Source organism: Nonomuraea sp. NPDC048826 (genome assembly GCF_043198225.1).
Lineage (GTDB): Bacteria > Actinomycetota > Actinomycetes > Streptosporangiales > Streptosporangiaceae > Nonomuraea.
Map to the genome: position 1 here is coordinate 53,623 of NZ_JBICUQ010000007.1, position 55,846 is coordinate 109,468.

The following is a 55,846-nucleotide window of genomic DNA, read 5'->3' on the forward strand; positions in this document are numbered from 1 at the left end:
CGGGTCGTCGTCGGGGATCGTGCGCCCGGACGGATCGACGAGCCGGCTGGACAGGACCCAGGCGCCGGCATGGCCGGGGACGGCCGGTGACAGCTGGACGTGCACGGTCTGGTTCTCGTCCCGGCTCACGCCGATGCCGTCCACGTTCACCTCGCCGAGCTCGAAGGCCCCCGTGGCGGGGGTCATCAGGTGGGGCCTGACCAGCATCGGCATGGCGAGCTGGACCACGGCGAAGGCGGCCAGGGTGAGGGCCATGGCGGGCAGCACCCTGCGGACGAACATGCCTACGGTCACGCCCAGGACGAAGGCGAAGGCGGCGTACCCCATCGGCGCGATGCCGCGGGCGCCGAACACCAGAGGAGCCATCAGGGCCAGCTCCGGCATGGCCGACTTGTCCAGCGGATCGGACCACCAGGTCACCGCGAGACCGCCCAGACCGGCGGCGGCCACGGCGGCCAGGCCGACGAGCCCGAGCTTGACCGCCAGCCAGCGGCGGCGGGTGATGCTCTGGTTCCACACCAGCAGGTGCGTGCCCGCCTCCAGCTCGCGGGTGATCAGCGGCGCTCCCCAGAAGAGCCCGATCAGGACGGGCAGGAGCATCACGACGAGGGTCAGCGCCTCGAACGGCATCTGGTACTCGTCGAAGAAGCGATCGTAGAAGCGGCCGCAGGACTTGTCCTGCACGCACTCGGCGATGCCGGCGGAGTAGCGGGCGGCCAGATCGGGGCCGGTCAGGGCCAGCACGACGGCGAGGACGACGAGGAAGGCGGCCATCATCAGCGCCGAGCCGCGGAACTGCCGCCAGGTGAGCCAGATCATCGCTGCACCTCCAGCGCGGCCCGCCGGTCGTCGGCGACGCGCTTGTCCATGTAGGCCAGGACGAGGTCCTCCAGGCTGAGCCGGGTGACCGCCCAGGCGGGATCGTGGATCGGTTCGTCGGTACGGATCACGTACGTGCTCTGCCGGTCGGTGTGGCGTGCGGAGACCACCTGCTGGCCGGCGGGCAGCCGGTCAGGGTCGCGGCGCGGGCCGGTGAGCCGGTAGTGGGTGGCCAGCAGCCGTTCGGCCTCGCCCGCCACCTGCACCCGCGAGTCGACCAGCACGATCAGGTAGTCGCAGACCCGTTCCAGGTCGGAGACGAGATGGGAGGAGAGCACCACGCTGAACTCGTGCTCGGCGGTGGCCTCCATCAGTCCCTGCATGAACTCGCGGCGGGCGAGCGGGTCGAGCGAGGCGACCGGCTCGTCCAGGATCAGCAGCTGCGGCCGTTTGGCCAGGCCCACGGTGAGGGCGAGCTGGGCGCGCTGGCCGCCCGACAGCTTGCCCGCCCGCTGGCCGGGGCTGAGGCCGAGGCGCGCGATCCGCTCCCGCGCCAGGGCGTCGTCCCAGCGGGGGTTGAGCCGGGCGCCTAAGCGCAGGTGCTCGGCGACGGTCAGCCCGGCGTAGGCGGGGGTGTCCTGGGCGACGAACCCCACCTTGGCCAGCTGCGCCGGCCCGGCCGCGGGACGGCCGCCCAGCACGGTGATGCCGCCGGCGGACGGTTCGAGCTGGCCGCTGGCCAGCTTCAGCAGCGTGGTCTTGCCCGCCCCGTTCGGGCCCACCAGGCCGACCACGTGCCCGGACGGGACGTCGATGGTGCACTCGCGCAGCGCCCAGCGTTTCCCGTACTTCTTGCCCAGTCCGTGGGCTTGCAGGACAGAGGTCACGCTATGTCCTCCTGTGAGGCGGTCCGAAAGGTGGTCATGAACAGGGCCTCGATGCTCTCGTCGTCGAGGCCGGCCTTGCGGGCCTTGACCAGCCAGCGCCGCAGGTCCTGGCGGAGCGGGCCGTGCGCGGCCAGCGAGGCGCCGGCCAGCGTCCTGGTCACGAACGTGCCGACCCCGGGCCTGGCGGCGACCAGGCCCTCGTGCTCGAGCTCCCGGTAGGCCTTGAGCACCGTGTTGGGGTTGATGGCCAGCCCGGCCACCACGTCCTTGACCGTCGGGAGCTGGTCGCCCTCGTCCAGCAGGCCCAGCCGGAGCGCATGCCTGACCTGCTGGACCAGCTGCAGGTAGGGCGAGACACCGGACCGGCTGTCGAGGTAGAACTCGATCAACGGATTCTCCATTCATCTAGTCTCCTAGTACTTTAGGAGTCTAGATGTTAAGCGGGCATAAGTCACCAGGACCCGACTGCTAGCGTGGAGATCACCGAGGCCCGTCAGGTGAGGAGGAGGCCCCCGTGGCCCGTGGTTGGATCGCCCGTCCCGAGACCGCCGCCGACGTCGCCGAGATCCGCGAGATCAATGTGGCGGCCTTCCCCACCTCGGAGGAGGCCGACCTGGTCGAGGCGCTGCGCGCCGACCCGGAGGCGTGGATCCCCGGCCTCTCCTGGGTCGCCGAGGCGCCCGGCGGCGGCCTGGCCGGGTTCGCGCTGCTCACCCGCTGCCACGTCGACGACGCCGCGGCCCTCGCCCTGGCGCCATGCGCCGTCAGGCCCGAATTCCAGCGACGCGGCGCCGGCGCGGCCGCCATCCGCGCCGCCCTCGACGCCGCCCGGCAGCAGGGGGAGAACCTCGTGCTCGTGCTCGGCCACGCCGACTACTACCCCCGCTTCGGCTTCACCCCGGCCGCACGCCACGGGATCCGGCCGCCGTTCGAGGTCGACGACGCTTACATGATGGCGCTCGCCCTCGACCCCAGCCGTCCGGTGCCGTCCGGCACCATCCGCTACCCGGCCGCCTTCGGCGTCTGATCCCGAGCTGGAACAGTTCCCCCCTGAGCTTGCCCTGGACCTGCACACTCAGCAGACCGGTTGGAGACCTGGGCACATCGCCGGCTACACCGCCGCCGTGACTCGCGTGGGCCGGTACCGCTGGGCGACCGCCCCGGACCGGAACTCACGACGGTCCACGAGCTCGAGCTCGATGCGCTCGCGCAGACCGGCGAGCAACGTCGGCCCGCGTCCGGCAAGGACCGGCTGCACCAGAAACTCGTACTCGTCGATCAGTCCCAGATCCGCCAACGCCAGGGGGAGCGCCACGCCACCCACCCACAGGCCCTCGCCTGACTCCTGCTTGAGCCGCCGAACCGCTTGCCCGAGGTCGCCCCGCACCAGCTCGGCATTCCAGTCGACCGCGCTCAGCGTGCTCGACACGACGTACTTCTTCGCCCGGTCGATGGCCTCGGCGAACGGGATCTGCCACTCGTCCATCCAGTCAGGCCAGGTGCCCGTGGCCGGCTTCCGCCACGCCGACTCCATCATCTCGTAGGTCACCCGGCCGAACAGCAGGGCGTCGGCTCGCTCCATCTCAGCGGCCCAGTAACGCATCGACTCCTCGTCCGGGAGGAGCCCTGCCTCGTGATGGCAGCAGCCGTCGAGCGTGACGTTGATCGAGTATCGAAGGGGTCTCATCCCGTTGCTCTCCCTTGATGCGCGCAGCGCGTTTTCACGGACGTCTACTCAGACGACTGTCGACGCCATTCCTCATCGGCCCCGATCCCACCCGCTCAACACCGCCGTGATGCGAACCAGACCACAGACCGAGCGTGCGCTTCTGGCATCAACCGATCGGTTGATGCCGGAATCCACCATCCCGCTCTCCGGCCGGACGATCCGCCACCCCCTGCCCCCACGCGATTCTCAAGGCATGCCCACACACCGGGAGCCCGCCCTCCGCACCATCGGACTCCGCAAGACCTTCGGCGACCACACGGCCGTCGACGACATCCATCTCACCGTCCCCGCCGGTTCCTTCTACGGCCTGGTCGGTCCCAACGGCGCCGGCAAGACCACCACCCTGGCCATGGCCGTCGGCCTGCTCCGCCCCGACGCCGGCCGCGCCGAGATCTTCGGCGTCGACGTCTGGAGTGACGCCGTCCGGGCCAAAGGGCTGATCGGCGTGCTGCCCGACGGCAACGCCATGCCGGAGCGGCTCACCGGCCGCGAGGTCCTCACCTACCTCGGCCTGCTGCGCGGCATGCCGCCCGCCGTGGTCGCCGAGCGCACCGACGAACTCCTCCAGGTCCTCGAACTCGACTCGGCGGAGCGGACCCTGGTCATCGAGTACTCCACCGGCATGCGCAAGAAGATCGGTCTGGCCGTCGCCCTCCTGCACGCGCCTCGCCTGCTCGTCCTGGACGAGCCCTTCGAGGCCGTCGACCCCGTCTCCGCGGCCACGATCAAGGCCATCCTGCGCAGGTTCGCGGCCAACGGCGGCTCCGTGATCATCTCCAGCCATGTCATGGCCCTCGTCGAGCAGCTCTGCGACCACGTGGGCGTCATCTCCGACGGCCGTGTCGTGGCCGCCGGCCCGCTGGCCGACGTCCGCGGCGCCGGAACCCTGGAGGACGCCTTCGTCGATCTCGTCGGCGCCCGCACCGGTGGAACGGAGGGGCTGGCATGGCTCACGTCCTGACGTCCGGCCCGGTCGCCGCCCAGCACATGGTCCGCATGCGGCTGGCGATCATGCGCAACTCCCTGCGCGGCGACAACGCCGCCAACCTCTACACCGGCGTCTCGGGCGGGCTGATCCTGGCCTTCGGGACGATCGCCGTGGCCGTCCTGTGGCCCGGCTACCTGCCCATCACCCTGGCCGTCTGGCTCTCCGGCTGGATCTTCGGCCCCATCTTCATCGGGGGCGGCAACGAGGCCTTGCGCCCTGAGTACTTCTCCATGCTCCCGGCCACGCCGGGCCGGATCGCGGCGGCGCTGCTCGCCGGAGCCTTCGCGGGCCCCGCCCCCGCGGTCAATCTCGTCGCCCTGCTTTCCCTGCCCGTGTACGGCTGGCGCTTCGGCCCGGCCGGAGTGCTCATCGGCCTGGTGGCAGCCGTCATCACGCTCATCACCATGGTGATGCTCTCCCGCGTCATCGTGGCGCTCATCGGCCTGTTCGTCAGATCCCGCGCCACCGCGGCGGCCGTCGGGATCGTGACCGGCACCGCCATCGCGCTGTGCAGCAACGGCTGGGCGCCCGTCGTGGCTCTGGGCGGCTCCGACACCACCGCCTGGTCGCACGTCTTCGTCCGTGTCCTGCCCTCCGGGTGGGGTGTGGCCGCCGTCGAGGCCCCCTGGCCTCTCGCCCTCGCCATCCTCGCGGCCGGCGCGGGCGTGATCGCCCTCCTCCTGGTGGCCTGGGCCGGCCTGCTGTCGCGGCGCGTCGTCTCGGCGGCACGCGGCGGTGTGCCCCCTCGCCGCGGCACGCCCCGCCCCCTCCCCGCCACCGGCGGCGCCCGCCTGGCCGCCGCCAAGGAACTGCGCGCCTGGTGGCGCGACCTCGTCCGCATCCAGCTTCTCGCCACCGCCTTCTCCTACGCCATCGTCACCCCCCTCCTGCTCCTCGCCCTCGACATCTGGATCATGGTCCCCTTCACGGGACTCATCGCGATCGTGATGGCCGCCGCGTCCTCGGCCAACCTCTACGGCGCCGACGGGACCGCGCTCTGGCTCACCCTCATGGCCCCCGGCGCGGAACGCGCCGACGTACGCGGCCGCCAGCGGGCCTGGCTTCTCGTCGTCGGCCCGGCCGCCGTCGTCCTCTCCCTGGCCGGCACCCTGGTCAGCGGCCAGACGTGGGCCTGGCCGTGGGTGCTCGGCCTGCTCCCCGCCCTGCTCGGCGGCGGCGCCGGGCTCATCGTCCTGATCGCCGTCACCTCGCTCGTCCCCGGCACCGACCCCCACAAGCGCGGCGGCAACCCGCTCAACACCGGCGCCGACGAAACCGCCGAGACCAGCCTCGCCTGGCTCATGCTCGTCGCGGTCCCCACGACCGCCCTTCCCGCGGCCGGCGCCGTCCTCCTCGACCCCTGGGCCGGCGTCGCCACCGGCGTGCTGACCGGCGCCCTCGCCGCCTGGGGATTCGGCAGGATCGCCTACCGCAGACTCGAGAACCACGGGATCGATCTGCTCAACCTCATGAAGCACGGCCCGGCGCCCCAGGCCGACAAGCCCACCACCGCGGACCTGCCCATCCAGCACCGCATCGGCGTCACGATCGCCTACACCATCGCCTGGCTCCCGCTGTTCCCCCAGGGACTCGTGCCCATGGTCATGAAGATCCTCGGCGTCGAGGACCGCGGATGGTTCCTCGCCCTTCATCTCCCGCCGATCTGGCAATGGCCCACCGTCATCTTCATGATCGCCCTGGGGCTGCTCATGTACGGCTACGCCATCCTGATCCCCATGCGCCTAAACTCGCCCTCAAGTGCCGCGACCAGGTAAATCCGTCCGCATCGGGAGGAAGGGCATACCAGGATGAACGACCCCTTCCCGCCTTCGGCCTGGGAGCGGCGCTTCGACCGCGTGGTCGAGGTCGTTCCCTACATCACCCTCGCCGCTTCCCTGGTCATCAGCCTGGCCTCACCCGACCAGCCGGAAGGCGGGATGCCCCGTACTCTCGCGCTCACCGCCCTGGCGCTCGCCTGGAACCTCGGCGCCCACACCCTCCTGCCCGCGGCCCTGCGCGGACGCCGGGTCGTCGTCACCGTGTACTTCGTCGGCGTCCTGGCCACCGCCGCGCTGCTCGCCTCCCACGACCCCATCTTCCTCATCTACTGCATCTCCGGCTTCTTCCTCGCCGCCAACTTCGCCCCCTCCAGATGGACCTTCGCCGCCGTCGCCGCCACCTCCTTCGTCCTGTACGGCTCGACGATCGACTGGTCCCAGGCCACCCCCCAGCTCGTCGCCTTCTACCTGGCGATCATCGCCGTGCAGACCGTCGCCATCGGCGGCGGCTCCATCGCGGGCATCAAGATCGAGGACCGGCAGCGCAAGTACCGCCAAGCGGTCCACGACCTCCAGACCGCCATGAAGGAGAACGCCGACCTCCACGCCCAGCTCCTCACCCAGGCCCACCAGGCCGGCATCCTCGACGAACGCCAGCGCATGGCACGCGAGATCCACGACACCCTCGCCCAAGGCCTCACCGGCATCATCACCCAGCTCCGTGCCGCCCAGCGCGTCGAGGACTCCGACACCCACGTCGAGCTCGCGCTCACCCTCGCCCAGGACAGCCTCACCGAGGCCCGTCGCTCCGTCGCCGCACTCCAGCCCCACCAGCTCGAGGACGCCCACCTCCCCGAAGCCATGAGCACCCTGGCCCGCAACTGGAGCCAGAGCACCGGCGTCGACCTCCACGTCGAAGTGACCGGCGACCGCGTCCCCCTCAGCCCCGCCATCGAGGTCGCCCTCTTCCGCGTCGCCCAGGAAGCCCTGGCGAACGTCGCCAAACACGCGGGCGCCACGCGCGCCGGCCTCACCCTCTCCTACACCGGCGCCGTCGTCCTGCTCGACATCCGGGACAACGGCACCGGCATCCACGACGCCAACGGCAAAGGATTCGGCCTCAGCAGCATGAGACAACGCCTCCGCGGCGTCGGCGGCTCCCTCGAGATCGAGAGCACCCCCGGCGAGGGCACCGCCGTCAGCGCCACCGTCCCCGCGCTCCAAGGAAGCCCCCGGTGATCCGCCTCCTCCTCGTCGACGACCATCCCATCGTCCGCGACGGCCTGCGCGCCGCCTTCGACACCGAACCCGACATCGAGGTCGCCGGCGAAGCCGCCAACGGCCGCGAAGGCATCGAGCGAGCCGCCGCACTCGAGGTCGACATCGTCCTCATGGACCTGCGCATGCCCGAAATGGACGGCGTCACCGCCATCACCGCACTGCGCCGGTCCCACCCTCACATCAAGGTCCTCGTCCTGACCACCTTCGACGGCGACTCCGACGTCCTGCCCGCCATCGAAGCCGGCGCCACGGGCTACCTCCTCAAGGACGCCCCCACGGACGAACTCCTGCGCGCCGTCCGCGCCGCCGCCGCGGGCGAGCCGGTCCTTTCCCCCTCGGTGGCCGGCCGCCTCATGGGCCAGGTACGCCGGCCGGTCAAGGCCGCGCTCACCGACCGCGAACTCCAGGTCCTCGCCCTCGTCGCGGACGGCGCCTCCAACCGCCAGGCGGCCGCCAAACTCTTCATCAGCGAGGCCAGCATCAAGACCCACCTCCTGCACATCTTCGACAAACTCGGCGTCCGAGACCGCGCCGCCGCCGTCGGCGAGGGCTATCGACGCGGTCTGCTCAGCTAATCGGCCACCCGCCGCAGCGGAGCCAGGAGCCGCGCGGACGGCGGCGGCGACCGGCGGAGTCAGTAGCCCGGAGGCCGGACCAGGCCCGTCTCGTAGGCGAACACGGCCGCCTGGGTGCGGTCGCGCAGGCCGAGCTTGACCAGGATCCGGCTCACGTGGCTCTTCACCGTCTGCTCGGCGAGCACCAGCCGCTCGGCGATCTCCGCGTTGGACAGGCCCTGCGCGATCTGGGCCAGCACCTCGGTCTCGCGCCCGGTCAGCCCGGCGACGCGGTCCACCCGCTGCCTGGCGCCGGCCATCCGGGCGAACTCGCTGATGAGCCGCCTGGTCACGCCCGGCGACAGCAGCGCGTCACCGGCGGCCACCACCCGGACCGCGTGCGCCAGTTCGGCCGCCGAGGCGTCCTTGAGCAGGAAGCCGGAGGCGCCCGCCCGCAGCGCCTCGTAGACGTACTCGTCGAGGTCGAACGTCGTCAGCACCAGCACCTTGACGGCTCCGCTGACCCGGCGGGTCGCCTCGATGCCGCTCAGCTCGGGCATGCGGATGTCCATCAGCACCACGTCGGGGGACAGCTCGGCGACCTTGGCGACGGCGTCGAGGCCGTTCACCGCCTGCCCGACGACCTCGATGCCGGGCTCGGCGTTGAGCAGCACGGTGAAGCCCTGGCGGACCATCGTCTGGTCGTCGGCGATGAGCACGCGGATCATGCGGTGTCCTCGGCGGGGAGCGTGGCGGTCACCTCGTAGCCGCCGCCGGGGGCGGGGCCCGCGGCCAGCTCGCCGCCCAGCATGGCGGCGCGTTCGCGCATGCCCAGCAGGCCGAGCCCAGCCCCGCGTGAGGGCGCGGGGGCGCCGCGCGGGGCGGTGTTGCGCACCGTGAGCGTGAGAGCCCCGGGCAGGTACGCGATCTCGACCTGGACGGAGGCGCCGGGGGCGTGCCGGATGGCGTTGCTCAGCGCCTCCTGCAGGATGCGGAAGGCCGACAGCTCGATGCCGGGCGACAGCGGCCGGCGATCGCCGGTGGTGGTGGCGGTGACTGCCAGCCCGGCAGCCCGGACCTTGGCGATCAGCTCGTCCACCTGGTCCAGCGTCGGCTGCGGGGCGTCGTCGGCCGGCCCGTCGGCCGACCGCAGCACGCCGAGGACGCGCCGCAGCTCGGCCAGGGCCTCCACCGCGTTCTCCCGGATGCCGGCCAGGGTGTCCTTCAGCTCCTGCGACGGGTTGTCCACCAGGTGCGGGGCCACCTGCGCCTGGATGGAGATCACCGACATGTGGTGGGCGACCACGTCGTGCAGCTCGCGGGCGATCCGGTTGCGGGCCTCCAGCACCGAGCGCCGCTCCCGCTCCTCGGCGGTGACCTCCTCCTGCACGACGAGTTGCGTACGGGTCACCCGCAGGCCGCGCAGCGCGGACCCGAGCACCGCCGCGCCCACGAGCACGATCAGCCACGTCCCGGCCGCACCCGACAGCTGGCCCCATGGGGCGCCGGCCAGGCAGGCCAGCGCCACCAGCACGGTGATCACCGTGATCTCGGCCAGCACCCGCGATCTGACCCGCAGCGCCACCAGCAGGAACAGCATCGCCTGCAGCCCGATCGCCGGCTCCGACCAGGAGAACGGGGTGAGGAGATCGGTGCTGACCACGTGCTCAGGCGCGGCCAGGCCGGTCTGCGAGCCGGCCGCCATCAGGGCCAGCGACCCCCACCACGCGGCGATCGGGCTGACCATGGCCAGCACCAGCGCCGCCGCCTGCCCGAGGGCGAGCAGCGTGTAGGTCGGGTCGTCGAAGCCGTTCGCGACCCGGATCATGACGAACGCGTACAGCCCCACCAGGACGTGCGGCAGCCGCGACAGCACGCGGGGGCCGCGCATGCGGGGGAGCGGGTCGGCCGCCACCGTCCACAGGTCCGACCGCAGGGTCCCGATCACGACTCCACCCTAAGGCTCACGACCGGGCCGGATGATCGCTCGTACGTGCGGAAGAGCACGCAGCACAGGGCCAGCACGGCCGCGAACACCGGCAGCCAGGCCAGCCGCGCCACGATCCAGCCCGGCCCGTCCGGGGCGGTGTGCAGACCTGGCCAGTCTCCGCCGACGTGCAGGCCGGCGACGGTGACGGCGAGCATCGCGGTCTGGTGCCAGAGGAAGACGGTCATCGCCGCCAGGTTGACCGCGGCCACCGCCGCCCACGCGGCGGGCCTGGCCAGGAGCCGCCGCAGCGGCCCGGCCAGCAGCGCCGCCGCGCCGCACTGGGCGATCCCGAAGGCGACGGCGGCCAGGGTGGGCGGGTCGAGGTTGGACACCGGAGCGCCCGGCACGCCGACCATCGCGGCCGGGTAGCCGCCCCAGCCCACCAGCCCGATCGCCGCCGCCCCGCCACCGGCCAGCAGGGCCCATCCGGCGGGCCTGCCCGGCAGGCCGTGCCTGGCCCAGGTCAGGCCCAGGCAGTACGGCACCAGCCAGCCCGCCACCACGTTCACCCAGCCCAGCCAGGAAGGCCCGCCCGCCCCGTACCGGACGAGGTCGACGCAGGCGACGGCGGCGAGCGGCCACAGCGGGTGCAGCCGGGACACCAGCGGGGTCGCGGCGGTCAGCAGCGCGAACACCAGCAGGAACCAGAGCGGCGACACCACCAGCTTGCCCAGCGTGCGCACCGTCTCCAGTTCCGCCCCGGAGAGGAACATCCAGCCGACGGCCGGCGCCCACACCGCCGCGAGCGCCCCGACCGGCCGGGACAGCCGCGCCAGCCGCGCTCTCACCCACCCGCCGTACGGGCCGGTCCCGCGGCCGTTCACCAGCCCGCCCACCAGGAAGAACACGGCCAGCGTCTGGCACACCCAGGACATCGGCGCCAGCTCCGGCATGGCCTTCAGCGGGCTGCCGGCGCGCAACGTGTCGCCGGTGGCCACCAGCGCGGTCACCAGCCAGTGGCCCAGCACGACGCCGGCGATCGCCAGGGCCCGCAGCCCGTCGATCGCGCGGTCACGGCTGGGCGGGGTGGCGGTGTCGATCCGGTGGGCGAGGGCGAGAAGGGAGGCCATGGGGCGAACCTAGGAAGCCCCGCCCCTGGCCCGCGTCCCTCTGGGGAGCGCATCCGGCCGTGGTCCTGAAGTACGGGCCGGGAGCCCTGAGCGCTAAGCGCGCTCGCTGTCGCAGGCCGGGTAGCCGGTGCGGTGGACGGAGCTGAAGTTGGCGGCGGACATCCACCCGTACGTCCTGGTCCCCTTGATCCGCCCGAAGACCCAGAGGTTGCCGTGGGAGTTCCTCTTCCAGCAGTTGAAGTAGAGCACCTGGCCCCGGCGCATCCGCTTCACGTTGCACGTCTTGATCGACGCACCCTGCTTGAGGTTGTACGTCCCCTTCATGACCCCCCAGCCCCCGTCCAGGTTCGGGCCGCTGGACGGGGGTGACACGCACGAAAGGGTGTTCACCGTGGCCTGGGCGGCCGGGGTGTTCACGGCGGACGTCGCCGCGATGGCGCCGGCCGCCGCGAGCACCGCGGTGGTCTTCCTCAGGTGACGCATACGGTCTCCCTTCTCCGTGATCTACGGGGAGGGTGCCGAGCGCCGGTTGCGAGATCCTTTCGGTGTGCTTGATCACGAGGTGTGCCGGGTGATCACCTCGTCGGTGCTCAAGGCCTTGGCGCGCTCGGTCAGGAGGGTGCGGAGCCGCTCGGCGTCGGAGTCGATCTGGCCGCCGCCGCCGTTGAGCTTGTAGGACTCGACGATGTCGTCGAGCACGTTCGTCAGGGTGCCGCCGGCCAGGAGCTCGCGGTAGAGGGCGGCGTACTGCTCCTCGTACAGCTTCTTGAAGGCGGGTGTCTCCAGGAAGCGTTCCTTCAGCTTGTGGCCGCCCATCATCCGGCCGCCGAACCCGCCCACGCCGTCGTTCGGTCCGGCGGAGGCGTCGCCGTTGTAGGCGAGGTTGAGGTCCCAGGTGATGACCCGGAACTTGCGGGTGTCCAGGTCGTACCAGAGGTAGTAGTTCCTGCCGGGGCCGCTCATGTCGTCGAAGTTGAGCATGAGGTTCTGCAGCACGGCGTAACGGGCGAACGACTCCACGTCCAGGCGTTCGGCCAGACCGGCGGCGAACTCCTCGTCGGAGGCTTCGTTCACCCATTTGACCAGGTTGATCACGGGTTGCAGGTCCGTGCCGCCGACCTTGTTCACCTGCTTGAAGTCGGTGCCGTACTGGGTCTGGTCCTCGCCCTTGTAGGTGAAGGAGCCGGTGGCCAGCGACTTGTACAGCACGCCGTCGCCCAGTTCCTCGGCGTAGCCCTCGTCCAGATACTCGACCACCAGGCGGGGGGCCGAGGCGCGGCCGTTCACGGTGAAGGCGCTGTAGGTGTAGCTCTGGGTGGGTTCGCCCGCGGCGCCGACGGTGGAGATGGCGAGCGCCTCGTTGAGCATGGTCGAGGCCTGGCCGGTGACGGGACGGACGGCGACCTGCGCGTGGCCCTGATAGCGGCGGCCGTCGACGAACTCGTCGAAGCTGACCAGCCACGGCAGGTTCTCCGGCTCCTCCGCCTTCAGCGTGGCGCCGAAGCCGCCCATCCCGCCGCCCCGCCGCTGCCCCTGACGCTCGGGCGGCTGGTCGCCGTTCCGGGGAGGCCCGTTGCCGTCCGGCGGCTGAAAACCCTCGGGCGGCTGAAAACCTTCGGGCGGCTGAAAACCGTCCGGTGGCTGAAAACCCTCCGGTGGCTGAAATCCCCCGGGGCGCTCGCCGCCGGGCGGCCCGCCAGGACCGCCGCCTCGGCCGCCCATCCGCTGCCTTACCCTCTCGCCCTTCCAGGTGAGCCCCTGCAGCGTCGAGTTGCCCTTGAGCCGGATGCCGACGCTCGGGATCGTGGTGCCGTCGATGGTCAGGTCCGCCTCGACGTACTTCTTCTCGCCGTCCTTGGCGTACTCGGTCAGCATGTCCTCGTACGCCTCGTCGCGGAAGGTGAGCGTGAGCTGGTGCGCGACCGAGGTGTCGAACAGGTCCTTCGAGCCCGTGACGTCCTGGGTGACGAGGTCTCCCGAGGCGTTGGACACCGAGACCGCGTAGGGGCGGACCGTGCCGCTGCCGAACACGCCCCAGCACACGCCGAGGAAGGTCACGCCCGCGACGAGGAGCTTCCAGTTCTGCCGGACGCTGACCGGGATCCGGTGCCGGAGCCTGGTCACAGGTCTGTCTGGTCGTAGCCGGTCAGGACCGTGACCGACTGGCCGTGGTTGCGTTCGCGCAGCGCCGCCATCAGGTCGGCCGGCTCGCCGCCCTTCTTGATCTTGACCGTGTACATCAGCTCGGTGAGCGCCCCGGCCCTGATCGACTCCATGCTGACCAGCTCGAACTCGTCGGTGTGGCGGATCAGCACGTCCTGGATGACGTGGGTGTAGTCCTCGTCGGACGGCACCTGCACCTTGACCACCTGGCGGCGCACGTTCAGCTGGAACCAGTTGAACCGGTGCATCACGAAGATGATCAGCGAGATGGTCACCGCGGCGACGATCGCCAGCAGGTAGAACCGGGTGCCGACGGCCATGCCGACGCCCATCACCAGGAAGATGAACCCGACGTCGCGGGTCTCCTTGATGGCGTTGCGGAACCGGACCACCGACAGCGCTCCGACCAGGGCGAACGCGCGGGCGATGTTCGATCCGACGACCAGCATGATCAGCGAGATGAGCATGCCGAGGATGACCAGCGTCTGCACGTACGACTGGCTGTAGGAGACGTTGCGGTGCGTCGCCCGGTACACCCAGCCGATCATGGCGCTGAGCACGAACGACAGCACCATCGCGAGGGCGATGTCAGCCACGCTGAACGTGCCGGAAAGGTCCTGGAACGAGAAGTCCATGGGGGTCATGCCTCCGAGAGAGCGGCCGGTCGGTCGCGGCCGGGATCCTGGTCGGGAACGTGGAAGATGGAACGCGGCGCCAGCCCGTGCGCCTCGATGCTCTGGCAGTACTTGGAGACGCGCACCACCTGCAGGTTCCGCTTGGCGGTCAGATCGGTCAGCCAGTACGGGACGCGCTCGTTCGCCTTGACTTCCATGATCGCCTTGTGCGGCGGGACGATGAAGCGGTTCTCCGCGTCGGCGGCGAAGCCGAAGTCGCGGTCGCGGCCCCGCACCCGCCGGTCGAACGTCACCCGCAGGCCCGCGTCGGCGTCCTGGCCCAGGTAGGCGTGGCGGGTGTAGCCGGTCATCGCGGTGGCCCGCAGGTCGAGGCGGCACGTCAGGTCCAGCACCTCCTCCAGGAAGGCGCGCTGGGACGGCTCATGGGTGATCATCTCGCGGCCGTCGCACAGCCGCAGCGCGTCCAGGTACGGCACCTGGACGCGCCGCTTCTGCGTGACCCGGTTGACCCGCTGCTTGATCTCCACGTACACGGGGGTGTCGTCCGCGGCGGAGAACCGGTCGCCGTAGTGGCGGATGCGCAGCTTGCGGCGGAACCTCAGGCCCTCGATCTTCTCCCAGTAGAACCGGAGCCCCCGGGTGTCGTAGTAGACGCTCCAGATGGCGTAGCCCTCGTCGGGGCAGTGCCGGTCGAGGACGAGCCGGTGCTCCAGCTCCTCGCGCAGCTCGTCCACCGCCCCGGCGTCGACCAGATACTTGATCTCGTACCGGTTGAAGGCGTGCAGCTTGCTCGGCGCGCGCAGCCGGTGACCGGCGTCCCCGTCCGTCAGCTCGGGCGGAGTCGGTTTGCGAAACCTGTGAAGCATGCCGATATGGGACCCGACGAACCTGGGAAAAATGTGTGAACCGCAGGTGAACGTCAGCGCGACGGCAGCAGGACGCGGAAGCGGGTGCCCCGCCGGGAGCTGGTCACCTCGATCCGGCCGCCGTGCGCCTCGACCAGCGCCGCGGCGATGGCCAGGCCGAGTCCGGTGCCGCCGTGGTCGCGGGAGCGGTTCGGGTCCGCGCGGTAGAACCGGTCGAACACGTACGGCAGGTGCTCGGCGTCGATGCCGGAGCCCTCGTCGCTCACCTCCACCAGCGCGGCCTCGCTCCCGGGCGCCGGTCCGGCTCCGGCGTGCACGCCCTCGGGCGGGCCGACCCGCTCGTGCCCGACCGTCACCCGCACCGCGGTCTCCGGCGCGGTGTGCACGATCGCGTTGCCGACCAGGTTGGCGATGACCTGATGCAGCCGGTGCTCGTCACCCCGCACCCGCACCGGCCGGTCGGACAGTGTCAGGCGGACCGGCCGGTCGCGGTCGCGGGCGTGCGCGGCGTGCACCACGTCACCGGCCAGCACGTGCAGGTCGACCGTGCTCAGCTCCAGCGCGGGCTCCTGGTCCAGGCGGGCGAGCAGCAGCAGGTCCTCCACCAGCACGCCCATCCGCTCGGCCTCGCTCTCGATGCGGCGCAGCAGCCGCTCCGCCGCCGGGTCCCTGGTCGCCTCGCCGTGCTGGTACAGCTCGGCGAAGCCGCGGATGGAGGTGAGCGGCGTGCGCAGCTCGTGCGAGGCGTCGGCGACGAAGTGGCGCAGCCGCCGCTCGGAGCGCTCGCGCTCGCGCAGCGCGCGGGCCAGGCGTTCGAGCATGACGTTGAGCGCGGTGCCGAGCCTGCCGGTCTCGGTGCGCGGGTCGCTGTCGCCGACCCTGCGGTCGATGTCGCCCGCCGCGATGGCCTCGGCCGTACGCTCCATCCGGGTGAGCGGGCGCAGCCCGAGCCGCACCACCCACAGGGCGACGGCGGCGAGCAGGGCCAGCACCAGCGCGCCCACCGCGAGCTGGATGACCAGCAGCTCCCGCACGGTCGAGCGGTTGGAGTCCAGCGACATCGACACCGCCGCCCGGTTGCCGTCGGGCAGCAGGGTGATCAGCACCCGCCACTCGCCCGTGCCGTCCGTGCCGGCGACGGTGAAGGGGGTGCGCGGCGGCCTGGCGACGAGCTCGGCGGGCACGTCGGGCCCGGCCCCGGCGCCGCTGGGCAGGTCGTCGAGCAGCATGCCCGACGGGCTGTAGACGTCCACCTCGAACCGCCGGGGCACCTGCACCCCGGGGTCGCCCGGCATCAGTTCGGCCGGCGGCGGCCGGACGGTCACCCGGTCGGCGAAGTCGGCGAGCTGGCCGTCCACCCGCGCCAGCAGCGAACGGTCCAGCAGCGCCACCCCGGCCACCGCGAAGATCGCCAACGCGGCCGCCGACAGCCCGAGCAGCGCGGCGAGCAGCCGGTGCCGCAGCGGCCACGACCGGTTCACGACGGCCCCCGCAGCCGGTAGCCGACACCGCGCAGGGTGTGGATCAGCGGCGGGCCGAGCACGTCGATCTTGCGGCGCAGGTAGCTGATGTAGGACTCGACGACCCGGCTGTCGCCGTCGAAGTCGTAGTCCCACACGCTGTCGAGGATCTGCGCCTTCGACACCACCCGCTCGGCGTTGATCATCAGGTAGCGGAGCAGGCTGAACTCCGTCGGCGACAGGTGGATCGGCCGGCCCGCGCGCCGCACCTGGTGAGCCTCCTCGTCCAGCTCCAGGTCCGCGTAGCGCAGCACGCCGTCGTCGGCGCGGTCCTCCGCCGGGCGGATGCGGCGCAGGATCGCCCGCACCCGCAGCACCACCTCTTCCAGGCTGAACGGCTTGGTCACGTAGTCGTCGCCGCCCGCGGTGAGCCCGGCGATCCGGTCGGACACCGCGTCCTTGGCGGTCAGGAACAGCACCATCGGGCTGTCGCCGCGCTCCCGCAGCCGCCGGGCGACCGCGAACCCGTCGAGGTCGGGCAGCATCACGTCGAGCACCACGATGTCGGGCCTCTCCCGGGTCACCGCCTCCAGCGCCCGCCATCCGCTGGACGCCGTGCTCACGGTGAACCCGTTGAGCATCAGCGCCTCGGACAGCAGCTCGCGGATGTTCGGCTCGTCGTCGACGACCAGCACCTTCGCGCTCATAGCCCTACTTGTTACCGCCCCTGCCTGAGAGCCCGCTGAAAGGCGCTCAGGCCGGGCGGCGGTCTTTCCCCGCCGCGGTGACCGGCGTTACCCGCCCGGGGAGAGCGCCGGGTTGGCGGTGGTGCCCTCGGTGTTGATCAGCACCACGGCGGAGCCGGCCGGCACGCCGAGCGACGGGCGGCGGGCGTCCGAGGTCAGCGCGGCCCTGGCCCCGGCGAGGGAGGCCGCGCCGCACGGGCCCGCGTCGACCCCCAGGGCCAGGAGTTCCCTGGCCGCGCGTGCGCTGTCGGCGTCCGTCACGGCGACGGCCGCGTCGAGGCCGTCACGCAGGTACGGCCAGGCCAGGCTCGACGGGGTGCCGCAGTTGAGGCCCGCCATGATGGTGTCGCCGGTGTCGATGCGCACCGGCCGGCCCTGCAGCAGGCTGGTGAGCACGCACGCGGCGGTCTCCGGCTCCACGGTCATGACGGCCGTGCCGCCCCGCGCCCGGTAGTGGGTGACCGCCGCCTGGGCCAGCGAACCCACCCCGGCAGGCACCACCACCAGCCCGGGAGCCTCGCCGAGTTGCTCGTCCAGCTCCGCGAAGAGGGTGCCGTACCCCTCCACGATCCAGCCGGGCGTCTCCTCGTAGCCCGGCCAGGCCGTGTCCTGCACTAGCACCGCGCCCGGCTCCGCGGCCGCCGTCGCGGCCCGCTCGACCGCCTCGTCGTAGCTGCCGCCCACCTCGGTCACCTCGGCGCCTTCCGCGGCGATGGCGGCCACCGCCTCCGGGTGCACGCCGCCGGGGGTGAACACCCGCGCCCGCTGCCCGAGCAGCCGCGCCATCCGGGCGACCGCTCGCCCGTGGTTCCCGTCGGTGGCGGTGACCAGCGTCAGCGGGCCCTCCCGCTGCTCCAGGACGCGGTGGATCGCCCAGGACGCCCCCAGTGCCTTGAACGCCGGCAGCCCCAGCCGGGACGACTCGTCCTTGACCAGCACCCGTCCCGCCCCCAGCTCGTGGGCCAGGGCGGGCAGCTCGGTCAGGGGAGTGGGGGAGTAGCCGGGCAGCGTGGCGTGGAACTCCCGGGCCCGGTCCGACGGGGGCGCGCAGCTCCAGCGGCGGGCGGCGGGATTGGCATACCAGAACGATGTGAGCACACCCGATGGTCCCGTGCCCGCCGGTCCAAGGTCCAGTCAGTCCGCCAACCTGCGGATCTTGACCACGTTGTCGGTGCGGGTGGCCGGGGTGCCGTCGGGGGCGTCGTGCCGCCGCTCGAACTCCTCGCACAGCTCCACCTCCCACGCGCCCGCCGCCAGGTCCAGCGAGTCCAGCACCTCGCGCGGGCCGGGCAGGTGCACGTCCGGGTGGTCCTCCTGCCAGGACGGCCATCCGGAGTGGCCGACGATCAGCAGCACGCCGCCGGGCGCGACGGCGCGGGCGGCCGCGCGCAGGATCTGTTCGCGCGGCAGGTCCTGGTAGGAGTGCAGGTAGTGGGCGGACACCAGGTCGTACGCGCCGCCGGGGAAGGACGCGCCGAAGTCGTGCCGCTGGAAGTCGATCCGGTCCGCCACGCCGGCCTCGGCGGCGAACCGGGCGGCCCGCTCCAGGGCGACGCCGGAGATGTCCGCCGCGGTGACGCGCCAGCCGCGCGCGGCGAGCCAGATCGCGTCGCCTCCCTCGCCGCACCCCAGGTCGAGCGCGGTCCCGGGATCCAGGTCCGGCGCCTCCCTGGCCAGGATCAGGTTCGCCTTGCCGCTCCAGACCCGGTCGCTGTCGCGGTAGCGGGCGTCCCACCACTCCTGTCCGGACATCTCCTGATCCTTGGCGTACCTGTTGGTCAGGCGCCGCTTCTGGACGCCTCCCGCGACCTCGCGCTCGGCCTCGGCGGAGAACGGAACGGGACGCTCCAGGACGGCGCTGCGGGCCTCCTCGTCGACCAGGTCGGCGTTGATCGACCGGGCGGCGCGCACACCGTCATCGCTGGAACCGGACACCGTCCACACGGAGGTCTCCAGCCCGTCGGGGAAGCCGGGCAGGGCGGCGCGCGGGGTGACGGCCAGCGCCTGGCAGGCGACGGTCCGGCCGTCGGCCATGGTGACGCCGGACAGCGCGTCGCCGGTCACTTCCAGGCCGGTGACCTTGCCGTTGACCAGGGTGACGTCGCGGGCGGCCAGCCGGTCGTACTCCTCGGGCGCGGGCTCGGCCGCGGTGTGCAGGAGCAGCGTGACGTGCGCGCTCCACTGCCGCCACAGCAGCGCCTGGCCCGCCGCCGCCGGGCCGGTGGCGAGCACGGCGATGCGCCGGTCGCTGAGCTCCCAGCCCTGCTCGTACGGGTCGTGCAGGACGTCCCGCCCCCACCGCTCGGCCAGGCCGGGCAGATCGGGCAGATCGGGTGGCTCGGCGGCCGGTCCGGTGGTGACCAGCAGCCGCCGCGCCCGCGCCTCGGAGCCGTCCGCCAGCCTGACGCGGAACCCGCCCTCTTCCCTCTCGACGCCGCGCACGGCGCCGTCGGCGATCTCGCCGCCGTACCGCGCGAGCCTCTCCCGGCCCGGCGCGTCGAGGCCCGGATCGACCACCAGCACCGTCCGGCGCGCCCTGGCCAGGGTGAGCGCCCCGCTCAGCCCGGCGGCGCCGCCGCCGATCACGACGACCTCGTACGTGCGAACGTTCTCCGACATGACGCACCTCCGTTGCCGGAGATGGTCGACCCGCACCGCACACGATCGCAAGTCCCTTTGCCAAATCGGCAAGATCGGGTCATGCTCAGCGCGCGGCGGGCAGGACGCCCCGGTGGCGCAGGTGGTCGCGGGCGGCGGCGATCGCCTCCGGGGTGGTGGCGAACACGCGCCCCTCCTCGGTGAGCCGTTCGATCACGCCCAGCGCGCGCAGCGGCTTGTGGTGACCGTTCTTGATGCCGGACACGTACACCGTGATGCCGCGGTGCCTGAGACGCTCGACCGCGTCGCCGAGGACGAGCGCGCCGCTGGCGTCGAGCGTGGTGACGCGGGACATGCGCAGGATCACCACCGACACGTTGGCCACCTCCGACAGCTCCAGCAGGAAACGGTGCGCGGCGGCGAAGAACAGCGGGCCGTCCAGGCGGTAGGCGACGATGTGCTCGGCGAGCAGCGCCAGCTCCTCCTCGGTGTGGTCGCCGGACAGGTCGTCCTGGATGGGCATCGCGTCCAGGCGGACGTTGCGGGCGATCGCCCGCAGCGCCAGCGCGCCGGCCACGAGCAGTCCGAGGATGACGGCCTGCACCAGGTCGAGGGCGAGCGTGGCGATCGCGGTCAGCACGAGCACGACCGCGTCGCTCCGGGTGGAGCGGACCATGGCCTTGAGCGAGCCGACCTCGACCATCCGCACCGCCGTGGCCAGCAGCACGCCGGCCAGCGCGGCCAGCGGGATCTTCGCCACCAGCCCCGCCGCAGAGTAGACGATCACGGCCAGGATGGCGGCGTGCGCCAGCGACGCCAGCCGGGACGAGGCGCCGGCGCGGACGTTCACCGCCGTGCGGGCGATGGCGCCGGTGGCCGGGACGCCGCCGAACAGCGGCGCGACCAGGTTGGCCAGGCCCTGCCCGAACAGCTCGCGGTCCGGGTCGTGCTTGTGGTTGACGCTCATGCCGTCGGCCACGGCCGCCGACAGCAGCGACTCCAGCCCCGCCAGCGCGGCGACCGCCACGGCCGGGGCGAGCAGCGAGGAGAGCGCGGCCGGGTCGAGGAAGGCGAGCGACGGCGCGGGCAGCCCGGCGGGCAGCTCGCCGATGCGCGCCACCGGCAGGTCGCCCAGCTCGACGGCGACGGTGGCGGCGGCCACGGCCAGCAGGGAGAACGGCACGGTCGGCCACCGGCGCGCCCCCGCGAGCATCATCGCGGCGACGGCCAGCGCGATGCCCACCGCCCACCACTGAGGGTGTGCGGCGAAGTCCCGCACCGCTTCCAGGGCGATGAGGACGACCTGTTCGCCTTCCGGCGTGGGCACGCCGAGAGCGGCGGGCACCTGCTGCAGCCCGATCACGCAGGCGATGCCGATGGTGAAGCCCTCGACCACGGGGGCGGGCACCAGGGCCATGTACTTGCCGGCGCGGGCCAGCGCCAGCGCGATGAGCAGGACACCGGCCAGGACGCCGACGGTCAGCACGCCGGTGGCGCCGTGCTGGGCCATGATCGGCACCAGCACCACGGTCATCGCCCCGGTCGGCCCCGACACCTGCAGGCCGGAGCCGCCGAACACGGCCGCCAGCGCGCCGGCGACCACCGCGGTGGCCAGGCCCGCCTCGGCGCCCAGGCCGGAGGAGATGCCGAAGCCGAGCGCCAGGGGCAGCGCCACGATCGCGACGGTGAGCCCGGCGAGCAGGTCGCGGCGCGGGCGGCGGGTCATCGCGACCAGGTCGTCGCGGGCGGGCAGGACGGAACGCACCCGGGCCCAGGCCGGGGAGAGCACGCGGGTCACCGGGCCTCGGTCTCCGCCCGCAACAGCTCGCTGAGCAGCTCGTGCTGCCCGGTCAGCATCTGGGTCAGCAGCTTGCGCGCGGCGCGCATCAGCTCCGCCACGTCGCCGCCGGACAGCGCGTAGACGACGGTGGAGCCGTCGCGCTGGGCGGTCACCATGCCGGAGCGGCGCAGCACGGCCAGGTGCTGCGACAGCCCGGTCGGCTCGACCTCGATGGCGGCCAGCAGGTCACGCACCGGCATGGGCCTCTCCTGCAGCAGCTCCAGCACCCGGATCCGCACCGGATGCCCGAGGAGCCGGAACAGTTCGGCCTTGGCCTCGTACAGCGGAACCGAGTTCATGCGGCGGCCCGCACCCCGGCGACGGCTGGGAAAAGCACCCTCACACCCCCATGTTCACTTGACGGAAATGCTATCTCACTAATTGCGCAGATTCGCAATTGGTGCAGAGCTCACTCCGCCAGCCGGGCCGCGCGGCCGTTCAGGTAGCGCTGCTGAGGCAGGCTGCCGGCGCGGTGGGCCGCCTCCTCGTACGCCGCCCGCGCCGCGTCCCGGTCACCCGCCATCTCCAGCAGATGGGCGCGGACGGCGTGCATGCGATGGTCGCCGGCGATCCGCTCGTCACCGGCGAGCTCGCCGAGCAGGTCCAGCCCCTCGCCCGGGCCTCGCGCCATGGCGACCGCGACGGCGTGGTTGAGCCGGACGACCGGGGTGTCGGAGATCCGCAGCAGCACCTCGTACAGGGCCACGATCTGCGGCCAGTCGGTCTCCGCCGCGCTGGGCGCCTCGTCGTGCACGGCCGCGATCGCCGCCTGGAGCTGGTACGGGCCGGTCGGGCCGCGCGGCAGCGCCTCGGAGACGAGCGCGACGCCCTCGGCGACCAGCGCGGCGTCCCACCGGCCGCGGTCCTGCTCGGCCATCGGGATCAGCGCCCCGTCGGGTGAGGTACGGGCCGGGCGGCGGGCGTCGGTGAGCAGCATGAGGGCCAGCAGCCCGGTGACCTCCGGATCGTCCGGCACCAGCCGGCGCACGACGCGGGCCAGCCGGATCGCCTCCGACGACAGCTCGTCCCGCTGCAGCCGGGGCCCGGACGTGCTCGCGTACCCCTCGTTGAAGATCAGGTAGAGCACGTGCAGCACCGCGCGCAGCCGCGCGGCCCGCTCCGCCGGCGGCGGCAGCCCGAACGGGACGCCGCTCTCCTTGATCCGCTGCTTGGCCCGGGTGATGCGCCTGGCCACGGCCGACTCCGGCACCAGGAACGCGCGGGCGATCTCGGCCGTGCCCAGGCCGCCCACCGCGCGCAGGGTCAGCGCGATCTGCGCGTCCGGCCGCAACGACGGATGGCAGCACATGAACAGCAGCACCAGCGTGTCGTCCGCGCTCTGCGGCGGCCGGTCGGCCGGCGGCGCCAGCCACTCCTCGGGCAGCCGCCGCCCTTCCACGGCGTCCTCGCGGCGCCGGCGCGCCTGCTCGGCGCGGAGCAGGTCGGTGAGCCTGCGCGCGGCCACCGTGATGAGCCAGCCGCGCGGGTTGTCCGGCACCCCCTCCCGCGGCCACTGCACGGCCGCGGCCAGCAGCGCCTCCTGGACGGCGTCCTCGGCCGTGTCGAAGTGGCCGTACCGGCGCACCAGCGCGCCGAGGACCTGCGGCGCCAGCTCGCGCAGCAGGTCCTCGCCACCGGGTTCGGTCACTCGATCTCGTCCGCGCCGCCGTGGATGGGCCGCACGTCCACGTACCACTCGGAGTCGAGCGTGGCGTGCTCGGGGTGCGGCGTGTCGGCCAGCCGGGCGGCCAGCTCCGTCGCGCGGTCGAAGCTGTCGCACTCCACGATCGTGTAGCCGGCCAGGACCTCCTGCGTCTCGGCGTACGGGCCGTCGGTGACGACCGGGACCCCGTTCTCCAGCCGCACCCGACGGGTGTGCACCGGCGCGTCGAGCCCCTGGGCGTCGACGAACTCACCGGACTCGACCAGGGCGTTGTTCCACTTCTCCATGAACGCGTGCATCGCTCCGGCCTCCTCCGGGGTCCACGCCGCCCGGCCCTCGACGGGCTTGCCCGTCAGCACGTCGTAGTCCCGCTGCGAGCCGTACAGCATGATCATGTACTTCACGGCTGTCTCCTTCTCTCGATGCCTTCACCGGAGACGTCGGAGCCGTCCGGCCGGCCCGGACACGTTCGCGCGGAAATCCTTCCCCGGACTTTCCGGGGGCGCCAGGCCGCGGCGATGACTTCGGCGGCCGGATCTCCTCTGTATAGGCAGGAGCCCAGTACACCCGGAAAGGAAAGATCATGTTGCTGGAGGACAAGACCGTCGTCGTCTACGGCGCGGGCGGCGCGATCGGCGGCGCGGTGGCCCGCGCCTTCGCCCACGAGGGCGCCCGGGTGTTCCTGACCGCGCGAAGTCCCGACGTCGTCGGCGCCGTCGCGAAGGAGATCACCGCCGCGGGCGGAACGGCCGACGCCGCCGTGGTGGACGCCGGTGACGAGCGATCCGTGACCGAGCACCTGGACGCGGTCGTCGCCCACGCCGGAGGCGTCGACGTGTCGTTCAACGCGATCGGGATCTCGCCTGTGGGACTACAGGGGATCCCGCTCGCCGAACTCCCGGCCGAGAGCTTCCTGCGCCCGATCACCGGGTACGCCCAGGCTCATTTCATCACTGCCAGAGCCGCCGGACGGCACATGATCGCCCAGGGGTCGGGGGTGATCATGATGCACACCCCCGAACCGGCCCGTTCGCCGCTGCCGCTGGTGGGCGGCATGAGCGTCGCCTGGGCGGCGATGGAGGGCCTCAACCGCGCGCTGTCCGCCGAATGGGCCCGGCACGGGGTGCGCGCGATCTGCCTGCGCACCACGGGCATGCTGGAGACACCGGTCATCGACGTCGTGTACGGGCTGCACGCCGACGCGCTGGGGATCACCAAGGAGCAGTTCGTCGCGCTGGCGAGCGACATGAGCCACCGTAAGCGCCCGACCGCGCTGGCCGAACTCACGGCGGCGGCGGTGTTCCTCGCCTCCGACCGGGCATCCGCGATGACCGGCACGGTCGCCAACCTGACCGGCGGCATCATCGTCGACTGACCGAGCCGCCCCGGCCGCCGCCCCGGCGGCCGGGGCATCCCGACGAAGGAGCGACAGCCATGGACGAACGGCGGGAAATCGGCGGACCATGCACACCATGACCGAGGCCGGCGACCAGGATTTCGGCAGGCTGAGCGAACCGTTCCGGCGGGAGCTGCTCGCCTACTGCTACCGCATGCTCGGCTCGGTCGACGAGGCCGAAGAGGTGGTGCAGGACGTCTACCTCGACGCCTGGCGTGCCTACGACGCGTTCGAGGGGCGATCGTCGCTGCGGACCTGGCTGTACCGGATCGCGACCCGGGCCTGCTTCAAGGCGCTGGAGAAGGGCAGACGCAGGCCTCTGCCCGCGGATCTCGGCGGCCCCGAGCCGGACCCGGACGCGGCGCTCGGCGCACCGGCCCGGGAGGTGCCGTGGCTCCAGCCGATGCCCGATTTCCTGTTCACCGCCGTGCCGGCCGATCCGGCGGCGGTCGTGGTGGAACGGCAGACCATGCGGCTCGCGCTGGTGGGAGCGCTGCAGCGGCTGCCGGCGCGGCAGCGTGCCGTGCTGATCCTGCGCGACGTGCTGCAATGGCGCACCGCCGAGGTGGCGCGCCTGCTGGAGATGACGACGGCGGCCGTCAACAGCGTGCTCCAGCGCGCCCGGGCCCAGGTTCCGCTCAGCCAGGACGACCTGATCGAACCCGCCGAGCCACGGCAGCGTGCCCTGCTCGACCGCTACGTCACCGCCTTCGCGACCGCGGACGTCGAACAACTCGTCGCGGTGCTGACCGAGGACGCCCGCTGGGAGATGCCGCCGATCGCGACCTGGTTCGAAGGCCGCCGCACCGTCCTGGCCTTCCTGGCCGGGCAGCTGCGGATGATCGGACCGGCCACGCTGGTCCCCGCCTCCGCCAACGGGCAGCCCGCCTTCGCGGTGTACGCCCGAGACCGCGACGGCCGACACCACCCCCACGCCCTGCACGTGCTGACGCTCACGACCGAAGGCGCCAGCCGGATCGTCGCGTTCCACGACCCAGGGCTGTTTCCGCTGTTCGGGCTCTGACACAGCCGGCGCATGCCCGGATCAGGGGACGTCACGCCTGGGACGATCGCCGCCGGGCCGCGCCAGCTCGGCCGCCTCGGGCGCGCCCACCTCGGTGAACAGCGCCAGGGCGCGCCGCCTGGCGGCGTCGGCTGCGGGCCCGTCGCCGAGCGCCTCGTGGGCGTCGGCGAGCGCCCGGTACGCCCGCCCGCTCCACAGCGGGATGCCGATCGCGTCGAAGATTCTCGCGGCCTCGGTGAGGTGGTCGACCGCCTGGCGTGGCTGCCCGTTGCCGTGGTGCAGGACACCGAGGGCGGTCCGGATGCGGCCCTCGGTCAGCGGCTCGCCGAGCGGCCGGTTCAGCGCCAGGGCCTGCCTGAAGAGGCCCGCCGCCGCGCCGTGCGCCCCGGTGTGCAGGCGGACCAGGCCGAGTCCGTACCGGGCCTCGGCCTCCTCGCGCGGGTCGACGAGATCCTCCGCGATCGCGAGCATCTCCTTGAACGCCGACTCGGCCGGCTCCACCTCTCCGGCGGCCAGGTGGAGCTGCCCCAGCCAGTACAGGACCTCGGCGTGCACCCGCCGGTCGCCGTCCCGGCCGGCCAGCAGCGCCCGCTCCAGGTGCGGCCCGGCCTGCTCCAGGCGGCCTATCTCCACCAGGAGCTGCCCGAGCGACCGCAGCAGCAGGACCTCCGCGCCGAGGTCGCCGGAGGCGCGGTGCACCTCGAGCGCCTCCTCGTGCAGCGCGACCGCGTGGTCGTACCGGCCCAGCATGCCGTCCACGTGCGCCGCCACGCCGATCGCGTACACCAGGCCCTGCCGCTCGCCGATCTCGCGGAAGAGCCGGATCGACTCCTCCAGCGCCTCGGCGGCGGCGACGTAGTCGTGCCGGTAGGTGCCCAGCAGCCCGAGCCCCATGAGCATGGTCGCGGTGCCGCGCGCGTTGCCCGCCCGGCGGGTGCACACCAGCGCCGCCCTGAGCGTCTCCTCCAGGTCGTCGTTGTGCCCGCGGGTGAGGAAGAGCGTGTAGCCGCTGGCGACCAGGTCCCAGCACAGGTCGTCGAGCCCGGCGGCGGCGGCCTGGTGCACCGCCGTCATCAGGTTGAGCCGCTCCAGGTCGTACCAGGCGAGCGGATCCGCAGGCAGCTCCGGCAGGCCCCTGGTCCAGCGGGGCGCGGGGCTGTGCAGGGTGGCGTAGTCGCCGCCGGACACCGCGATGTGCGCGCGTTCCGTGAGCGCCAGCCAGCCGCCGAGCGCCCGGGCGACGGCCGGCCGCGGGTCCTCGCCGCCCGACCCCCTGGCGAACAGCCGGACCAGGTCGTGCAGCCGGTAGCGGGCGCGGCCGGTCCCGGACGGCTGCAGGAGCTGGGCCTCCACGAGCTCGTCGAGCAGGGGGCCGACCTCCTCGGCCGTGGTGTCGAGCAGCGCGGCGCACACCCAGAGCGCGAACTCCGGCGCGTACAGATGGCCCAGCAGGTGGAACAGCCGCTGCGACGCCGCGCCGAGCCGGCCGTGGCTGAACGACAGGCCGGCCCGCACCTCAAGATCGCCGTAGGTGAGCTCGTCCAGCCGGCGGCGCTCGTCGGCCAGCCGCCTCACCAGCTCCGCCACCGGCCAGTCGGGACGGGTCGCCAGCCTGGCCCCGGCGATCCGCAGCGCGAGCGGCAGATGGCCGCAGAGCCGGGCGAGCTCGTGCGCGGCGTCCGCCTCCGCTCCGACGCGGCCGGCCCCGACGATGCGGGCGAGCAGGTCGACCGCCTGCCCGCTTTCCAGGACGCCCAGCTCGACCAGGACCATGCCGGGCAGCCCGGCCAGCCTGGACCGGCTGGTGATGAGCACCGCGCAGCCCGGGGCGCCGGGCAGGAGCGGCCGGAGCTGGGCCTCGTCCACCGCGTTGTCGAGCACCACCAGCATCCGCAGGCCGGCCACCGCCGAGCGGTACTGCTCCGCCCGTTCCGCCAGCCCGGGCGGGATCTCCTGCCCGTGCGCGCCGAGCGCGCGCAGGAACCTGGCCAGCACCTCGGCGGGTTCCGCTGGGCGGTCCTGGCCGCCGCCGCCCAGGTCGACGTGGAGCTGCCCGTCGGGGAACGCCTCCGAGACGCGGTGGGCGACGTGCGTCGCCAGGGCGGTCTTGCCGACGCCCGCCTGGCCCGCGACGGCCGCGACCACGACGGCGGTGGCGGTGCCGGCCGTCCGCAGCAAGGTCTCCAGCCGGTCGGTCAGGTCGGCCCGTCCCGTGAAGTCGATGATGTCCGGCAGCAACTGGCGCGGCCGCGCCCGCTCCGGCGGCGCCGCCGGAGGCGGCGGGTCGAGCGCGCCCGTGAGGATCGCCTGCTCCAGGTCCCGCAGCTCGGGCCCCGGTTCGAGGCCCAGCTCCGTCACGAAGGCGGCGCGTGCCCTGTGGTACTCCTCCAGCGCCTCGGCGGTGCGCCCGGCCCGGTGCAGCGCCGTCATCAGCAGGGCGCGCGGGCGCTCCCGCAGCGGGTGCTCCTCGACGAGCGCCGTCAGGTCGCCGAGGATCTCGTGGTGACGGCCGAGCCGCAGTTCGAGGCCCAGGCACTCCTCCAGCACCGCGGTCCGCTCCTCGGCCAGCCGCCGCGCGCCCGCCACGGCGACCGCGTTGTCCAGCTCGACGAGCGGCCGGCCCCGCCACAGCGCCAGGGCGGCACGCAACCGGGCCGCCGCCGCGTCGGCGCGCCCGGCCCTGTCGAGGCCGCGGGCCGCCTCGACGTGCCGGGCGAAGGACAGGAGGTCGAGCTCGCCGGGCAGGACGCGCAGCAGGTAACCGCCGCGCCGGGTCTCCAGGGGCGTGTCCGGCACGCCGCCGGCGACGAGGGTCCGGCGCAGGCGGCCGACGCTGTTCTGCACCTGCCTGCGGGCTGACGGAGGCGGGCGGCCCGGCCACAGCGCGTCGATCATGAAATCGACCTCGACCAGCCTGTTGGCTCTCAGCAACAGCACGGCGAGCAGCTCGCGCTGGCTGCGCCCGGCCACGGTCACCGGGCGGCCGTGCGCGGTCACCTCCAGCGGGCCGAGCACGCCGAACCAGGCAACGCCGTCCACGCCGTCCTCCGAACCGCGGCGGCACCGAGGAAATCGATCACGGCGAGTGTAACGTGCTCCGCCCCGCGCACCTCCGGCTGATTGACAGATTCGTGGCGATATTTGACAAGCGCGGAAAACGAGCCCGCGCCGGGCGGCGGAAAGGCCGCCGGCGGCGCGGGAGTTCCCTTTCTCCGATTCTCCTGACGGTCGATCAGTTGGGCCGGCAGTGCCGGTCCGTGCGGTTGCGCCAGGTCCAGTTCGGGTCGGTCCTGCCGCGGATGGAGATGGTGAGGCAGGCGCCCCGGTTGCGGTCGATGGCCACGAGCGCCTCGCGGAAGTCCCGCCACTGGCCGCCGCCGGTCGCCTCGTTGCACTTGGCCCTGATGGCCTGGTTGCGGATCTCGCGGCAGGAGGGCCGCAGGATGTCGCCCAGCGTCTTCCTGGCGGCGGATTCGACGGAGCGGCCCCGGCTCCGCAGATTCTTGTAGTGCGCGAGAATGATCGAGGAGACTCCGAGATTACGGCCGCTGCCGGTCCGGTAGAGCGTGATGTCGTAGGACCGCGAATCACCGTAACGCAGGGTCCACTCACCGACGCGCTTACCGCCGACCAGCACGTAGGACTCGTCCCATTTACAGGCTGACGCGACCATCACCACGACCATGAGCAGGGGGATGACGAGTAATCGCTTCACGGGCGCCTCCTCGGGATTGGGGGGTTGACCCCAGTGTCCACAGGCGCGTCATAAGCGAGTCATACAATGCCACCGGCTCCCGCGGCCAGGTCGAGGATCGTCATCCCGTGCTTGTCGCGGCCGGCGACCACCCGCATCGCCCGCGCCGCGTCCGCCAGCGGGTAGCGGCCGCTGATCGGCGGCTTGACCCGGCCGTCGACGAACATCGCCTCCAGCGCGTCCCGGTTCGCCGCGGCCTCCTCACGGTGGTGCCGCTCGAAGTCGCCGATCTCATAGCCGGTGATGGTCGAGCCCTTGAGCAGCACCAGGTTGAGCGGCACCCGGGGGATCGACCCGGCGGCGAAGCCGACGACGACGAACCTGCCGCCGTAGCCGGTGGCGCGCAGGGCGGGCTCGGAGAAGTCACCGCCGACCAGGTCGAGCACGACGTCCGCGCTGCCGCCGCACACGTCCTTGAGCGTCTGCTTCAGATCGGGCCGGGTGTACTCGACCAGCTCGTCGGCGCCCAGCCCGCGGCAGAACTCCAGCTTCCCGGCCGTGGAGGCGCAGGCGATCACCCGGGCGCCGAGCGCCTTGCCGACCGTGATCGCGGCGCTGCCCACCGCCCCGGAGGCGCCCAGGATCACCAGGTCCTCGCCGGCCCGCAGCCGCGCGGTGGAGACGAGCGCGTCGTAGGCGGTGCGGTAGGTGGTGCCCGTCAGGCAGGCCAGGTCGGGCGCCAGGCCGTCGGGGGTGGGCCGCAGCTGCCCTTCCCCTGCCAGGGCCAGTTCGGCGAACGCGCCCGGCACCATGCCGTGCACCCGGTCACCGGGGCGGAACCGGGTGCACCCCGGCCCCGCCTCCCGGACCACGCCCGCGGCGTTGAAGCCGGGCGTGTACGGGACGGGCAGGGTGATCTGGTAGCCGCCTCTGGCGATCAGGGTGTCGACGAACTCGACGGACGCCGCCCGCACCTCGACCACCACCTGGCCGGGCCCGGGTTCGGGGTCAGGGATCTCCTCCACGCGCAGACCGGTCGTCAGATCGCTGGTGTCATGGCAACGCAGAGCGAGCACGGTCGTCTCCTTACCTGCAGGTCGAGGTGGCCAAGCTAGCACCGGCGGATCCTGGGCCCGGCCGTCACGGCGGGAAGCCCGCGCCGACGTTACGTTGGTGGGCATGCGCGTGCACATGCTCGGGCCGATCGAGGTCGTCGCGGACGGGGAGCGGGTGCCCGTCGGCGGGGCACGGCTGCGCGTGCTGCTGGCCCGGCTCGCGCTCGACGCCGGCCGCACGGTGACGGCGGGGGCGCTGGCGGAGGCGCTGTGGCCCGACGGGACGCCGGCCGACCCGGCCAACGCGCTGCACTCGCTGGTGTCCCGGCTGCGGCGCACCCTGCCCGCCGGGCGGCTGGCGTCGGCGGACGGCGGGTACCGGCTCGACGTCGAACCGGACGCGGTGGACGCGCGCCGGTTCGAGCGGCTGGTGTCGGAAGGGCGGCGGGCCCTGACCGGCGACCGGCCGGAGACGGCGGTGCGGCTGCTGGAGGAGGGGCTCCGGCTGTGGCGCGGCGACCTGCCCGGCGAGGTGCCCGAGCCGGTGCGGCGGCGGCTGGAGGAACTGCGGCTGGCGGCCCGCGAGGATCACGCCCAGGCCGCGCTGGCTGGCGGGCGCGCCGAAGAGCTGGTGGCCGAGCTGGAGACGCTCGTGGCGGCGCATCCGCTGCGGGAGCGGCTGCGCGCGCTGCTGATCAGGGCCCTGGACGCGGCGGGCAGGCGGGCGGAGGCGCTGGCCGCGTACGAGGACGTGCGCAGGCTGCTGGCCGAGGAGCTCGGCGCCGACCCGGGTCCCGAGCTGCGGGACATCCACCTGGAACTGCTGCGCGACGAGCCGCGGCCACGCGCCGGCGACCTGCCGGCCGCGCTCACGCCCCTGGTGGGCCGCGCGGACGACCTGGCGGCGGCGGCCGGGGCGCTGCGGGCGAGCCGGCTGGTGACGCTGACCGGGCCGGGCGGCGTGGGCAAGACCCGCCTGGCCATCGAGGTCGCCCGGGCGGTCCCCGCGGCCTGGCTGGTGGAGCTGTCCCCGCTGGCCGACGGCACCCCGGGCGAGCAGGGGGTCGTGGTCGCCGTCGCGCGGGCGGCCGGCGTGCGCGAGACGGCGTTCGGCGGCGGGCGGCTGCTCGACCGGGTGGCCGAGGCGCTGCCGGACGGGCTGCTGGTGCTCGACGGGTGCGAGCGCGTGGTGGCCGAGGCCGCCCATGCTGTGGCGTACCTGCTGGGCCGCGCGCGCGGGCTGCGCGTGCTCACCACCGGCAGGGAGCCGCTGGGTCTGCCGGGGGAGACGGTGCTGCAGGTGCCGCCGCTGGCGCCGGAGGCGGCGGCGCGGCTGTTCGCCGAGCGCGCGGCGGCGGCCAGGCCGGGGTTCACGGTGCGCGACCCGTCGCTGGTGGACGAGGTGTGCCGCAGGCTCGACGGCCTGCCGCTGGCGATCGAGCTGGCGGCGGCCCGGCTGCGCTCCTTCCCGCTGGAGGAGCTGGTGGCCCGGCTGGACGACCGGTTCACGCTGCTGTCCGGGGTCAGCCGGGCGGCCGAGCCGCGCCATCGCACGCTGCGCGCGGTGGTCGCCTGGACGTGGGACCTGCTGGAGGAGGACGAACGGCGGCTGGCCCGCAGGCTGGCGGCCTTCCCCGGCGGCATCACGGTGGAGAGCGCCGAGGCCGTCGCCGCGGCCAGGCCCGACCTGCTGGCGGCTCTGGCCAACCGGTCGCTGCTGCGGTTCGACGGCGAGCGCTACCGGATGCTGGAGACGATCAGGGAGTACGGGCTGCGCGAGCTGGTCTCGTCCGGCGAGCTGACACGGGTGCGCGCCGCGCACGCCGCGCACTTCACGGGGCTGGCCGCGCGCGCCGAGCCGGAGCTGCGCGAGGCCGGGCAACTGCGGTGGATCCCCCGGCTCGCCGCCGAGCGCGACAACCTGCTCGCCGCGCTCCGCTTCGCGCACGAGACCGGCGACGCCGCCACGGCCCTGCGGCTCTGCGTGGCGCTGGGCGTGTTCTGGCTGGTACGAGGCGACCGGGCGGCCATGGAGACCTGGACCGGCCTGGCCCTGGACACCCCCGGCCCCGCGCCCGCCGGCACCCGGGCCGTCACCGCCGCCCTGCACCTGCTGGCGGCCACCACGTGGGCGGGCCGTGAGCTGGACCCCCGCGACGCGGCCCCCGTCCGCGACGCGCTGCCCTCGTCCCCGGGGCATCCGCTCGCCGTCCTGGCCGAGCCGGCCCTGGCCGCCGCGTGCGGGGACGTGGAGGCGGCGATGGCCGCTGTCGAGGCGCGGCTGTGCCACCCCGACGCCTGGACCAGGGCGACGCTCCGGCTGGTCAGAGCCGTACTCCTGGGCAACGCGGGCGACACCGCCGGCATGGGCCACGACCTGGAGGTGGCCATCGCCGGGTATCGCGCCGCCGGGGAGCGGGCGGGGCTGGCGTGGGCGCTGACCTCCCTGGCGGACGTGCGGACGAACGCCGGCGCGTACGGGGATGCGGTGGCGGCGCTGGAGGAGGCGGTGCGGCTGCTGCGCGAGCTGGACCCGTCCGACGAGGCCGCGTCGCGGCGGGCGTGGCTGGCCGAGGCCCGCGCCCGCGCGGGCGACACGGCGACCGCCCGCGCGGAGCTGGAGGCGCTGGCCGCCACCGCCCTGCCGGACCCGCTGCCGGTGTACGTCCGGGTCACGCTCGGCGACCTGGCCCGCCGCGAGGGCGACCTGGACGGCGCGGCGGCCCACCAGGCGGAGGCCGAGACGTATCTCGTGACACGGCCCCCCGAGCACCCGGACGGCGAGACGGATCCGCTGCCCGCCGTCACGCTGGCGTGCGCGCGGGCCCGGCTCGCCGCCGACCGAGGCGACCCGGGCGAGGCCGGCAGGCGGTTCGCCCTGGCACTCGACGCCGCCGACGGCGAGCCGTCGCTGACCGCCATCACCGCCGCGCATCTGGCGCACGTCCTGGCGCTCCGCGACCGCCCGGACGACGCCGCCGAGCTGCTGGGCGTCGCCCACACCCTGATCGGCGCGCTCGACGCCCTCGACCACGACCTCGCACGCCTGGCCCCCGGCCTGCGCGCCGCCCTGGGCGTCCCTCGCTACGACGCCGCCTACGCCAGGGGCCGCGCCACGACCCCGGACCAGGCCCTCGCGCTGATCCGAGACCGGGCGCGGCTCTAGGCGCCGCGCGCTACGCCTGCTGGGCGAAATGGCGTCGGCAGTGGGGGCAGCAGAACCCGTACGTGGTCCCGTCCCGCTCCAGCGTGACCGCGTTCTCCCGCAGGACCGTGGCACCGCACACCGGGTCGACGAAGGCGCCCGGCGGCGGCTCGCCGGGGACGCCGTGCTTGGCGTCGCCGATCATGGTGAGCACGTCCGAGGCCCGCCGGACCCGGCCCTCGACCCCGTATCCGCCCTGCGGCACCGAGAAGACGTGCACGATCGCCTCGCCGCCCGGCACCGCCGCGGTCACCGAGGAGACCAGGTGCTCGCTCATCTCCTTGGCCCACGCGGTCGCGTACACGTTGACCACGCACCGCGCCGGGCCGGACGTCGCCCAGATCGCGGGCTCGTGCACCACCACGTGCCCCAGCGAGTCGAGCAGCGCCAGCACGCCGGGGTCCGCCGTCTCGCCGTCGCCCTCCGCCGCGGCGAAGAGCCGGCCGGGCGTGAGCCGGTCCGCCAGCCGCCGCAGCTCCTCCTGACCGAACGCGCCGGGGCGCGCGTACACCTCGATGAACAGCATGTCCGTCCTTCCCGAATGGCGGTGTTCCCGATCGAGGCTGCGCGCGTCCGCTGTCACGCCGCGCACAGCCGCCTGTCAGCGGCGACGGGGCGAAAGGGGACCAAGAGCCCGTATGCTGAGTCCAGATCGTTACCGGATGGGCCCGAGGTTCGCGTGTGCAGTGAGGCGATGCGGGCACTGTCCGTCGACCGGGAAAGGGACGACAGCCACTCGACGCTGTCTGGAAAGGGTGGCGGTGCCGGAATGATCGCTGGAGATCACCCCGTGGTGCCGCTGGTGCTCCTGGTCGAGGACGACCCCCAGGACGCGTTCATCGTCCAGGAGCTGCTCGACGACAGCGGCCTGGTGGTGCGGCTGGAATGGGCGCGGTCCATCGACGAGGCGCGGCAGGTGCTGGCGCGGCAGCGGGCCCAATGCGTGCTGCTCGACCTCGGCCTGCCCGACGCGCGCGACCTGTCGGCGCTGGCGGCGATGCGGGAGGCGAGCGGCGACGCCGCGATCGTGGTGCTGACGGGGCTGTCGGAGGAGCAGGCGGGGCTCGCGGCGGTCACCGCGGGCGCCCAGGACTATCTCGTGAAAGGACGCGTCGAGGGAGAGTGGCTCGGCCGCACGCTCCGCTACGCGATGCAGCGCAAGCAGGCCGAGCAGGCGGCGGTGGCGCTGCACGCCGAGCGGATCCGCGCCGAGGAGAACGCCCGCCTGGAGCGCGGCCTGCTGCCGACCCCGCTGCTACAGGAGATGCCGATCGAGGTGGCCACCCGCTATCGCGCCAGCCGCGTGTCCGGCACGCTCGGCGGCGACTTCTTCGACGTGGTCGAGGGCGACGACAAGGTCGTGCACGCGGTGATCGGCGACGTGTGCGGCCACGGTCCCGACGAGGCCGCGCTCGGCGTCTGCCTTCGCATCGCCTGGCGCACGCTCGTGCTCAGCGGCGTGACCGGCACGGCCCTGCTGCGCCAGATGGAGCGCATCCTGCGCGCCGAGCGCGGCGGCGACGAGATCTTCGTCACCATGTCGACGCTCGCGATGGACCCCGACATGCGCACGGTGCGGGTGTGGCGGGCGGGCCACCCCGGCCTGCTCGTGCACTCCGGCCAGGACGTCACCTGGGCCGAGCCCGGCCGGGGCCCGGCGCTCGGGCTGCCGCTGGAGTCGGAGTGGGAGCAGAGCGTGCTCGACCTGCCGGAGGGCGGCGGTCTGACGTTGTTCACCGACGGGTTGTTCGAGCGCCGCCTGCCCGGTGACGGCATGCGGCTGCTGGGCGAGGAGGGCCTGCTCGACGTCGCCCGCCGGCACGCCGGGCTGAGCGGCGAGGCGTTCGTCGACGCGCTCATCGCCGGCACCGATGACGTCACCGCCCCCGACGCGTCCGCCGACGACGTCGCCGTGGTCCACCTGCGTTGGAGGGAAGAGCAGTGATCGACCGTACCGTGCCGAACACCGGTTGGCGGCGGCTGACGGTCCATCAGTGGTTCCTGCTCATGCTGGCCTCGATCACGGTCGTGGTCATGGTCTTCGGCGTGATCGGCGCCGTGATGCTGGAGCGCACCACCCACCTGGCCGACGACCTGGTCGACCGCATCTCGCCGGCCAGGATCGAGGCCGCCGAGTTGCAGGGCACGCTGCTGGACCAGGAGACGGGCGTGCGCGGGTTCCTGCTGACCGGCAACAGGCAGCTGCTCGAACCGTACGAGAGCGGCGTCGCCGACGAGCGGCGCCAGTACGAACGCGTCGAGGAGCTCATCCGCGACCAGCCGGAGCTCGTCGCCCAGCTGCGGGAGATCCGCGACACGGCGGCGCGGTGGCGGCGCGACTACGCCGAGCCGCTCATGGCCGAGCGGCAGGCCGACGAGCCGATCACCACCGCGCAGATGGAGACCGGCAAGCCGGAGTTCGACCGCATCCGCGCGCTGCTCGGCACCTTGAACGACAGCCTGGCCAAGGCCCGCCAGCAGGCGCGCGACCAGCTCGTGGAGGTGCAGCGGCTGCGCGACTGGATGCTCATCGCGATGATCGCGATGTTCCTGGTGGCGGGCGTGGCGATGGCCGTGCTGCTGCGCCGCGCCGTGGTCCGCCCGCTGGACGAGCTGCGGACGGCCTCGCGGGAGGTCGCGGGCGGCAACTTCGAGCATCCGATCCCGGCCCGCGGCCCGTCCGACATCCGCGAGGTCGCGATGGACGTCGACGGGATGCGCCGCAGGATCCTCGCGGCCCTGGAGACCTCCCGCGAGCACGAGGCCACGCTGAGCTCGCAGGCGGCCGATCTGGACGCGCAGGCGGTCGAGCTGCGCCGCTCCAACGCCGAGCTGGAGCAGTTCGCGTACGTCGCGTCGCACGACCTGCAGGAGCCGCTGCGCAAGATCGCCACGTTCTGCCAGCTGCTGGAGAAGCGCTACCGGGAGGTGCTCGACGACCGCGGCAAGCAGTACATCCACTTCGCCGTCGACGGCGCCACCCGCATGCAGGGGCTGATCAACGACCTGCTGAGCTACTCGCGGGTGGGCCGGCTGTACGACGCGCGCCGGCCCGCGAACCTGGCGATCAAGCTCGACAAGGCGCTGGAGAACCTGGCCGCCGGGATCGAGGAGTCGGGCGCGACGGTCGAGCGGCCGGACGACCTGCCGGAGATCACCGGCGACCCGATGCTGCTGACCATGCTCTGGCAGAACCTCATCGGCAACGCCGTGAAGTTCCGCCACCCGGAGCGCCCGCTGGTCATCCGGATCGAGTGCGAGCAGACGGAGGAGAGCGAGTGGCGCTTCTGCGTCACCGACAACGGCATCGGCGTGAACCCCGAGTTCGCCGACAAGATCTTCGTCATCTTCCAGCGGCTCCACAGCCGCGAGGCCTACGGCGGCACCGGCATCGGCCTGGCGATGTGCAAGAAGATCGTGGAGAACCACGGCGGCCGCATCTGGCTGGACACCTCCCACGAGGGCGAAGGCACCCGGATCTGCTTTACGCTTCGTTCTGACACGCTTTCGTCGGAGGCCCGCTACGCGGCCGCCACAGCCAGTGCAGAAGGATCCCGCGTATGAGCTCCATCGGAAAGCCCATCGAAGTGCTCCTCGTCGAGGACGACCCCGGCGACGAGCTCATCACGCGGGAGGCGTTCGAGGACAACAAGATCGGCAACAACCTCCACGTCGTGCGCGACGGCCTGGAGGCGCTCGACTTCCTCTACCAGCGGGGCGAGTTCGCCGGCAAGCCTCGGCCCGACCTGATCCTGCTCGACCTCAACCTGCCGAAGTACGACGGCCGCCAGGTCCTGGAGAAGATCAAGAGCGACTCCGAGCTGCGGGCCATCCCGGTCGTGGTGCTCACCACGTCCTCCGCCGAGGAAGACATCCTGCGCAGCTACAAGCTGTTCGCGAACGCCTACGTGACCAAGCCGGTCGACCTCAACCAGTTCATGGCCGTGATCCGGCAGATCGACGAGTTCTTCGTCACGGTCGTGCGGCTGCCCGGGCGGAGCCACTAGCCCCGGCCCGGTGTCATCATCGGGAGATGCTGGAGACCTCGGTACGCCTGCTGCGGCTGCTGTCACTGCTGCAGGCACGTCCCGGATGGTCCGGCGCCGAGCTGGCCGAGCGCCTCGGCGTGACCACCAGGACCGTGCGCAACGACGTCGAGCGGCTGCGCATCATGGGCTACGAGATCTCCTCGACCACCGGCACCGCGGGCGGCTACCGGCTGGGCGCGGGGGCCGCGCTGCCGCCGCTGCTGCTCGATGACGAGGAGGCCGTCGCGGTGGTGGTCAGCCTGCAGGCGGCCGCGGGCGGCACCGTCACCGGCATCGAGGAGACCTCGCTGCGCGCGCTGGCCAAGCTGCGCCAACTGCTGCCGTCGCGGCTGAGCTCCCGCATCGAGGCGATGCGGGAGGCGACGGTCTCGGTGCCCGGCCGCGGCCCCACCGTGGACGCGGCCACGCTGACCACCATCGCCGCCGCCATCCGCGCCAGGGAGACGCTCCGCTTCGACTACCGCGGCCACGACGGCGCCGTCAGCACCCGGGCGGCCGAGCCGCACCGGCTCGTGCACACCGGCCGCCGCTGGTACCTACTGGCCTGGGACACCGCGCGGGACGACTGGCGGACCTTCCGCGCCGACCGCGTCATCCCGCGCGTGCCCAACGGCCCCCGCTTCACCGCCCGGGAGCTGCCCGACGAGGACGCGGCGACCCGCGTGGTGCGCGGCGCGGGCGCCACCGCCTGGCGTCACCAGGCCACCGTCCGCCTGCACGCCCCCGTCGAGGTCCTGGCGGAGAAGCTCACGGCGGCCGCCGGGCTGCTCACCGCCGACGGCGACGGCGCGCTGCTGGAGACGGGCGGCGACTCGCTGCACGACCTGGCGGGCTTCCTGGGCAGCCTGGGGGTCGGGTTCGAGGTGCTGGACCCGCCCGAGCTCCGCGCCCACCTGCGCGAGCTGGCCGCCCGCTACGCGAGCGCGGCCGGGGTCACGGGCTGAGCGCGGCGCGAGCGTGGCGCAGGAACGCCTGCTCGGCCCCGTTCTCCGTGCGCGCGATCGCCTCCTCGTACGCCCCGGCCGCCTCCTCCGTACGGCCGAGCCGACTGAGCAGGTCGGCCCGTACGGCGTGGAAGAGGTAGTAGCGCTCCAGGCCGAGGGCGTCGACCAGGTCGAGCCCGGCCCGCGGGCCGGACACCTCGGCCACCGCGACGGCGCGGTTGAGCGCCACCACCGGGCTCGGCGCGACGGCCATCAGCAGGTCGTACAGCGCCACCACCTGCGGCCAGTCGGTCGGCGGCTCGCTGTGCACGGCGTTGATCGCCGCCTGGATCTGGTACGGCCCGGGACGGTCGCGCCGAAGACAGCGGCGCACCAGCTCCCGGCCCTCGGCGATCAGCTCGTCGTTCCACAGCCGCGGGTCCTGGTCGCCGAGCCGGACCAGCCGGCCGTCCGGGCCGGTGCGGGCCGGGCGGCGCGCCTCCACCAGCAGCATGAGCGCCAGCAGCCCGAGCGCCTCCGGCTCGTCCGGCATCAGCTCCACCAGCAGCCGGCCCAGCCGGATGGCCTCCGCGCACAGGTCCTCGCGCACCAGCCGCTCGCCCGAGCCGGCCGCGTATCCCTCGTTGAAGATCAGGTAGATCACGGCCAGCACCGGCTGCAGCCGGTCGGGCAGGTCGGCCTCGCGCGGCACCCGGTACGGGATGCGCGCGTCACGGATCTTGCCCTTGGCGCGCACCAGCCGCTGCGCCATCGTCTTCTCCGGCACCAGGAAGGCGCGGGCGATCTCGGCGGTGCCGAGCCCGCCGAGCAGCCTGAGGGTCAGCGCCACCTGGGCGGACCTGGACAGTGCCGGGTGGCAGCAGGTGAAGATCAGGCGTAGCCGGTCGTCGCGCACGGGTCCCTCCTCGATGGGTTCGTCACGGGCGTGCAGCAGCGCCGCCTGGGCCTGCTTGCCGGCCCGGGCCGACTCGCGGCGCAGCCGGTCGACGGCGCGGTTGCGCGCGGTGGTGATGATCCAGCCGGCGGGGGAGGGCGGCGGCCCGTCCTCGGGCCACCGCCGCACCGCGACGGCGAACGCGTCCTGGACCGCCTCCTCGGCGATGTCGATGTCGCCGAAGACGCGGGTGAGCACGGCCACGGCGCGGCCGTACTCCTCGGTGAAGACACGCGCGATGTCCATCAGAAGAAGGGGCGCACCTCGATGGGCAGCCCGGTGATCTCGGCGAGCCTGCGGCCCCATGCGAGCGCCGCGTCCAGGTCCGGCGACTGTACGACGGTGAAGCCGCCGAGGTGCTCCTTGCCCTCGGTGTACGGGCCGTCGGTCATGAGGAGCTCGCCGTCCTGGACCCGCAGCACGGTGGCGGTGGTCGGCGGGTGCAGGGCGGCCCCGAACACCCAAGAGCCGGACGCCCTGATCTCCTCGTTGAGCGCGTCCAGCTTCCGCATGATCGGCTCCAGCACCTCGGGCGGCGGCGCCTCGCCGTCGGGCTGGTACAAGCTGAGCAGGTATTGCTTCATCGCCTCATCCTCTCTCTCGTCTGTTAGACGAACGGCGCCCGCCCGGATCGACACCCCGGATTGGCCCAATCCGTTCGGTCCGGATTGGTGCTTCTGCCCGGCCGGGGGCGCCTTCTAGGTTGAGGGCCATGAACAAGCGTGGCTGGGTGTTGTTCGCGCTGATGAGCGTGATCTGGGGAATCCCGTACCTGATGATCAAAGTCGTGGTCGACGGCGGGGTGTCGGTGCCGGTGCTGGTGTTCGCGCGCACCGCGGTGGGCGCCGTGGTGCTGCTGCCGCTGGCGCTGCGCGGCGGGCGGCTGCGCGGGCTGCACCGGTACTGGAAACCGCTGGTGGGGTTCGCCGCGCTGGAGATCGTGGTGCCGTGGTGGCTGCTGTCGGACGCCGAGCTGGTGCTGACCAGCTCGATGACGGGGCTGCTGATCGCGGCGTCGCCGATCATCTCGTTGCTGGTGGCGCGGCTGATCGGCAGCGGCGAGCGGATCGGCGCCGGACGCTGGGCCGGGCTCGCGGTCGGGATCGCCGGGGTCGCCGTGCTGGCGGCTCCCGAGCTGCGCGGCGGCAGCCCCTGGGCGGTCGCCGAGGTGCTGCTGGCGGCGGTCTGTTACGCGATCGCGCCGATCATCGCCGCGCGCGGGCTCGCCGACGTGCCCGCGCTGCCCGTGACCGCCGTGTGCCTGGGGCTGGCCGCGCTCGTCTACACCCCGCCGGCGGTGCTGACCTGGCCGGACGCGATGCCGGACGGGCAGGTGCTGGCCGCGCTGGCAGGGCTGGCGCTGGTCTGCACCGCACTGGGGTTCCTGGTCTTCTTCGCGCTGATCAGGGAGGTGGGCACGTCACGGGCGCTGGTGTTCACGTACGTGAACCCGGCGGTGGCGGTGGCGGCCGGCGTGGCCCTGCTGGGCGAGCCGCTGACCTGGCCGATCGTGGTGTCGTTCGGGCTGATCCTGGTCGGGTCGGTGCTGGCCACCGCCGGCCGGTCCGGCGACGCGCCGCCCAGCGGGAAACCGGCCGCCGTGCCGTCGGCTCAGGTGTAGTAGCCCTCGACGGGGGTGCGGGCCTCCTCGGGCAGCGCCGGGCCTTCCTGCGGCACGGCGGGGAAGCCGCCGCCGGGCTTCATCGCGTCGAGCTGCTCGCCGGACAGGGCGAACACGACGCGGCCGAGTCCGGAGCGGGCGAGGGCGCCGGCGCACATGCCGCACGGCTCGCAGCTGGTGTACATGACGGTGCCGGCCGCGGTGGCGGGGTCGAGCTCGCGGGCGGCCCAGCGGGCCAGCTTGAGCTCGGGGTGCGCGGTGATGTCGCGGTCGGTGAGGCTGGTGTTGCGCTCCTCGGCCAGCACGCTGCCGTCGGGCCCCACCAGGAGCGACCCGAACGGCGGGTTGCCGGCGTCGCGGGCGGAGGCGGCCAGTTCGAGTGCCCGGCGCAGGTGGCGCTCGTCGTCGTGGTTCACCGGTGGTCCTTTCGGTCGGCGACGGCGGCCAGCGCGTGCCAGGCCGTCTCGGGATGCGCGATCTCGGCGAGGTCGCCGTTGTACGGGTCGAGCACGACCGTCTCCGCGCCCAGCTCGCGCAGCTCGGCGAGGTCGCCGAGGATCTGGTCGAGGGTGCCCTCGCCGGCCAGCCGGTCAGGGCCGGTGACGGGGGAGTCGGTCATCCGGAGCACGATGCGCGGCACCAGCTCCGGCACCTTCGCCCCGGCGAGCACCTCGCGCAGCCAGGGGATGCGGAAGCGCAGCGGGTGCCAGGCGTCGCCGAGCCGGGCGGCGCGGCGCACGGCGGCCTCGCTGTTGCCGCCGACCCAGATGGGGATGCGGCCGGGCCCGTAGTCGTGCTCGTCGGCCCAGGCGGCGCGCATCGTCTCGATGTACTCGTCGGTGAGCGCGCCGCGCCGCCGGAACGGCACGTCGAGAGCCTCGAACTCCTGCCGCGCCCAGCCGACGCCCACCCCGAGCACCAGCCGCCCGCCGCTGAGCTGCTGCAGGTTGGCGGCCATCCGCGCCATCAGCAGCGGGTGACGGTACGGCACCACCAGCACGGTCGTGCCGAGCCGGATCCGCCGGGTGATGCCCGCCAGCCAGGCCAGCGTGGTGAACGGCTCGTAGAACGGCGGGGGGTACTGCTCGGCCACGTCGGGGCTGATGACCACGTGGTCGGAGAGCATGAGCAGGTCGTAGCCGAGGCCCTCCACGGTCAGCGCCCACCGTTGGAGGACGGCGGGATCGGTGCCGGGTCCGAAGTTGGGGACGTTCACTCCAAGCCGCATCGGCTCAGCGTAGCTTGATCGCCTGAAGCCGATCGAGTTGACCGGCTGATCACGCCCGACCTACCGTCATTTGGTGCTTTTCGGTCGGGAGAGGGAACAGATCGAGATCGATCGGCTGCTGAGCCGGGTTCGCGGCGGCGGCAGCGGCGCCCTCTATCTCTGGGGCGACCCCGGCATCGGGAAGACGGCCCTGCTCGACTACGCCGCCGACCGCGCCGACCGGATCCGGGTGCTGCGGATCACCGGGGTCGAAGGCGAGGCGGAGCTGGCCTACGCCGCCCTGCACATGCTGCTGCTCCCCGCGCTCGACCGGATCGGGCTGCTCGCCGGGCCCCAGGCCGACGCGCTCAAGGCCGCGCTCGGGCTCGCCTCCGGATCCGGCGCCGACCGTTTCCTCATCGGGCTGGCCACTCTGACCCTGCTGGACGACCTCGCCGGGAGCGCGCCGCTGCTCTGTCTCGTCGACGACGCGCAGTGGCTGGACAGCCCTTCGGCGGAGACCCTGCTGTTCGTCGCGCGCAGGCTGCAGAACGAGGGCATCGGCCTGATCTTCGCCGCCAGGCCGGGGTTCGCCGCGCCGGGCGTGCCCGAACTGCCGCTGGGCGACCTCGACCGCGAGTCGGCGAGCCTGATCCTCGACCGGCACAGTCCGCGGCTGCCCTGGCACCTGCGTGACCGGGTGCTCGCCGACTCCGAGGGCAACCCGCTCGCCCTGCTGGAGCTCCCGGCGCTCATGCGCGGGCAACGGGCCGATCCGGTGCCGACCGTACGGCTGCCGGTCCCGCGCCGGATCCAGGACGCCTACCAGCGGCGGATCGGCGCGCTGTCCGAGCACGCGCGCACGCTGCTCGCGATCGCCGCCGCCGAGGACACGGGGATGCTCGACGTCATCCTGCGGGCGGCCGAGCGGCTCGGCGTGCCGGACGTCCTGGACGAGGTCGAGGCCGGCGAACTCCTCAGGGTGGACGAGCCCGTCGTGGCGTTCCGGCACCCGCTGGTGCGCGCCGCCGCCTACCAGGGCATCGGGCACGCCAGGCGGCGCACCGTGCACCGGGCGCTCGCCGAGGTGCTGTCCGGCGAGCACGACGCGGACCGGCGCGCCTGGCATCTGGCGGCCGCCGCCCTCGGCGCCGACGAGGAGGTCGCCAGGGCGCTGGAGTCGACCGCCGACCGCGCCAGGGAGCGCAGCGGGTTCGCCGCGGCCGCCACCGCGCTCGCCAGGGCCGCCCAGCTGAGCGCGGACGACGCCGAACGCGCCCGCAGGCTGGTCGCCGCGGCGCAGGCCGCCGACATGGCCGGGCGGACGGGCTTGCAGGAGGCCCTGGCCGAGCAGGCCGAACCGGTGCTCACCGACCCGGGGCAGCGGGCGGTGCTGAAGACGGTGCGCGCCCGGACGGCCTTCAACGCCGGTTCCCTGCACGCGGCGGTCGAGCTGCTGCTGGAGGCGGCGGGGCTCATCGGCGGGAGCGACGTGGACGCGGCGGCGGAGACGCTCGTGTTCGCCAACGTGGCCGCTTTCTACTCCGGCGATCTCGGCCTCGCCCGGCGGGTGCACGCCCGGTTCGAGGCGCTGCCCGGCAGCGTGGACCATCCGCAGTTCGAGCTGGTGGACGCGACCACGCACTTTCTCGACGGCTCCCCGGAGCGGGCGCTCCCGGTGCTGCGCTCGAGGGTCGCCCGCCTGCGCGAGAACCCGGACGCGCGGATCGACGACCTCGCCAGTCACGCGATCCTGCTCGGCGACTTCGGCACGGCGCGGGACCTCGCCCTGGCGTTCTCCGAAAGGTGCCGCGTCGACGGCACGATCGGCCTGGCCCCGATGGCCTTCGCGCAGTTGTCGGTGGCCGAGCTCTATCTCGGCCGGTTCAAGGAGAGCGAGACGGCCGCGACCGAGGGCCTGCGGGTGGCCGAGGACACCGGCCAGCCGCACCGGCTGGCCCATCAGCACGGCGTGCTGGCCTGGATCGCCGCCGTCCGGGGCGATGTGCGGCTCTGCCGGGCGCACGCCGAACGCAACCTCGCCCACTTCGCCGTCGAGCAGGTCGCCACCAGCGCCGTGTGGGGGGTGTGGGCCCTGGCCATGCTCGATCTCGGGGCCGGCCGGTGGGAGGAGGTCCTGGACCGGCTCGGCGCCGCCGCCCGCGGTCCGGGCGGCCGTCAGGTCAGCGCCGTCTACTTCGCGCCGGACGAGGTCGAGGCCGCGGCCAGGCTCGGCACGCCGGAGGCGGCGGCGGGGGCGTTCGAGCGTTTCCGCCGCTGGACGGAAGCCGCCGGGCGCGCCTGGGCCGACGCCGTCTTGGCCCGTTGCCGGGCCCTGCTGGCGCTCGACGGCGATCCGGAGGAGGATTTCGCGGCCGCGGTGTCGTGCGACGACCGCCCGTTCGAGCAGGCCCGGTCGGCACTGCTGTACGGCGAGTGGCTGCGCCGATCCCGGCGGAAGTCCGAAGCGCGGGTCCAGCTGCGGCACGCCGTCGAGGCGTTCGGCCGGCTCGGCGCCGGGGTGTGGGCCGAGCGGGCACGCTCGGAGCTGCGCGCCGCGGGTGAGGCCGCGCCCGCCGAGGAAGCCGCGACCGACCTGACGGCGCAGCTCACCGGTCAGGAGCTGCAGGTGGTGCGCCTGGCCGCCACCGGGGCCACGAACAAGGAGATCGCCGCCAAGCTCTTCCTCAGCCCCAAGACCGTCGGCCACCACCTCTACCGCGCCTTCCCCAAGCTCGGCGTCAGCACCCGCACCGAGCTCGCCCGATTGCGGCTCGCGTGACAGGCTCCGGCGTCGGCGCCGCGAAGACCTGGAACGTCATGACGCTGCTCATGGCGTTCATGATGATCAACCTGATGGACAAGGCCGTCATCGGGCTGGTCGCCAAACCGATGAAGGACGACCTGGGCCTGACCGCCACCCAGTACGGCACCGTCGCCGGGACGTTCTACCTGCTGTTCAGCGTGTCGGCGCTGGTGTTCGGGTTCATCGGCGACCGCGTCTCCAGCCGGTGGCTGCTGGCGGGGCTCGCCGTGGTGTGGTCGGCCGCCCAGCTGCCCGTGGCGCTGCCCGCCGCGGGCCTGGGCGTCATCGTCGTGACCCGGCTGCTGCTCGGCGCCGGCGAGGGTCCCGCCTTCCCGCTCGCCATGCACACCGCCTTCACCTGGAGCAAGGCGGAGAACCGCGGGCTGGCCGGCTCGGCGCTGCAGGTGTCCGGAGCGCTGGGGGCGCTCGTGGGCGGCCCGGTGATCGTCGCGGTGACCGAGGCGTACGGCTGGCGGTCGGCGTTCACCGTGCTGGGAGTCGCCGGGCTGGTCTGGGCGGCCATCTGGGTCGTGGCCGGCGGCGACGGGCCGTACCTGGCCCGCGAGGAGAAGGGCGACCGGCCACGGCGGACCTACCGGCGGCTCTTCACCAGCGGCACCTGGTACGGCGCGCTGATCGCGGGGTTCGGCGTCTCCTGGACGCTGTCGGTGCACATCGCCTTCCTCCCGCTGTATCTGGAGGACGTCGCCGGGTTCGCCCGGTCGTCGATCGGCCTGTTGACCGCCCTGCCCTCGCTGACCGGCGCGCTGCTCATCCTTCTGGGCGGTGTCCTGTCGCGTCAGCTGATCGGCCGGTCGCGCCGCCTCGCGCTGGGGATCCTCGGCGGCTGCTTCTCCCTGGCCGCCGGGGTCTGCCTCGTCCTGCTGCCGCATGCCTCGCCGGGCTGGCCGGTGGTGGTGCTGGCCTGCCTGGCCTTCGGCGCGGGCCCCGCGCAGACCCCGCTGACCGTGGCCGCGATCTCCGCGATCGTGCCGGACCGGCAGCGCTCGGCGGCGCTCGGCACGTGGTACGCCCTGGTCTCGATCGCCGCCGTCGCCGGGCCCGTCGCCACCGGCCTCGTCGTGGACGCGGCGCCGACCCAGACCGCCGGCTACGGCCCGGCCTTCGGGCTCGCCGGCGGTCTGCTCGTGCTCGGCGGGCTCGCCGCGATCGCGCTCATCCGGCCGGACCGGCCTCACAGCTCCATGAAGGGCTCGCGGGTGGCGCGGCCGCCCCGCGAGAGGGTGACCGGGGCCGGGTAGCGATGCGTCTTCAGGTAGGTCTTGGGCGGGCTGCCGCTGACCCACTCCTTGTACATCACGGCCGCCTTGCCCTTCAGGTGGAAGCGGCCCGGGGTGTCGTCGTGGCGGGTGAACTGGATGACCGCGTCGTCGCGGCCGAGGCTGAGCGGCTGGTGGAAGTACCCGAACCGGAACGGCTTGACCGGGCGGCCGCGCAGTTCCCTGGCGATGGACTCGGCGGCGTGCGCGGCGGACGGCATCCCGCTCTGGCAGGTGCCGTGGACCGCCCCCCACGCCTGACGGATCGCGGCGGCGTCGCCGACCGCGTAGATCTCCGGGTGGGTCAGCGACCGCAGCGCCGGGTCGACCAGGACCAGGCCCTTGGCGTCGACCCCGATGCCGGACTCGGCGGCGAGCGCGTGGGCCTTGACCCCGGCCGTCCACAGGCTCACGTCCGCGGGGATCACGCCGCCGTCGGCCAGCTCGACGCCGTCCGGCAACACCTTGGTGATCCGCGCGCCGGCGTGCACGGTCACGCCTAACCGGTCGAACGCGGCGTACAGGTGGGCGCGCGCCTTCTCGCCCATCATCCAGCCGGGCTCCTCCGCGCTGATGAGGGACACCCGGAGCTCCGGGTGGTTCTCGGCGATCTCGGTGGCGGCCTCGATCCCGGTCAGCCCGCCGCCGCAGACGGCGACGGTGCCGCCGATCTCCGCCAGCGACGCCAGGCGCAGCGCCATGCGGCGGGCCAGCCGGGGGTCGTTCAGCGTGTAGGCGTGGTCGTCGGCGCCGGGGACGACACCGGTGTCGGTGTAGCTGCCGAGCGCGTACACGAGCCTGTCGTACGGCAGTGTGCGCGGCCCCTCACCGGCGTTGACCGTGACCGCGCGCCGCTCGGTGTCGACGGCGGTGGCCCAGCCCCGCACGAAGGCGACGCGCTCGCCGAGCAACTCGGGAATGCGGAAATCGGCCAGCTCGTGGCCCGCCGCGACCTGGTGCATCCGCAGCCGTTCGATGAACCGTTCCGACGGGTTGACCAAAGTGATCGACACATCCAGCTTGCGGGTGCGCAGCGCCAGCCGCACGGCGCACATCAGCCCGGTGTAACCGCCGCCGAGGACAACGATGTTCTTCATGGTTTCTCCTGGATTCCGGTCGTTGTGACAGGTCAAGACGCTACGGACGCGCCATGGCCCGGGATATCGGACGTCTTCCCTATATGCCGGACCGGCTGACGGCCCTGGCGCCGCGCAGGCCGGAAGCGGAGACCGCGGCCCCCAGCGCGACCATGATCACCGGGACCACGAGGGCGGCGCGGTAGGCGTCCAGGACCGCTCCCGGCGAACCGTCGGCACCGGCCATGGCGAAGCCGTACACCGCGGTCACCGCGGAGATCCCGACCGCCGAACCGAACTGGGTGAAGGTGTAGAGCAGGCCACCGGCCAGGCCCTGCTCCTCCCGCGCCACGCTGTCGGTGGCCACGATGGTGAGCGGACCGTACGCGAGCGCGAAGGCCACCCCCGAGAGGATCAGGGTCGGGAACATCGCCGCGTACGACCAGTCCAGCCCCACCGGCAGGAAGAGCCCGTACGCCACGATCGCCAGCAGGAACCCGCCGAGGATCACCCGAGCGGGGCCGTACCGGTTCACCAGGCGAGGAGTGACGACGGGGGCCAGCACGGCGTCGCAGCCCATGGCGATCAGCGCGATCGCGGTCTGCAACGAGGACCAGCCGCGCAGCTCCTGCAGGTAGAGCGTGACGATGAACTGGAAGCCGAAGAACGCGCCGAGGAACAGCATCGCGGCGACGTCGGCCCGGACCATCGCGGTCTTGCGGAAGATCCCCAGCCGGACGAGCGGCGCCGCGGCGCGCCGTTCGATCACGACGAAGGCCGCCACCAGCGCCAGCCCGGCGGCGAGCGCGCCGAGGGTCGGCCCGATCCCGTCGCCGCCGTGTTCGAGCCGGATGATGCCGTACGCGAGCAGCACCATCGCGGCGGCGGCACTGGCCGCGCCGGCCAGGTCGAAGCCGTGACGCGCGGGCTCGGGGCGGGCCTCGGCGGGCACCAGCCTGAGCGCCGCGAGCAGGATGCCGCCGGCCAGGAACGCCGGGGCGAAGAACACCCAGCGCCAGCCGAGTCCGGTCAGCAGGCCGCCGATGACGAGACCCAGCGAGAAGCCGCCGGCGCCGACACCGGCGAAGATCAGCAGGGCCCGGTCGCGCCGCGGCCCTTCCGGGTACGAGGTCGTGATGATCGACATGGCGGCCGGGGTCATGAAGGCCGCCGCCACACCGGTGACGAACCGGGCCGCGACCAGCATCCAGCCGTCGGTGGCGAGTCCGCCCAGCATGGAGAAGACCAGGAAGACGCCCAGCCAGGTGACGAACATGCGCCGCCTGCCCAGCAGATCGGCGGCGCGGCCGCCGAGCAGGGTGAAACCGGCGTAGCCGAGCACGTAGCCGCTCATGACCCACGCGGCGGTGCCGGTGGTCAGGCCGAGGTCGGCGCGGATGGCGGGGACGGCGACGGCCAGCATGGCGACGTCGCCGCCTTCGAGGAAGATCGTCCCGCACAGGACGAACAGCAGGGGCCAGGATCGTTCGCCGGCGCGGGCCGTGGGGACGGGGGTCATGGGTGCGCTCCTCACCGGTGGGTGGCGGCGACGCCGCCACCCATGACCGGCCCTTAGCCATGGGCCTCGGCGGAGAGCTCCTGCCAGTCGTCCCAGGTCTTGAGCCGGCCGGCGTAGGCATGCTGGATCATCGGGTAGAAGCCCGAACCGAACAGCACCCTCAGCGGCGGGTGGTCGGAGTCGACGAGCTTGAGGAGCGCCTGGGCCGCGGTGACCGGGTCACCGGCGGGGAGTTTCCCTGCGGTCGCGCCGATGAGCCGGCGCACGTCGTCATAGCCCGGGTCGTTCTCGGCCGGGTGGCCGTTGGCGAGCGGATCCGGCCGCTGGCCGTCCCTGGTGGCGAAGACGCCGGGTTCGATGATGGTCACCTTGACGCCGAAGTGGGCGACCTCGCCGGCCAGAGCTTCGTTCAGGCCCTCCAGGGCCCACTTGGAGGCGTGGTAGGCGCCGCCGAGCGGCAGGGCGACGAGCCCCGCGGCCGAGGACATCTGGATGATGTGCCCCGAGCGCTGCTCGCGCAGGTAGGGCAGGGCGGCCTGGATCACCCACACCGCGCCGAAGACGTTGGTCTCGAACTGGTCGCGCACCGCCCGCTCGGTCAGCTCCTCGACGGCGCCGAACTGGGCGTAGCCGGCGTTGTTCACGATGACGTCCAGCCGGCCGAAGTGCTCCTTGGCCCGCTCGACGGCCTCGAACACGGCCGCCTTGTCCACCACGTCCAGCGGGAGCGGGAGCACCGCGTCGCCGTACTTGTTGACCAAATCGTCCAGGCCGGTGATGGTCCGGGCGGTCGCCGCCACCCGGTCGCCGCGGGACAGGGCGGCCTCGACGAAGCGGCGGCCGAAACCGCGGGACGAGCCGGTGACGAACCAGACCTTGCTCATGATGTCTCTCCCTGATTTCCGGTCGTTCTGACAGGTCAAACGCTACGGACGCGGCACGGCCCGGGGTATCGGGCGTCTGACCCAACTGTCCGACCGGAGCTATCAGGCGAAGGCGGCGGTTTCGAGCATCGTGACGAGTGCGTCGGCCGCGGAGGCGGTGTCGTAGCCGGGGTCCTGCAGCCGTTCGCCGAGGAGCGCGTCGATGGCCCCGCCGGTGATGAGGGCGAGGGTGCGCAGGTCGGGGCCGGGGCCGAGGCCGCGCGCCTGCCGGGCGTGGTCCAGGAGGGCGGCGAGCGGCTTCCAGCGGGCCTCGGAGGCGGGGCGCTCGTCGTGGATCAGCGCCTCGATGATCATCCGGGTGTGGTGCGGCCGCTCGGTCAGATGGCCGACCATCCGCCGCACGTAGGCGGCCGGGGCGGCCTCGGGCGGCGCGGCGTCGACCGCCTCTCCGACGTCGGCCACGAGCGCGTCGAGCACGTGCGCGCGGGCCGCCGCCACGACGGCGTCCTTGGTGGCGAAGTGGTAGAGCACCGCGCCCTTGGTGATGCCGGCGGCCTCCGCGATCCGCGCCAATGAGGTGGCGGCGTAGCCGCGCTCGGCCACCAGGGCGATCGTGGCCTCGATGAGCTGGTCGCGCCGCTTCTGCTCGATGAAGCTGAGCGGCCGGTCGTCGGTTCGCCTTTCTGCCATGGAGACCACGGTACCGGCTCGTCGCCTATAATCTGACCATACGGTCAAAAATCTGACCATCGTTCAGAACGGAGGAAAGCGATGAGCGAGCAGGACACGGGAGCCGAGCGCAAGCACCGTCGCCGCCGGAGGCTGAAGATCGCGGGCAGCGTCGTGGCCGTGGGGGCCGTCGCGCTGGCCTTCGCCCTGCGCCAGCCGTCATCGGTGGGGCACTGGAACGACGCCGAGGGCCGGGCGCACTTCATGACCGCCTACGAGCAGGCGATGGCCGACATGCCGCCGGCCGCCGAGACGATCGACGTGCGCACCGACTTCGGCTTCGTGCGGCTCTACCGCTATCAGGGCGCCGCCGACCGGGCCGGGCCGCAGGCGCCGCTGGTGCTGCTGCCCGGCAGGGCCTCCGCGTCGCCGGTGTGGGCCGACAACCTGCCGCACCTGCTCAAGGTCGGCGACGTCTACACGATCGACCTGCTGGGCGAGCCGGGAAAGAGCGTGCAGGAGGCGCCGATCACCTCCGACGCCGACCAGGCGGCGTGGCTGGACCAGGCGCTCGCCCGGCTGCCGGAGAAGTCCTTCCACGTGGTCGGCCTCTCCATCGGCGGCTGGACGGCCGCCAACCTCGCCATCCGCAAGCCGGGGCGGGTCGCCACGCTGACCCTGATCGACCCGGCCTACACGTTCTCGAACATCCCGGCCGGCACGGCGATCCGCGCCATCCCCGCCTCCGTGCCGTGGCTGCCGAAGTCCTGGCGCGACTCGTTCAACTCCTACACCGCCGGCGGCGCGCCCGTGGAGGACGTGCCGGTGGCGGACATGATCGAGTCCGGGATGGCGAACTACACCACACACCTGCCGCAGCCCGCGCTCATCGACGAGGGCGCGCTGGGCGGCCTGACCATGCCGGTGCTGGCCATCCTGGCGGGGAAGTCCGTGATGCACGACGTCGACGCCTCCCGCGCGGTGGCCGGGCGTGCGCTCAAGAACGGGACGGTCAAGGTCTATCCGGAGGCCTCGCACGCGGTCAACGGAGAGCACCCCGCCGAGATCGCCGCCGACCTGGCCGCCTTCCTCAACGGCCGCTGATCACCCGACACGGCGGACGCTCGGGGAGGTCCCGGCCTGTGCGAAGATCAATTATTGTGCTCAGCATCGAGTTCACCGAAGGGGATCTTCGCCGGATCACGTTCGCCCCCGGACCGAACCCTCTGTTCGAAACAGCGCTCAGCGCACGCCTGCTCTTCGGCGTCACCCAAGGTAGAGGCCGAGCCGCCGCCCGCCGCCTCTCCCTGCCACTGAGCGGCCTCGCGCCTGGCGGGAGCGGCGTGATCGCGGACCTGGTTCGCGCGGAGAGCTACTTGCCGGACTTCCTGCTGCAGCCGGAGTGCGACTCTTTCGCCAAGAGTCTGGAGCGGGTCCACGAGATTGCCACCGACCGGTTGGCGGCCGACCTGAGTCCGGCCGCCTCACGCCATGCGAGCCCCTGGTTCCGAGACCTCGCCTCGGGATCGGAGGCGGCGCACCGGACTCTGACGAGTCACCTGCGGACCTACTTCGCCACATCGCTGGCACCCATGTGGCCGCTGGTCCGCGCCACCGTCGCCGCCGACCGCTCCATCCGCGCCGAGACGCTGCTCCGCGGGGGTGTCGACGCCTTGTCGTCCACGCTCGGCGGCATGGCGTGCTGGGACCCTCCCGTGCTGCGCATCCCTTCGTCAGGCGCGTACGACGTCCGGTTGTGCGGGCGTGGTCTGCTGCTGATCCCCTCGTACTTCGCCCAGGCGCCCTGGCTCGCTGATCGGCCCGATGATTCGAGCGTGCTGGTGTACCCGATATGTCACGGCGACAAGGCGTCCGGGTCCGCGGACGCGCTCGGTCCGTTGCTGGGCCGCACGCGGGCGGCGGTGCTCGCCGCCCTGCGCGACCCTGCCACGACGACGACACTGGCCGAACGCGTCGGGATCTCCCCTGCCTCCGCCAGCCAGCACGCCTCCGTCCTGCGCAACGCCGGCCTGATCTCCACCACCCGGATCGGGGGAGCCGTCCTGCACACGCTCACCCCGCTGGGGGAGTCCCTCCTGCGGGGAGACCCCACCGCCCGGTGAGTCCCGTGGACTTGACGTCAGTACGGGTCATGCCACGTCTGCCAAGGATCCCGCAGTGCCCAATCGGTGGAATCCCCATCGGGCTTCGTGTAGAGAGCGACGAAGACCATCCCACCGCTGCCGGGTTCGAGGGCCAGGGACTTGGAGCGCCAGACCCCCTGGCACTCCTTGGTCAACGCCTCCGCGTCTTCCCAGCTGCTGATCGCCGTGCGCAGCCTGAAACGGGCGCAGTAGCCGTCGCCCGGCCCGGAGTCGCGGAGCCGGCCGCTGACGGTGACCCAGGTGCGCCGGTCGACGCGGTCCCTGCGCCAGGTCACGGTGATGTCGCGGAGCTGGGCCCTGGCGGGACCCGACGCCGGATACTGCAGGTTGGGCACCTTGTAGGTCTTCACGTCGACGCCCGCGTGGGCGGAGGCCGCGGCCGGCGTCGCCAGAAGCGTCGCGAGTGCCAAGCCCGCCCCCGCGGCGGCTTGGAGTGTCCGTTTCATCGTTCCCCCTGCTGTGTGCGGATGTCGCGGCCTCAGGCGTCCGGCCGCGACGTGACTCGTCAACGGTAGGAACGGCCCGCCGGACCGGGCAACGCCTTTCGTCCTGGACCGAAAGGCTGACGTCCGGAGCTTGCGGACTTCGATCCTGTCGACCGAAAATCCAGTGATATGTATGCAAAAACTTGCCCTGACGCCTTTCTGTCCCCATAATCGGGGCATTCGGCTTGAGGATGTATGCATGTCCGTCGTTGATGATCTCCGTGCCCTGATCCTGGGCGGCCGTTACGCGCCCGGCGACCGGCTGGGCGAGGTCGAGCTCGCCCAACTGCTCCAGGTGAGCCGCACTCCGGTGCGTGAGGCGCTGCGCCACCTGCAGTCCGAGGGCCTGGTCGAGGTCACCGCCAACAAGGGCGCCAAGGTCGTCGAGTACCCGGCGACGGACCTGGAGACCATCTTCGAGCTCCGGGCCAGGATCGAGGGCCTGGCCGCCCGGCAGGCCGCCGCGACCGCCACCGACGAGGACGCGGACCGGCTGCACGAGGTGGCCGTGGCACTCGGCGAGCACGCCGCCCGGCGGGAGCTCGACGCGGTCTACCGGCGCAACGCCGAGTTCCACCAGCAGCTGGTGCGCCTGGGCGGCAGCGCGATACTCGCCCAGTCGATCAGCTCGCTGGTCCACTCACCCGTCCTGCTGCGGACGTACAGCGCCTTCGACGAGGAAGCCATGCGGCGCAGCGTCAACCACCACATCGAGATCGCGGCAGCCGTACGGGCCGGGGACCCCGAATGGGCGGAGGCGGTCATGCGCGCCCATCTGTTCTCGGCGCGCGCGTCCCTGCTCGGACCAAGGAAGAAGGCATGACACATCTCCCGTTGGACGACGTCCGGGTCATCGAGCTCGGCCAGTTGCTGGCCGGGCCGTTCTGCGGGCAGTTGCTCGGCGACTTCGGCGCGGAAGTGATCAAGGTCGAGGACCCGGGCCGCGGCGACCCGATGCGCCAGTGGGGCAGGGAGAAGCCCCACGGCAAGTCGCTGTGGTGGCCGGTCGTGGCCCGCAACAAGAAGTCGGTCACCTGCGACCTGCGCACCCCGCAGGGCCAGGACCTGCTCAGGAAGCTGATCGCCGAGGCCGACGTGCTGCTGGAGAACTTCCGGCCCGGCACGCTGGAGCGCTGGGGCATGTCGCCCGACGAGCTGCACGCGATCAACCCCCGGCTAGTGATCACGCGGGTGACCGGGTTCGGGCAGACCGGCCCGTACGCGCCGCGCGCCGGATACGGGTCGATCGGCGAGGCCATGGGCGGCATCCGCTACGTGACCGGCGACCCCGGCCAGCCGCCGTCGCGGGCCGGGATCTCGCTCGGCGACTCGCTGGCCGCCACCCACGCCTGCGTCGGCACGCTGGTGGCGCTGCACGAGCGATCCCGCAGCGGCCGCGGCCAGGTGGTCGACTCGGCGATCTACGAGGCCGTGCTGGCGATGATGGAGTCCCTGCTGCCGGAATGGCAGCAGGCCGGCTACCAGCGCGAGCGCACCGGCCCGGTGCTGCCGAACGTCTCGCCCAGCAACGTCTACCCCACGGCGGACGGCGACTCGATCCTCATCGCCGCCAACCAGGACAGCGTCTTCACCCGCCTGGCCCAGGTCATGGACGCCAAGGAGCTGGCCGAGGACGAGAGGTACGCCACGCACGGCGCGCGCGGCGAGAACATGGACGAGCTGGACGAGATCATCGCCGCCTGGACCGCCCGCTACCCGGCCGACGAGCTGCTCCAGTTGCTGCACGACGGCGGTGTGCCGGCCGGGCGGATCTACACGGCCAAGGACATGTTCGCCGACCCGCACTTCGCCGCACGCGAGGCCATCGTGCGCGTGCCGCACCCCGACTTCGGCGAGGTGGCGATGCAGAACGTGGTGCCGAAGCTGTCCGGCACCCCCGGCCGGGTGCGCAGCGCCGGCCCCGCGCTCGGCCAGCACAACGAGGAGGTCTACGGCGGCCTCCTCGGCCTCTCCCCGGAGGAGATCGACGGCCTCTCCACGGCCGGAATCATCTAGAAGCGAGGAACCCCCCATGCGCTACCGGCTCGGGGTGGACGTCGGAGGGACGTTCACCGACATCCTTCTCATCGATCAGGAGTCAGGGCAGACCTTCCGCGCCAAGACTCCGTCCACTCCCCATGACCAGTCGATCGGCGTGCTGGCCGGCGTCGAGAAGGCGTGCGCGGTCGCGGGCGTCTCCCCGGAGGAGATCGGGGAGATCCTGCACGGCACCACCGTCGCCACCAACGCCATCCTGGAGGGCAAGGGCGCCAGGGTCGGCCTGGTCACCACGGCGGGCTTCCGCCAGGTGCTCCAGATCGCCCGCTCGTTCGTGCCCGGCGGCCTGGCCGGCTGGATCATCTGGCCCAAGCCGGAGCCGCTCGCCGCGCTGGAAGACACCGTGGAGGCCGTCGAGCGGGTCGCGGCCGACGGCTCGGTGGTGACGCCGCTGGACGAGGACGACCTGCGAGCCAAGCTGCGGACCCTGCGCGGCGTCGAGGCGCTGGCCGTCTCCCTGATCAACTCCTTCGCCTTCGACGGGCACGAGCGCCGCATCGCCGAGCTGGCCGCCGAGGAGCTGCCGGGCGTGCCCGTCTCGATCTCCTCCCAGGTGCTGCCCGAGCTGCGCGAGTACGAGCGGACCGTGACCACGGTCGCCAACGCCTACGTCCAGCCGCGGGTCGCGACCTACCTCGACAACCTGGGCCTCGACCTGTACGTGCTGCGCAGCGACGGCGGCCTGGCCTCCCGCGCCAACGCCAAGGC

General features: G+C 73.0%; 52 protein-coding genes (2 of these 52 running past the window's edge). 20 read left to right on the plus strand and 32 right to left on the minus strand.

What is annotated here, in order from left to right; all coding sequences use genetic code 11:
• The 3 genes in view from ACGFI7_RS25085 to ACGFI7_RS25095 are tightly spaced (each overlapping or abutting the next) and all read right to left on the minus strand, a layout consistent with a single transcriptional unit that may run on beyond the window.
• Positions 1–819 carry the 5' portion of an ABC transporter permease gene (locus tag ACGFI7_RS25085; protein WP_393408762.1) on the minus strand. 225 nt of this gene lie to the left of the window's left edge, so only the first 819 of its 1,044 coding nucleotides appear in the window; its start codon is at positions 817–819; the stop codon falls past the left edge of the window.
• On the minus strand, positions 816–1,706 hold the full coding sequence (locus ACGFI7_RS25090) for an ATP-binding cassette domain-containing protein (RefSeq protein ID WP_393408764.1): 891 nt from the start codon (positions 1,704–1,706) through the stop codon (positions 816–818). Before ACGFI7_RS25090 ends, ACGFI7_RS25085 begins: the two co-directional genes overlap by 4 nt.
• On the minus strand, positions 1,703–2,107 hold the full coding sequence (locus tag ACGFI7_RS25095) for a GntR family transcriptional regulator (RefSeq protein WP_393408766.1): 405 nt from the start codon (positions 2,105–2,107) through the stop codon (positions 1,703–1,705). The genes ACGFI7_RS25090 and ACGFI7_RS25095 overlap by 4 nt, the downstream gene beginning before the upstream one ends.
• A 113-nt stretch (positions 2,108–2,220) precedes the next feature.
• Here ACGFI7_RS25095 and ACGFI7_RS25100 point away from each other — a divergent pair, with 113 nt between their 5' ends.
• Complete coding sequence (locus ACGFI7_RS25100) at positions 2,221–2,733, plus strand: GNAT family N-acetyltransferase (RefSeq protein ID WP_393408769.1); 513 nt, start codon at positions 2,221–2,223, stop codon at positions 2,731–2,733.
• 84 nt (positions 2,734–2,817) lie between these two features.
• Here ACGFI7_RS25100 and ACGFI7_RS25105 read toward each other — a convergent pair whose 3' ends face one another.
• Positions 2,818–3,393, minus strand: a complete 576-nt coding sequence (locus ACGFI7_RS25105) for a dihydrofolate reductase family protein (RefSeq protein WP_393408772.1) — start codon at positions 3,391–3,393, stop codon at positions 2,818–2,820.
• Positions 3,394–3,628: 235 nt separating this feature from the next.
• Here ACGFI7_RS25105 and ACGFI7_RS25110 point away from each other — a divergent pair, with 235 nt between their 5' ends.
• From ACGFI7_RS25110 to ACGFI7_RS25125, 4 genes are read left to right on the plus strand one after another with little or no spacing between them, the layout of a single operon-like run.
• Positions 3,629–4,396: an ABC transporter ATP-binding protein gene (locus ACGFI7_RS25110; RefSeq protein ID WP_393408775.1), complete on the plus strand. Its 768-nt coding sequence runs from the start codon at positions 3,629–3,631 to the stop codon at positions 4,394–4,396.
• Entirely contained in the window at positions 4,381–6,198 is a 1,818-nt protein-coding gene (locus ACGFI7_RS25115) for a hypothetical protein (protein ID WP_393408777.1), read from the plus strand. The genes ACGFI7_RS25110 and ACGFI7_RS25115 overlap by 16 nt, the downstream gene beginning before the upstream one ends.
• Positions 6,199–6,231: 33 nt before the next feature.
• Positions 6,232–7,440, plus strand: coding sequence for a sensor histidine kinase (locus ACGFI7_RS25120; RefSeq protein WP_393408779.1), 1,209 nt, complete (start codon positions 6,232–6,234; stop codon positions 7,438–7,440).
• A complete protein-coding gene (locus tag ACGFI7_RS25125) occupies positions 7,437–8,057 on the plus strand; it encodes a response regulator (protein WP_393408781.1) in 621 nt (206 codons plus the stop codon). Before ACGFI7_RS25120 ends, ACGFI7_RS25125 begins: the two co-directional genes overlap by 4 nt.
• A gap of 59 nt (positions 8,058–8,116) precedes the next feature.
• Here the strand turns inward: ACGFI7_RS25125 and ACGFI7_RS25130 are convergent, their stop codons facing one another.
• The 15 genes from ACGFI7_RS25130 to ACGFI7_RS25200 all read right to left on the minus strand — a co-directional run bounded on the left by ACGFI7_RS25130 (position 8,117) and on the right by ACGFI7_RS25200 (position 23,462).
• A complete protein-coding gene (locus tag ACGFI7_RS25130; protein WP_393408783.1) occupies positions 8,117–8,764 on the minus strand; it encodes a response regulator in 648 nt (215 codons plus the stop codon).
• Positions 8,761–9,984: a sensor histidine kinase gene (locus tag ACGFI7_RS25135; protein ID WP_393408785.1), complete on the minus strand. Its 1,224-nt coding sequence runs from the start codon at positions 9,982–9,984 to the stop codon at positions 8,761–8,763. The genes ACGFI7_RS25130 and ACGFI7_RS25135 overlap by 4 nt, the downstream gene beginning before the upstream one ends.
• Positions 9,981–11,096 (minus strand): acyltransferase, encoded by a 1,116-nt coding sequence (locus ACGFI7_RS25140; protein WP_393408787.1) that lies wholly within the window; start codon positions 11,094–11,096, stop codon positions 9,981–9,983. The genes ACGFI7_RS25135 and ACGFI7_RS25140 overlap by 4 nt, the downstream gene beginning before the upstream one ends.
• Positions 11,097–11,189: 93 nt before the next feature.
• On the minus strand, positions 11,190–11,579 hold the full coding sequence (locus ACGFI7_RS25145) for a hypothetical protein (RefSeq protein ID WP_393408789.1): 390 nt from the start codon (positions 11,577–11,579) through the stop codon (positions 11,190–11,192).
• A gap of 72 nt (positions 11,580–11,651) precedes the next feature.
• Entirely contained in the window at positions 11,652–13,220 is a 1,569-nt protein-coding gene (locus ACGFI7_RS25150) for a CotH kinase family protein (RefSeq protein ID WP_393408792.1), read from the minus strand.
• The gene (locus ACGFI7_RS25155; RefSeq protein ID WP_393408795.1) at positions 13,217–13,903 is read right to left on the minus strand and encodes a DUF4956 domain-containing protein; all 687 of its coding nucleotides are present in this window, start codon (positions 13,901–13,903) and stop codon (positions 13,217–13,219) included. The genes ACGFI7_RS25150 and ACGFI7_RS25155 overlap by 4 nt, the downstream gene beginning before the upstream one ends.
• Positions 13,900–14,760 (minus strand): polyphosphate polymerase domain-containing protein, encoded by an 861-nt coding sequence (locus tag ACGFI7_RS25160; RefSeq protein WP_393408798.1) that lies wholly within the window; start codon positions 14,758–14,760, stop codon positions 13,900–13,902. Before ACGFI7_RS25160 ends, ACGFI7_RS25155 begins: the two co-directional genes overlap by 4 nt.
• Before the next feature lie 53 nt (positions 14,761–14,813).
• Positions 14,814–16,241: an ATP-binding protein gene (locus ACGFI7_RS25165; protein ID WP_393408801.1), complete on the minus strand. Its 1,428-nt coding sequence runs from the start codon at positions 16,239–16,241 to the stop codon at positions 14,814–14,816.
• Complete coding sequence (locus ACGFI7_RS25170; RefSeq protein WP_393408804.1) at positions 16,238–16,927, minus strand: response regulator transcription factor; 690 nt, start codon at positions 16,925–16,927, stop codon at positions 16,238–16,240. Before ACGFI7_RS25170 ends, ACGFI7_RS25165 begins: the two co-directional genes overlap by 4 nt.
• 87 nt (positions 16,928–17,014) lie before the next feature.
• Complete coding sequence (locus ACGFI7_RS25175; RefSeq protein WP_393408807.1) at positions 17,015–18,064, minus strand: diaminopropionate ammonia-lyase; 1,050 nt, start codon at positions 18,062–18,064, stop codon at positions 17,015–17,017.
• Positions 18,065–18,100: 36 nt separating this feature from the next.
• Complete coding sequence (locus ACGFI7_RS25180; protein ID WP_393408810.1) at positions 18,101–19,585, minus strand: methyltransferase domain-containing protein; 1,485 nt, start codon at positions 19,583–19,585, stop codon at positions 18,101–18,103.
• Positions 19,586–19,670: 85 nt separating this feature from the next.
• A complete protein-coding gene (locus ACGFI7_RS25185) occupies positions 19,671–21,290 on the minus strand; it encodes a SulP family inorganic anion transporter (protein WP_393409557.1) in 1,620 nt (539 codons plus the stop codon).
• 68 nt (positions 21,291–21,358) lie between these two features.
• A complete protein-coding gene (locus tag ACGFI7_RS25190; RefSeq protein ID WP_393408813.1) occupies positions 21,359–21,703 on the minus strand; it encodes an ArsR/SmtB family transcription factor in 345 nt (114 codons plus the stop codon).
• A gap of 110 nt (positions 21,704–21,813) precedes the next feature.
• Positions 21,814–23,052 carry an RNA polymerase sigma factor gene (locus ACGFI7_RS25195; protein ID WP_393408816.1) on the minus strand — a complete coding sequence of 413 codons (1,239 nt, stop codon included), beginning with the start codon at positions 23,050–23,052 and terminating at the stop codon, positions 21,814–21,816.
• Positions 23,049–23,462, minus strand: coding sequence for a YciI family protein (locus ACGFI7_RS25200; protein ID WP_393409558.1), 414 nt, complete (start codon positions 23,460–23,462; stop codon positions 23,049–23,051). The genes ACGFI7_RS25195 and ACGFI7_RS25200 overlap by 4 nt, the downstream gene beginning before the upstream one ends.
• A gap of 188 nt (positions 23,463–23,650) precedes the next feature.
• On the opposite strand from ACGFI7_RS25200, the gene ACGFI7_RS25205 reads away from it, so the two are divergent.
• Entirely contained in the window at positions 23,651–24,442 is a 792-nt protein-coding gene (locus tag ACGFI7_RS25205; protein WP_393408819.1) for an SDR family NAD(P)-dependent oxidoreductase, read from the plus strand.
• An 88-nt stretch (positions 24,443–24,530) separates the two neighbouring features.
• Positions 24,531–25,487 carry a sigma-70 family RNA polymerase sigma factor gene (locus tag ACGFI7_RS25210; protein ID WP_393408822.1) on the plus strand — a complete coding sequence of 319 codons (957 nt, stop codon included), beginning with the start codon at positions 24,531–24,533 and terminating at the stop codon, positions 25,485–25,487.
• Between the two features lie 21 nt (positions 25,488–25,508).
• Here ACGFI7_RS25210 and ACGFI7_RS25215 read toward each other — a convergent pair whose 3' ends face one another.
• From ACGFI7_RS25215 to ACGFI7_RS25225, 3 genes are all read right to left on the minus strand, one after another.
• Positions 25,509–28,526, minus strand: a complete 3,018-nt coding sequence (locus ACGFI7_RS25215; RefSeq protein ID WP_393408825.1) for a BTAD domain-containing putative transcriptional regulator — start codon at positions 28,524–28,526, stop codon at positions 25,509–25,511.
• A 193-nt stretch (positions 28,527–28,719) separates the two neighbouring features.
• Positions 28,720–29,202, minus strand: a complete 483-nt coding sequence (locus ACGFI7_RS25220) for a hypothetical protein (RefSeq protein WP_393408828.1) — start codon at positions 29,200–29,202, stop codon at positions 28,720–28,722.
• Positions 29,203–29,261: 59 nt separating this feature from the next.
• Positions 29,262–30,257, minus strand: a complete 996-nt coding sequence (locus ACGFI7_RS25225) for an NADPH:quinone oxidoreductase family protein (RefSeq protein ID WP_393408830.1) — start codon at positions 30,255–30,257, stop codon at positions 29,262–29,264.
• A gap of 103 nt (positions 30,258–30,360) precedes the next feature.
• On the opposite strand from ACGFI7_RS25225, the gene ACGFI7_RS25230 reads away from it, so the two are divergent.
• Positions 30,361–33,402 (plus strand): BTAD domain-containing putative transcriptional regulator, encoded by a 3,042-nt coding sequence (locus ACGFI7_RS25230; RefSeq protein WP_393408833.1) that lies wholly within the window; start codon positions 30,361–30,363, stop codon positions 33,400–33,402.
• Positions 33,403–33,412: 10 nt separating this feature from the next.
• Here the strand turns inward: ACGFI7_RS25230 and ACGFI7_RS25235 are convergent, their stop codons facing one another.
• Positions 33,413–33,967 carry a YHS domain-containing protein gene (locus ACGFI7_RS25235; protein ID WP_393408836.1) on the minus strand — a complete coding sequence of 185 codons (555 nt, stop codon included), beginning with the start codon at positions 33,965–33,967 and terminating at the stop codon, positions 33,413–33,415.
• Positions 33,968–34,210: 243 nt separating this feature from the next.
• On the opposite strand from ACGFI7_RS25235, the gene ACGFI7_RS25240 reads away from it, so the two are divergent.
• Genes ACGFI7_RS25240 through ACGFI7_RS25255 form a run of 4 tightly spaced genes read left to right on the plus strand, consistent with a single transcriptional unit; the run spans position 34,211 to position 38,434 of the window.
• The gene (locus tag ACGFI7_RS25240) at positions 34,211–35,386 is read left to right on the plus strand and encodes a PP2C family protein-serine/threonine phosphatase (RefSeq protein WP_393408839.1); all 1,176 of its coding nucleotides are present in this window, start codon (positions 34,211–34,213) and stop codon (positions 35,384–35,386) included.
• Complete coding sequence (locus tag ACGFI7_RS25245; protein WP_393408842.1) at positions 35,383–37,005, plus strand: CHASE3 domain-containing protein; 1,623 nt, start codon at positions 35,383–35,385, stop codon at positions 37,003–37,005. The genes ACGFI7_RS25240 and ACGFI7_RS25245 overlap by 4 nt, the downstream gene beginning before the upstream one ends.
• Positions 37,002–37,448, plus strand: a complete 447-nt coding sequence (locus ACGFI7_RS25250; protein ID WP_393408845.1) for a response regulator — start codon at positions 37,002–37,004, stop codon at positions 37,446–37,448. The genes ACGFI7_RS25245 and ACGFI7_RS25250 overlap by 4 nt, the downstream gene beginning before the upstream one ends.
• A gap of 26 nt (positions 37,449–37,474) precedes the next feature.
• Positions 37,475–38,434, plus strand: a complete 960-nt coding sequence (locus tag ACGFI7_RS25255) for a helix-turn-helix transcriptional regulator (RefSeq protein WP_393408848.1) — start codon at positions 37,475–37,477, stop codon at positions 38,432–38,434.
• Here the strand turns inward: ACGFI7_RS25255 and ACGFI7_RS25260 are convergent.
• Together ACGFI7_RS25260 and ACGFI7_RS25265 are read right to left on the minus strand one after the other, a co-directional pair.
• Positions 38,424–39,614: an RNA polymerase sigma factor gene (locus ACGFI7_RS25260; RefSeq protein ID WP_393408851.1), complete on the minus strand. Its 1,191-nt coding sequence runs from the start codon at positions 39,612–39,614 to the stop codon at positions 38,424–38,426. The genes ACGFI7_RS25255 and ACGFI7_RS25260 overlap by 11 nt on opposite strands.
• On the minus strand, positions 39,614–39,952 hold the full coding sequence (locus ACGFI7_RS25265) for a YciI family protein (RefSeq protein WP_393408854.1): 339 nt from the start codon (positions 39,950–39,952) through the stop codon (positions 39,614–39,616). The genes ACGFI7_RS25260 and ACGFI7_RS25265 overlap by 1 nt, the downstream gene beginning before the upstream one ends.
• Positions 39,953–40,080: 128 nt before the next feature.
• Between ACGFI7_RS25265 and ACGFI7_RS25270 the strand changes: the two genes are divergently transcribed.
• Positions 40,081–40,989 (plus strand): DMT family transporter, encoded by a 909-nt coding sequence (locus ACGFI7_RS25270; protein ID WP_393408857.1) that lies wholly within the window; start codon positions 40,081–40,083, stop codon positions 40,987–40,989.
• Here the strand turns inward: ACGFI7_RS25270 and ACGFI7_RS25275 are convergent.
• Both ACGFI7_RS25275 and ACGFI7_RS25280 read right to left on the minus strand, forming a co-directional pair.
• Positions 40,980–41,405 carry a nucleoside deaminase gene (locus ACGFI7_RS25275; protein ID WP_393408860.1) on the minus strand — a complete coding sequence of 142 codons (426 nt, stop codon included), beginning with the start codon at positions 41,403–41,405 and terminating at the stop codon, positions 40,980–40,982. The genes ACGFI7_RS25270 and ACGFI7_RS25275 overlap by 10 nt on opposite strands.
• The gene (locus tag ACGFI7_RS25280; RefSeq protein ID WP_393408863.1) at positions 41,402–42,217 is read right to left on the minus strand and encodes an LLM class flavin-dependent oxidoreductase; all 816 of its coding nucleotides are present in this window, start codon (positions 42,215–42,217) and stop codon (positions 41,402–41,404) included. The genes ACGFI7_RS25275 and ACGFI7_RS25280 overlap by 4 nt, the downstream gene beginning before the upstream one ends.
• Before the next feature lie 73 nt (positions 42,218–42,290).
• Here ACGFI7_RS25280 and ACGFI7_RS25285 point away from each other — a divergent pair, with 73 nt between their 5' ends.
• Both ACGFI7_RS25285 and ACGFI7_RS25290 read left to right on the plus strand, forming a co-directional pair.
• Entirely contained in the window at positions 42,291–44,978 is a 2,688-nt protein-coding gene (locus ACGFI7_RS25285) for an AAA family ATPase (protein WP_393408866.1), read from the plus strand.
• A complete protein-coding gene (locus ACGFI7_RS25290; RefSeq protein WP_393408869.1) occupies positions 44,975–46,264 on the plus strand; it encodes an MFS transporter in 1,290 nt (429 codons plus the stop codon). The genes ACGFI7_RS25285 and ACGFI7_RS25290 overlap by 4 nt, the downstream gene beginning before the upstream one ends.
• Here the strand turns inward: ACGFI7_RS25290 and ACGFI7_RS25295 are convergent.
• From ACGFI7_RS25295 to ACGFI7_RS25310, 4 genes are all read right to left on the minus strand, one after another.
• Positions 46,198–47,379, minus strand: coding sequence for an NAD(P)/FAD-dependent oxidoreductase (locus tag ACGFI7_RS25295; protein WP_393408872.1), 1,182 nt, complete (start codon positions 47,377–47,379; stop codon positions 46,198–46,200). The two genes, ACGFI7_RS25290 and ACGFI7_RS25295, sit on opposite strands and share 67 nt — an antisense overlap.
• 79 nt (positions 47,380–47,458) lie before the next feature.
• Complete coding sequence (locus ACGFI7_RS25300) at positions 47,459–48,877, minus strand: MFS transporter (RefSeq protein ID WP_393408875.1); 1,419 nt, start codon at positions 48,875–48,877, stop codon at positions 47,459–47,461.
• A 53-nt stretch (positions 48,878–48,930) separates the two neighbouring features.
• A complete protein-coding gene (locus tag ACGFI7_RS25305; RefSeq protein ID WP_393408877.1) occupies positions 48,931–49,761 on the minus strand; it encodes an SDR family NAD(P)-dependent oxidoreductase in 831 nt (276 codons plus the stop codon).
• Between the two features lie 102 nt (positions 49,762–49,863).
• Positions 49,864–50,451: a TetR/AcrR family transcriptional regulator gene (locus ACGFI7_RS25310; RefSeq protein WP_393408880.1), complete on the minus strand. Its 588-nt coding sequence runs from the start codon at positions 50,449–50,451 to the stop codon at positions 49,864–49,866.
• Between the two features lie 81 nt (positions 50,452–50,532).
• On the opposite strand from ACGFI7_RS25310, the gene ACGFI7_RS25315 reads away from it, so the two are divergent.
• Positions 50,533–51,534 carry an alpha/beta fold hydrolase gene (locus ACGFI7_RS25315; protein WP_393408883.1) on the plus strand — a complete coding sequence of 334 codons (1,002 nt, stop codon included), beginning with the start codon at positions 50,533–50,535 and terminating at the stop codon, positions 51,532–51,534.
• A 239-nt stretch (positions 51,535–51,773) separates the two neighbouring features.
• Positions 51,774–52,553, plus strand: coding sequence for an ArsR/SmtB family transcription factor (locus ACGFI7_RS25320; RefSeq protein WP_393408886.1), 780 nt, complete (start codon positions 51,774–51,776; stop codon positions 52,551–52,553).
• Between the two features lie 17 nt (positions 52,554–52,570).
• Here the strand turns inward: ACGFI7_RS25320 and ACGFI7_RS25325 are convergent, their stop codons facing one another.
• The gene (locus tag ACGFI7_RS25325; protein WP_393408889.1) at positions 52,571–53,041 is read right to left on the minus strand and encodes a hypothetical protein; all 471 of its coding nucleotides are present in this window, start codon (positions 53,039–53,041) and stop codon (positions 52,571–52,573) included.
• A gap of 238 nt (positions 53,042–53,279) precedes the next feature.
• On the opposite strand from ACGFI7_RS25325, the gene ACGFI7_RS25330 reads away from it, so the two are divergent.
• The 3 genes in view from ACGFI7_RS25330 to ACGFI7_RS25340 are tightly spaced (at most 16 nt apart) and all read left to right on the plus strand, a layout consistent with a single transcriptional unit that may run on beyond the window.
• Entirely contained in the window at positions 53,280–53,903 is a 624-nt protein-coding gene (locus ACGFI7_RS25330) for a GntR family transcriptional regulator (RefSeq protein WP_393408891.1), read from the plus strand.
• Entirely contained in the window at positions 53,900–55,096 is a 1,197-nt protein-coding gene (locus ACGFI7_RS25335; RefSeq protein WP_393408893.1) for a CaiB/BaiF CoA transferase family protein, read from the plus strand. The genes ACGFI7_RS25330 and ACGFI7_RS25335 overlap by 4 nt, the downstream gene beginning before the upstream one ends.
• A 16-nt stretch (positions 55,097–55,112) precedes the next feature.
• Positions 55,113–55,846, plus strand: partial view of a hydantoinase/oxoprolinase family protein gene (locus tag ACGFI7_RS25340; protein WP_393408895.1) — the 5' end (the start) only. It continues 1,270 nt past the right edge of the window; 734 of the gene's 2,004 nt are visible here — the first part of the coding sequence; its start codon is at positions 55,113–55,115; its stop codon lies off the right edge, out of view.

Coding starts and splice junctions, on each gene's coding strand:
- ACGFI7_RS25095 (WP_393408766.1), bottom strand. CDS start 2,107: ATGGAGAATCCGTTGATCGAGTTCTACCTCGACAGCCGGTCCGGTGTC.
- ACGFI7_RS25105 (WP_393408772.1), bottom strand. CDS start 3,393: ATGAGACCCCTTCGATACTCGATCAACGTCACGCTCGACGGCTGCTGC.
- ACGFI7_RS25110 (WP_393408775.1), top strand. CDS start 3,629: ATGCCCACACACCGGGAGCCCGCCCTCCGCACCATCGGACTCCGCAAG.
- ACGFI7_RS25115 (WP_393408777.1), top strand. CDS start 4,381: ATGGCTCACGTCCTGACGTCCGGCCCGGTCGCCGCCCAGCACATGGTC.
- ACGFI7_RS25120 (WP_393408779.1), top strand. CDS start 6,232: ATGAACGACCCCTTCCCGCCTTCGGCCTGGGAGCGGCGCTTCGACCGC.
- ACGFI7_RS25130 (WP_393408783.1), bottom strand. CDS start 8,764: ATGATCCGCGTGCTCATCGCCGACGACCAGACGATGGTCCGCCAGGGC.
- ACGFI7_RS25140 (WP_393408787.1), bottom strand. CDS start 11,096: ATGGCCTCCCTTCTCGCCCTCGCCCACCGGATCGACACCGCCACCCCG.
- ACGFI7_RS25145 (WP_393408789.1), bottom strand. CDS start 11,579: ATGCGTCACCTGAGGAAGACCACCGCGGTGCTCGCGGCGGCCGGCGCC.
- ACGFI7_RS25155 (WP_393408795.1), bottom strand. CDS start 13,903: ATGACCCCCATGGACTTCTCGTTCCAGGACCTTTCCGGCACGTTCAGC.
- ACGFI7_RS25160 (WP_393408798.1), bottom strand. CDS start 14,760: ATGCTTCACAGGTTTCGCAAACCGACTCCGCCCGAGCTGACGGACGGG.
- ACGFI7_RS25170 (WP_393408804.1), bottom strand. CDS start 16,927: ATGAGCGCGAAGGTGCTGGTCGTCGACGACGAGCCGAACATCCGCGAG.
- ACGFI7_RS25180 (WP_393408810.1), bottom strand. CDS start 19,585: ATGTCGGAGAACGTTCGCACGTACGAGGTCGTCGTGATCGGCGGCGGC.
- ACGFI7_RS25185 (WP_393409557.1), bottom strand. CDS start 21,290: ATGACCCGCCGCCCGCGCCGCGACCTGCTCGCCGGGCTCACCGTCGCG.
- ACGFI7_RS25190 (WP_393408813.1), bottom strand. CDS start 21,703: ATGAACTCGGTTCCGCTGTACGAGGCCAAGGCCGAACTGTTCCGGCTC.
- ACGFI7_RS25200 (WP_393409558.1), bottom strand. CDS start 23,462: ATGATCATGCTGTACGGCTCGCAGCGGGACTACGACGTGCTGACGGGC.
- ACGFI7_RS25205 (WP_393408819.1), top strand. CDS start 23,651: ATGTTGCTGGAGGACAAGACCGTCGTCGTCTACGGCGCGGGCGGCGCG.
- ACGFI7_RS25210 (WP_393408822.1), top strand. CDS start 24,531: ATGCACACCATGACCGAGGCCGGCGACCAGGATTTCGGCAGGCTGAGC.
- ACGFI7_RS25230 (WP_393408833.1), top strand. CDS start 30,361: ATGCGCGTGCACATGCTCGGGCCGATCGAGGTCGTCGCGGACGGGGAG.
- ACGFI7_RS25235 (WP_393408836.1), bottom strand. CDS start 33,967: ATGCTGTTCATCGAGGTGTACGCGCGCCCCGGCGCGTTCGGTCAGGAG.
- ACGFI7_RS25240 (WP_393408839.1), top strand. CDS start 34,211: ATGATCGCTGGAGATCACCCCGTGGTGCCGCTGGTGCTCCTGGTCGAG.
- ACGFI7_RS25250 (WP_393408845.1), top strand. CDS start 37,002: ATGAGCTCCATCGGAAAGCCCATCGAAGTGCTCCTCGTCGAGGACGAC.
- ACGFI7_RS25255 (WP_393408848.1), top strand. CDS start 37,475: ATGCTGGAGACCTCGGTACGCCTGCTGCGGCTGCTGTCACTGCTGCAG.
- ACGFI7_RS25260 (WP_393408851.1), bottom strand. CDS start 39,614: ATGGACATCGCGCGTGTCTTCACCGAGGAGTACGGCCGCGCCGTGGCC.
- ACGFI7_RS25265 (WP_393408854.1), bottom strand. CDS start 39,952: ATGAAGCAATACCTGCTCAGCTTGTACCAGCCCGACGGCGAGGCGCCG.
- ACGFI7_RS25270 (WP_393408857.1), top strand. CDS start 40,081: ATGAACAAGCGTGGCTGGGTGTTGTTCGCGCTGATGAGCGTGATCTGG.
- ACGFI7_RS25280 (WP_393408863.1), bottom strand. CDS start 42,217: ATGCGGCTTGGAGTGAACGTCCCCAACTTCGGACCCGGCACCGATCCC.
- ACGFI7_RS25295 (WP_393408872.1), bottom strand. CDS start 47,379: ATGAAGAACATCGTTGTCCTCGGCGGCGGTTACACCGGGCTGATGTGC.
- ACGFI7_RS25300 (WP_393408875.1), bottom strand. CDS start 48,877: ATGACCCCCGTCCCCACGGCCCGCGCCGGCGAACGATCCTGGCCCCTG.
- ACGFI7_RS25305 (WP_393408877.1), bottom strand. CDS start 49,761: ATGAGCAAGGTCTGGTTCGTCACCGGCTCGTCCCGCGGTTTCGGCCGC.
- ACGFI7_RS25310 (WP_393408880.1), bottom strand. CDS start 50,451: ATGGCAGAAAGGCGAACCGACGACCGGCCGCTCAGCTTCATCGAGCAG.
- ACGFI7_RS25315 (WP_393408883.1), top strand. CDS start 50,533: ATGAGCGAGCAGGACACGGGAGCCGAGCGCAAGCACCGTCGCCGCCGG.
- ACGFI7_RS25325 (WP_393408889.1), bottom strand. CDS start 53,041: ATGAAACGGACACTCCAAGCCGCCGCGGGGGCGGGCTTGGCACTCGCG.
- ACGFI7_RS25330 (WP_393408891.1), top strand. CDS start 53,280: ATGTCCGTCGTTGATGATCTCCGTGCCCTGATCCTGGGCGGCCGTTAC.
- ACGFI7_RS25335 (WP_393408893.1), top strand. CDS start 53,900: ATGACACATCTCCCGTTGGACGACGTCCGGGTCATCGAGCTCGGCCAG.